Consider the following 57,671-nt stretch of genomic DNA (forward strand, 5'->3'; position numbering starts at 1 on the left):
CTTCGTCTGTCAAAGTGGGAGCCTTTTCTCAGGAACTTCGCCGTGTGGTTGGCGCGGAGGTCTGATCCGCCGACGGCTCCTGTTATGGTACGAACCTTCATCCGCAGGGTCAAACCGGCGGTCGCGCCGGTTGTGGAGTGTCGCAGGCGACCGCTCGCCAGTGTGCTCCTTGCGCGTCAGTGAGCGCTGTCCGGTCCCAGCGGGCTTTTCACCGCAAGCACCTCCATCCGGAGATGCCACTGCATCGTTTGCCCGGGCCGCAGGGTCTGGTCCTGCTGCTCCGCTTCGCTGCTGCTGTCCATGCTGCTGACGCCGAGCAGAAGAGTGTGCGACGCCGGGTCGTTCACAGCGTGAACGCTGCGCAAGCTGTCCCCAAGCCCCAGGATGCGGAGGTAGAACCTGTCTCCATTCTGGAGCCGAATGTACGTTCCGTCGCTGAGATAATCGTGTCCCAGGAGCGTAAAGTGCAGGTCAAACGGAGCTTCCCCGAGTGCGTCGCCCCCCTCGGCAGCGAACTTTCCGTTCGGGCCGGTAGCGGACGATCCTGGAAGCTTGCCCGGCGCCGTGTGGGACGGCACATAGAGCCGTGCCTGGTTTCCGCCAATCGCAGAAAGCGCGAATCGCGGGTTCCACTCAAAGGCGACAAATCGGCCTTCCTCGGAGTGGTTGGTCGCGCGTGCGACCATGTCGATCTGCCGTCCCGAAAGCGTAATCTCCACCGTCGCGGAGACACCGCTCCGGCTGTTCGAAGATCCAAAGTTTCCCGCAGCCTGCCCACCGTCTACCAGAGTCTGATTCTTGGCGTCAGTCGCAGGGCTCAGCCCGATCAGGTCTTCGTCCCCAGCCGGCTTCTCCCGCAGATGGTGAGTGCTGATCCTCAGATGGAACGGTGCGCTCGTCACCCGGTCGGGCGGCATCTGGGCGGCGTCGCTCACTGGAACCGACGCCAGCAGATCCTGCACGGATTGCTCCGGCACGGCCAGCGATGCCTGTAGCAGTTGCATACCGATGCCCGGAAGTACAGTGGCGCTCACGAACTCCGGTTCTGCATCGTTCACCAGGGCCACCCGCGACAGCAGGATCGCTTCCTGCCCGCCTGGCATTGGGGCAGACGTCGTCTGCGGTATCTCTGGCGTGGTGAGCTGGTGGAACTTGGCCCGCTGATGCGCATGCCAGAGCAGGCCGAAGCCGAGCAGAAGCAGAGCGATCACCATCGCGGTTGCCCATCCCGAACGCCCAAAGGTCCAGGACCGGTGCGCACGGTGGCCGTCGTTTCCTCGCCTTCGGATGGGTCCCATGCCTGTGCTCTCTGCGGCTCCGTCGGCGGCGCCAGCGACGTCCCCACAGTAGCATGGTGAGAGAATGCCAGCCCCAAGCCGCGCGTCCATCCAGCTTGCCCTGGACGTTATCGCGGGAAACATCGTCACCTGTGAACGCTGCCCTCGGTTACGGGAGTACTGCACGGCTCTCGGCCAGACGAAACGTCGGGCGTATCTGGACTGGAAGTACTGGGCGCGGCCTGTACCCGGCTTCGGAGATCCCGCTGCACGCGTGGTGATCGTGGGCCTGGCTCCGGGAGCGCATGGTGCAAACCGCACAGGGCGTCCCTTTACCGGCGACGGCGCGGGTAACTTCATGTACCCGGTCCTGTACGACACCGGATTTGCAACGCAACCGCAGGCGACCTCCGCGCAGGACGGTCTGCGGCTCCGCAACATCCGGATCGTTTCCGTCTGCCGGTGCGCTCCGCCCGCGGACAAGCCCACACCGCAGGAACAGGCCAACTGCTCTGTCCATCTTTCTTCTGAACTTGCCGTGCTCCGCCGCGTCCGCGTGATCGTCGCACTGGGTCGTATCGGGTTTGATGGCTACCTTCGTCATCTGCAGCGGACGGGGGTCATCGAACGGCCGTCCGTGTACAACTTCGGCCACGGCGTGGAGCACACGATGCCTAACGGGACCGTGGTGCTGTGCAGCTACCATCCCTCGCTGCGCAATACCAACACAGGGCGGCTCGATCGCGCTCAGTTCACGCGGATCTTCATGCGAGCGCGGGAGCTCGCCGGGCTCTAGCTTCAGCCTGCAGTCAACAGATCCACCTCAGTTGCAACCTGACGATTGTCCGGGGAATCACAGCAAACGGCAGCCCCGCGCTGCACGGGATCGGAGACTTGTTATGAGCGCAAAGAGCATTTGGATTGCATTCGGAATCGGGGCTGCTGCTGGTGCAGCCGTTGCTTTGCTGTACGCTCCGCAGTCGGGCGATCGCACGCGCAAGAAGCTGGGTAAGGTTTATGACAACGCGACCGACTACCTGGAAGACGCCAGCGACTACCTGAAGGACCAGGCCGAGCGCGTTGCGAAGCAGTCGAAGAAGCTGTACGGCGACAGCGTGGACTCTGCGTCCGATGCTCTTGACTCGGCGGCAGACACCTACGGTGATGTTTCCGACAAGCTCGCAGATGCGTTTAGCACGGCAAAGGACAAGGCGTCCGACTTCGGCAGCTACACTGCAGCCTACGGCAAGAAGATTCGCTCCATGGTGTAGTGCCTGAACCAGGAGCCTTAGTGTTGCTGAGCGGCACCGCGCCTGTGCTCTTAAGCATTGTTTAAGGTAGGCCTGGTTAGCATCGACGGCAGATGTATTGGAAGAATAACGAGCGATTGAGGCTCACCGTAGCAGGCTTGTCATTGCTCGCCTCCTTCGCAGGCGGGCAAACTGCCGTTTCCACAACAGCCGCGCCAGAACTGACGCTCGAACAGGCGATCGTTCGAGCAATGGCGAACGAACCAGCCTTTGCTGCGGCACGAGCCGACCGCGACGTCTCCCGCCTGGAGCGTACCAACGCAAGGACGGCAGTCCTGCCGACGGCCACGTATCACAACCAGGCGATCTATACCCAACCGAATGGAGTTCCGGCCAGCCGTATCGGCCAGGTGACCGACGCCCCTTCACCAGTTTTCATCGCCAATAACGCAGTCCGGGAGTACGCGAGCCAAGGTGTGTTCAACGAGACGCTGGGCCTTGGGCAGATCGCAGCGATCCGGCTTGCGGACGCGAACGCCGCGCGAGCAGAAGCGGAATTGGAGATTGCGCGACGAGGTCTGGTCAGCACCGTGGTGTCTCTCTACTACGGCGTGGGTGCCGGTGGCAGCAAGCTGGATATTGCCAGGGAAGCACTCGCCGAAGCGGACCACTTCGTGGAGACGACGCAGAAGCGTGAGGCGCAACGCGAGGTTGCTCACGCCGATGTGTTGAAAGCGCAGCTCACACAACAACAACGGCAGCGTGAGTTACTGGATGCTGAGGTTGCCGCACAGAAGGCACGTCTCGAACTCGCGGTTCTCCTCTACCCGGACCCATCCACGCCTTTCACGCTGACCGCTGCGGCAGCGCCCCCGATGCTGCCCGAGAGAAGCAGCGTGGAAGAGCTTGCCCGGAAAAACAACCCGGAAGTTCGCAGTGCTGCAGCGTCGCTGCTGGGCAGCCAGGCGGACACGCTCTCCTCCCAATCGGCTCTGCTGCCAGAGCTGAATCTGAACTTCACTTACGGTATCGACGCGACGAACTTCGGAGTGAACGGTCCGGACGGCATTCGGAATCTTGGCTACGCCATGAGTGCTCAAGTGGATATCCCGGTTTGGGACTGGCTTTCAACGGAGCGAAAGATCAAGATTTCCAGGATCCGGGAAAAGGCTGCGAAGGCAGTGCTTACGACGGCACAGCGGCGCGCGGTAGCGAGCTTGCAAGAGTTCTATGCAGAGGCCGCAGCTGCGAATAAGCAGCTTGCCTCTCTGGACGCCAGCGTGACCACCGCACGCGAAAGTCTCCGACTCACGGAACTGCGATACATCAACGGGGAGAGCACCGTGCTGGAAGTTGTGGACGCACAGAATACGTTGAGTTCGGCCGAGAACGCCAGGATCGACGGAAACGTTCGGTACCAGCTCGCCTTGGCAAACCTGCAGACGCTTACGGGTACCTTCTAATGCGCACACCTACCACACGCCTGTTGTCGACTGCTGGAGTTCTGGCTTTTGCCCTCCTATCCGTTTCGGGCTGCAAAAAGAAGGAACAGGAAGCGCCGGATCCGGCGGTAACTGTGCAGGTAGCCCAGCCCACGCGAGGAGATATCTCAGAAGAGATCACTGCAGACGCTCTGCTTGCACCTCTGTCTCAGGCGGCGATCTCCCCGCGCATCAGTGCACCGATTCGTGCCGAGTACGTGCAACGCGGCGCACACGTTCGCCGCGGTCAACTGCTGGTCACCCTGGAGGACCGCGATTTGCAGGGCAGCGCTCTCGATAGCAGGGGAGCAGTGCTGTCAGCGGAAGCAAACTACACCGCTATGACGCAGGCGACCGTGCCGGAAGAAGTGACCAAGGCACAGGCTGACGCGACGCAGTTGAAGACGGCTCTGGAAGTGGCTCACAGAACAACGGTGGAGCGCCAGAACCTTTTCAAGCAGGGGGCTATCTCGGGCCGAGACGTCGACACCGCTGTAGCCGCTGAAGCACAAGCAAAGGCCGCGTACGAGACAGCGCAGGTCCACGCCGTGAACGTTGCACGGACGACCCGTAAGACGGACGCACAGACGGCGCAAGGTCAACTCACGTCCGCAAAGGGGCGTCTGGTCAACGCGCAAGCGCAAGCCAGTTACGCCAACCTGCACAGCCCGATCAACGGTGTGGTGACAGACAGACCGATGTTCCCCGGCGAAACTGCGGCAGCGGGAACGCCGATCATCACCGTCATGGATACGTCATCGCTTCTGGCCAAGCTGCACTTGGCCCAGGCAGCCGCGCAGAAGCTGTCGCTGGGAAAGAAAGCTGAGGTCCACGTTCCAGGTGTGGACGACGCAGTAGAAGCCACGGTGTCTTTCATCGGTCCCGCGCTCGATCCTGGATCGACAACCGTTGAGGTCTGGCTCAAGCTTACGAACGCTGATGGACGGCTCAAGGTTGGGACTCCGGTACACGTCGTGCTTTCCGGCACCACGGTCCCATACGCATTGCAGGTGCCTGCGAAGGCCATCGTCCCGGGCAAGGAAAGTGGTTCGGCAGTAATGGTCGCGGGAGCCGATGGGGCCGCGCACCGCAAAGCTGTGACTCTCGGCATTCGTACCGCGGATGCGGTGCAGATACTCTCTGGCATTGCGCCCACCGATAACGTCATCACCGATGGCGGCTACGGTCTGGATGACGGCACCAAGATCAAGATCGGTAAGCCGGGCGATGATGACGATGCGAAATCTGGCGACGACGGCAAGGATAAGGATTGATGGCGCCGAACACGCTCTCCTCAGCGCCGAAGCCCGAAGCAGACTACTGGCTGCTGCGCTCTGTCCGTGTCGTTCTATTTGCGGCCGTGGCACTGATGCTCGCGGGCATCTACGCCTTCTACAGAACGCCCATTGCGGTTTTCCCGGAAACCAACTTTCCCCGCGTCGTCATTGGGGTCGATAACGGCGTAACCCCGATCGAACAGATGCAGGTGACCGTCACAAAGCCTATTGAGGACGCCGTGAACAGCGTTCCTGGGCTGGCGACGGTCCGTTCGACCACAAGCCGAGGCTCTGCTGAAGTCAGCCTGTTCTTCAACTGGTCGGTGGACATGTTCCGCACGCAGCAGTTGGTCGACGCGGCTTTGAGCAAGGTGCAGCAGTCTCTGCCCGCAACAGCCAAGCTGAGCACGACGCGCCTGACCTTTGCGACATTCCCGATTCTCGGCTACAGCCTTACTTCGAACCGGATGTCACAAACTGAGCTCTGGGAACTGGCAACCTACACGCTGAAGCCACCTTTGAACCGCGTCGATGGCGTGAGCACCGTAACGATCCAGGGTGGCCAGGTGCCGGAGTATCACGTGGTTCCGAACCTCGCGAAGCTTCAGGCCGCGGGCGTGACGATCCTTGACCTGACCAACGCCATCCAGAACTCCAACATCATCGACTCGCCCGGCCTGTATGAGCAGGATCATCAACTGGTGCTTGGCTTGGTTGGTGCGCAAGCGCACGACCTTCCGTCCCTGCAGCAGCTTGCCGTAAAGACCACGGCGGGTGGCGCTCCCGTGCGCGTGGGTGATGTCGCTGCTGTCGTCCCAGCAGCGATGCCGGTGTACACCGATGTACGCGCGGACGGTAGGCCAGCGGTGCTCCTGAACATCGCACGCCAGCCAAGTAGCAACACTGTCGCTGTTGCGGATGGCGTGGCTGCGGAGATCGCCCAGCTTCGCAAAGACTTGCCGAACGACGTGCGTCTGGAGCCTTTCTACGACCAGTCGCAAATCGTGCGGGAGAGCATTCGTAGCGTGCGCGACGCCATCCTTATCGGTCTGGTGCTGGCGTGCATCATTCTTCTCCTGTTTCTGAAGGACTGGCGTTCCTCGCTGATCGCTGGCCTTGTCATACCGGTCACGGTCTCTGCGACGGTGTTGGTGCTCTGGCTTATCGGGCAGAGCTTCAACCTGATGACGTTGGGAGGCCTGGCCGCGGCAATCGGCCTGGTGATTGACGACGCAATCGTCGTTGTCGAAAACATTGTGCTGCACCGTGAAGCAGGGGAGTCACGCACCGCTGCAGTGGCAAAAGCTCTGCATGAGATATCGCGACCGCTCATCGGCTCCACGATCACACCGGTGGTCGTCTTCCTTCCGCTGATCGCCGTCACAGGTGTGACGGGCAGCTTCTTTCGCGCGCTTGCCGTGACGATGACCGCAGCGTTGCTCACCTCTCTTCTGCTCGCAGTGACGTTTACACCGGGACTCGCCCTGCTGCTGCTTGGCGAGAGCCGCGGCGCAGAAGGTTCGAAGGCGAGCGCACATAGTGACGGAGGCCGTGTGCTCGGCCGGATTCACGCGTGGCACCGAAGCGCGCTCCAGTGGTCGTTGACACGGCCGCTTTGGCTGGCTTTGCTTTGCCTCCTCCTGGCCGTAGGCACCTTCTTCACGTATCGAAGTCTCGGCTCCGACCTTCTGCCAGAGATGGACGAGGGTGGTTTCATCCTGGACTATGTCATGCCAGCCGGAAGCTCGCTGGCCTCCACCGGCGCAGTGCTCGACCATGTCGAAAAGATCCTGAAGAGGACGCCGGAGGTGGAAAGCACCAGCCGCCGTACTGGTCTGCAGATGGGCTTTGCGGCCGTGACTGAGGCCAATACGGGTGACATCAGCGTCCGCTTAAAAGACAACCGCAGCCGCGGCATCGACGAGGTGATCGCGGACGTCCGCGCAAAGATCAAGAGGACCGAACCGGAACTGGACGTCGAGTTTACGCAGGTGTTGCAGGACAACATCGGCGACCTGTCGAACGCGCCAGAGCCGATTCAGATCAAGCTTTTCGCTACGGATCCCGCGCTGCTGGCTGACTTGGGTCCACGCGTTGGAACAGAGATCGGTAAGGTGCCGGGCGTGGTCGACGTAGAGAACGGCGTCGACAATACCATCAGCGGTCCCGCTACGTCGTTCCAGGTTGATCCACAACTTGCCGCCCGCCTGGGCTTTACACCCACAGAAATCGCGGAGGACGCGACCTCCATCCTCGATGGCGTCACGGTCAACGATCCGTTGATCGCGAACGGCCGTCCCTACACGATCCGCGTGCGGCTGGGCCCCGAGACGAGGCAGAACCTGGAGACCATTCGCAACACGGTCTTCAACTCCAGCACAGGTCGCACAGCTTCGCTGGAATCGCTCAGCAACATCACCGAGCTTCCCCCACAGAATGAGATTCGCCGTGAGAATCTTCAGCGGCTGGTCACGGTCACGGCTCGGCTGGAAGGAACGGATCTTGGATCGGCGGTGAAGCAGGTCCAGGCCCGCGTGCAGGCAATGCACCTGCCGCCGAACGTACGTGTGGAGTATGGCGGCACGTACCAGGAACAGCAGAAGTCGTTTTCGGAACTCCTGCGGGTGCTGCTCCTCGCGCTCATCCTGGTGTTCGGTGTTCTGCTTGCGGAGTTTCGGAACTTTGCGGCTCCGCTCGCCATCCTGGCTTCTTCCGTGCTTTCCATTGCCGGCGTCGTCGCTGCTCTCTTGCTTACAGGAACGACGTTCAACGTGGCCTCGTTCATGGGCCTCATTATGGTCATCGGCATCGTCGCGAAAAACGGCATTTTGCTGCTGGATGCCGATGAGCGTTTTCGTGCAGAAGGTGCAGATGCTCGGCAAGCCATGACCATGGCGGCGGAGCGGCGCCTCCGACCAATCCTGATGACCGCGCTCGCGGCCGTCACCGGCATGCTGCCGCTGGCTCTCGCATTGGGGGCCGGCTCACAAATGCTCCAGCCCTTGGCGATCGCGGTTATAGGCGGACTGACCATATCGATGCTGCTCAGCCTGGTAGTCACCCCCGCAATCTACTTCTTCCTTACGCGGAATCACGAGCCTTCCGCCGCGCGAGCCTGACCCAAACAGAAGCGCCCGCCTATGGCGGGCGCTTCTTCGTTCGTAATCGCTTACTTGCGTCCGATGACGAGCACCTGAAAGGTGTCGGGTAGGATCGCCGGTCTAGGCCTTGGGTTGGCAGCGGTTGCGGCTGGTCTTGCGCCCATTTCGGCAGACACGACATAGGCACGATCGGCTGCCTCGTCATACGCCATGGTGCGTGCGCCCTTCATGGTGGGCAGGGATTCGATCGTCTTGAACCCTGAGCTCGTGTCCACCACTGTCAGCACGCCGTCGCCGGAGGACGCGAAAGCAAGCTGGTGCTTCGGGTCAAACGCTGCCGCGTCCGGTCCATCCCCAATAGCGGCGGTGCCAACCTGCTTGCCGGTCTTCGTATCTACCACCGCCATCTTCTTCTCATCACAGACCGCAAACAGTTGGCTGTGAGCGCGGTCGATCGCAAGACCCGATGGAGATTCGCAGTTGCTCAGCTTCCAGGTCGCGGTGAGCGCCTTCGTCCGGCTATCCAGTGCCACGATGCTGTTCTTGTCTTCAATGTTGGCGAAGACATGGCCCTGTCCGTCCGGCTGTGGAAACTCGGGTTTGCCCGGTAGAGCGATCGTCGCGATCACACTGCGACTGGCCGTGTCGATCACCGTCACGTTGTTGCTTCGGCCATTGAAAGCCCAGACGGTCTTAGTCACCGGCTCAAAGGTGATCCCGTCTGGATTGGTTCCGGCGGGAATGGTTGCGACCGTCGCCAGGGTCTTGCGGTCGAACACCACGACTGCGTTGGCACCACCGTCGCTGATGTAGCCAAACTGCCCCGCGTCATCCAGAGCGACACCGTGCGTGCCTTTCAGACCCGAGATTGCGCCGACAGCAGCGCCCGTCTGAGTATCCAGCACCTCGACTCTCGAGTTATGCGTCACGTATAGCCGGTGCGCTGCGGAGTCCGCGAGCAGGTAGTCCCATCCGCCCGTACCGCCAATCTTCCAGTGGTCGAGTACCTGGTAGGGTTGTTGCGCGGGAGCGCTTTGCAGCCCGAACGCCACGGCAACAGCAAGGGAGCCAAATCGAAGTCGGTTCATGGTTTCCTCAGGCTCCGAGGGGAGCGGAAACTAGTATCCGGCCGTCACCTTAAGCGGTTATGAAGGTCACGTGCATCGTCGTTCCCACGCCCGGTGTACTTTCCACTCGGATGCTGCCCCCCGCCGATTCCACAATGGACTTCGCGATAGCAAGGCCCAATCCCGTGCCTCCTGTCTCCCGGGAGCGCGATCGATCCTCCCGGTAGAAACGCTCGAAGACGTAGGGAAGAGCCTCCGGTGATATCCCGGAGCCACCATCGGCCACACTCAACTGGACTGATTGAGCAGTGCTTTGAACGACCGAGATAACAATCCCAGGCGATGTTGCTGTGCTGTGTTGAAGTGCATTCATCAGCAGGTTGGAAAGGAGCGTCTCTGCCGCATCCTGGCGCATGCGAACACGCGTGCCCGACTTAGCCACCACCTCTACAGTCACCTGCCGTTGATCCGCTACGGGCTTCACCAACTGCACCACACGGGTCACGGCGTCTGCGAGATCGATGGTGGGAAGATCAGGCTCCCGAGCTTCCTCAACGCGCGCTAATTCGAGCATCTGCGCGATCAGAGTCTCCAGCCTTTCCACGTCATCCACCACTTCTTTGAGCCCCGCCTCATACTCCATTTCGGACCGGCGCCTCAGTAGCAACAACTGCGCCGACGAGCGGATGACCGCTACTGCGGTCTTAAGCTCATGTGCGGCATCACTGACGAATTGATGTTCCCGTGCAAACGAAGCGCGAACTCGGCCGATGGAATCGTTGAGGACCTGTGTGAGCGGACGAAGTTCGCTGAGCTCCATTGCAGAGGCCGGCGGATCGAAGGGAAAGGCCGGCGCATGGATCTCGCCTGCGGCGGAAGCGAGGTCTGCCAGTGGCCGCAACGTTCGACGAAGCAGCGGCGGAAGCGCAAACGCCATAGCTCCGGTCGCAAGCAGGATCGTCACGATATAGAAGCTCGTGGCCTCAAACACCTCGTGACGCAGATGCCCTTCCGGCACGGCATAGACCAGCGTTACGGGACGGCGCAGACCCACCCCACCGTATTCGGCGCGATCGATCACGCGAACGGCATCTCGCTGGAAGACACGGTATTTCTCATGCTGCAAGCTAACCTCTCTAAAGCCTGCTTCTTCGCGCACGATGAGTGTGGGCGGAGCGCCCGGAGAGGAGCCCAGCAACCGGCCACCCTGGTTGTAGACCGCGAATATGTCGCGCGGAGGAAGCTTCAGCTCCGCTGGATCGATTGTCACGCTGGCGTCCACGTCCTCCGCGTCCTGTACGGCGCCCAACAGGGAATCGGCCCTGCCTTCGACCTGGACGTCAAGGGCGTGCACGCGCGTGTGGAACTCGTGCAGGAGAGCAGCAGAAGACAACACGGCCGCGCACAGCAGTTGGGCAGCAATCGCCGCAACTACAGCTCGCTTGATAAGGGAATTGCCCTTCAAGGAGCCTCCGCCAATCGATACCCCCGGCCACGGAGGGTTTGCAGCAAATCCACGTTGGCAGCAATGCGTAGCTTCTTGCGCAGATTGGAGACGTGCGCTTCCACGACGTTGGAATGGTGCTCCCAGGTGAAGTCATAGAGGTGTTCCAGCAACTCACGCTTTGAGATCACAGCGCGCGGCCGAAACATTAGGTATTCAAGAATGCGGTACTCCGTAGGCGACAGATCGACTCGGCTCCCATTGACCTGGACGGTCTGTTCGCTCGTATGGAGCTGCACTACACCAAAACGCAGGGCTGGTTCACTGGCGCCCTTACCGCGTCGGATCAGCGCACCCGCGCGGGCGATCAGCTCCCCAAGATCGAAGGGCTTGGTCATGTAATCATCGGCACCGAGATTGAGCAGATCGATGGTCTTGCCCACCTCTGTCCTCGCGGTTAGGACCAGGATCGGGCTGGTATGACGCGCCGCCCGCATCCGGCGTACGACCTCGTCTCCACTTACCTTCGGGATCATCAGGTCCAGAACGACCAGGTCGTACAGGTTCGAGCCGCATAGCTGCACTGCATCGGCTCCGTCGTGCGCAACATCCACGGCATAGCCTGGACCTTCCCGCAAAGCTCGTGCAACATTCTCTGCCAGTCGAACCTCGTCATCGACAACCAGGACCCGCATATCGCCTCCACCACTATTCTCCCCCGCTTCGCACAAATGCCGAAGCGATTCAGCGAAGCGTCCGCAAGGTCTGTGCAGTTGTGAAAAGAACCGGGCGCTCGCTTTCGCAGAGCGCCCGTGGGCCGTACTGTGTTCCGTTCGTGTGAGTGACGCTACACGAGGCTGAGTGCGGAGCCTTCTACCTGCTCGTCACCTTCCTGCGAAACAGGACGGTAGAAGAGCTGATCGGGTCCCAGATAGACCTCAAGGAATGCCGGCCGCTGGGTGATGCTGCCAGCAATCAACGCCTCGGAGAGCGGGTCTTCCACATAGCGCTGCAAGGCGCGGCGCAGAGGACGGGCACCGTAGCTGCGGTCCGTCAGCGTCTTGTCGAGAATCCATTTCTTGGCCTCATCGTTCACGCTGATCGTGATCGCCTTGTGCACCAGGTTCGCGTTCAACTGCTGGACCAGGAGTTCAAGGATCTGCATCAGGTCGCTGTCCGACAAGGCAGTGAAGACAATGATCTCGTCCAGACGATTGATGAACTCGGGGTTGAAGGCCTTCTTGACCTCACCCTTCACCATCTCTTCCATCTTGTCCGCGACCACCTCGTCCTTGCTGGACTGGAAGCCGAGACCTTCACGCTTCATCAGGTGCTTGGCGCCAATGTTCGACGTCATGATGAGGATCGTGTTCTTGAAATCGATGGTGTTGCCCAGACCGTCCGTCAGGTGACCGTCTTCAAACACCTGCAGCAGCAGGTTGAAGACGTCCGGATGCGCCTTCTCCACTTCGTCCAAGAGGACGACGGAGTACGGCGACCGCTTGACCCGTTCGGTGAGCTGACCACCCTCCTCGTAACCCACGTATCCCGGAGGCGAACCGATCAGCTTGCTCACAGAGTGCTTCTCCATGAACTCCGACATGTCGAAGCGGATCAGGCTCTTGTCCGAACCGAAGAGGAACTGGGCCAGCGTGCGCGCCATTTCCGTCTTGCCCACGCCGGTCGGTCCCAGGAACAGGAACGATCCGATCGGCCGGCTCGGGTTCTTGAGCCCGGCACGCGAGCGGCGGATCGCACGGGCCAGGGCGCTGATTGCCTTGTCCTGTGAGATGACGCGCTTGTGCAGCTCTTCTTCAACGCGCAGCAGCTTCTGCGTCTCTTCTTCCTTGATCGACGTGATCGGCACACCGGTCCAGCGGCTGACAACGTCCTCGATGTCCTCGCGGGTCACGATGCCGGCACTCGAATCGTCCAGATGGTACTTGTCGCGGAGGGCGCGCAGGTTGTCGCGCTCCTTGCGTTCCTCGTCGCTGTAGAAGCGCGCCTTCTCAAACTCCTTGTTGGAGATGGCATTTTCCATGCGGTGCACGATGAACTTGATACGCTTCTGCACATCGATCAGCTCGTCGGGCAGGGTGGTCTGCCGCAGCTTCACACGAGCACCCGCCTCGTCGATCAGATCGATCGCCTTGTCCGGCAGGAACCGGTCCGGAATGTAGCGATTCGAGTGCGAGACAGAGAAGCTGATTGCGTCGTCGGTATAGCTGACGGCGTGGAACTTCTCGTACCGCTCCTTGATGCCCATGATGATCTTTACGGCATCTTCCTCGTTCGGCGGCGGCACCTTGACGGCCTGGAAGCGGCGCTCCAGCGAGCGATCCTTTTCGATCGACTTGCGGAACTCGCCCGGTGTCGTCGCACCGATGCACTGGATCTCGCCACGGCTCAGCGCCGGCTTGAGGATGTTCGCTGCATCTAGCGAGCCTTCGGCCGAACCCGCACCCACCAGCGTGTGCAACTCGTCAATAAAGACGATGCAGTTCTGGTTTTCCATCAACTCTTTCATGATGGTCTTCAGGCGCTCCTCAAACTGACCGCGGTACTTGGTTCCGGCCACAATCAGCGACAAGTCGAGCGACAGCACCCGCTTGTCCGCCAGGAAGCTCGGCACTTCTCCGTCAGCGATCTTCTGCGCTAAGCCTTCTACGATTGCGGTTTTACCCACGCCCGGTTCGCCGATCAGCACCGGGTTGTTCTTGGTGCGGCGGCACAGGATCTGGATCACCCGATCCACTTCTTGGTCGCGGCCCACAAGAGGATCCAGCGACTGGTCTGCTGCGGCCTGGGTCAGGTCGCGGCTGAACTCCGCCAGCATGCTCTGCTCCTGCTGCTGCTGGCCACCGCGCTGCTGCTGCTTCTGCTGGGCAGCCGGTTTTTCCTGTGTGCTGCGCTGCAGTTCCTCACGAATCTGCGGCAGCCGGAGACCACGCTCCATCAGGATCTCTGCGGCGAAGCACTTCTCCTCGCGCAGAAGCCCCAGCAGCAGGTGCTCCGTTCCAATGTGTTTGTGGCTCAGCCGTTCGGCTTCTTCCGCCGCGTAGGCCAGGACGCGCTTGCACTCATTGCTCAGCGGCAGGTCCACGCTGGTGGACACCTTTTCACGAATGGTCGTGTGCCCTTCAATCTGCTTGCGGATGGACTCGACCGACGCGTGCGACCGCAGAAAGCGATTCGTCAGCGCCTTGTCCTCACGCAGAAGTCCGAGCAGGAGGTGTTCCGTTTCGATGTACGGCGACCCGAACTGGCTCGCCTCGTAGCGCGCAAAAAAGATCACGCGCCGCGCTTTCTCCGTATAACGCTCGAACATGCTCCCCCTTCGGCGTCCGTGGCAGCGTTTGCGGCCAGGCAGCCAATGGTTCCTTGCCCGTCGCCCTCAAAAGCGGTCGCCGTATGCGCCGTTTCTGTGGGAAACTCTTTCGGTGTTGCCGACCCGTCAAAGCCCGGCACACCGTTCCACTCTGTTCACGTTGCGCTAAGTCTATCTTTTCTTCGAATACGTCTACGGGATGCACCGAAGGTTAGGCAACACCCTACCAGCAAATCTGCGTGGCTCGGGACTTATTGGACGCTTCTCGGTGGAAAAAGAAGCATCTCAGGCGGTTTCGCGCGAGGCGCGCACGCCGCCCAGCCGTAGTACCCGGCCACATCGCTGGGCAAATGCCTCATTGTGAGTCACCAGGACCGTTGTCATCCCAAATTCGCGGTGGACTCGTTCCATCAGCTGAAAGATCGCCTCACCGGTGCGCGCGTCCAGGTTGCCGGTGGGTTCGTCGGCCAGCAGCAGCCGCGGTTCCGTCACCAGCGCCCGCGCCAGGCTCACCCGCTGCTGCTCGCCTCCGCTCAGTTCACCGGCGCGGTGTTCCGCCCGGCTCTCCAATTCCACCTCGCGCAGCCAGCGCAGCGCACTCTGTCGTGCTTTCGGTGGCGCCATTCCGCGTGCGAGCAGGGGCATGGCGACGTTCTCTGCCGCAGTGAACTCCGGCAGAAGATAGTGGGCCTGCCACACATACCCAATCTGCTGATTGCGAAACGCCGCCCGGTCCGCAGGGTCAAGCGAACTCACCACTGTCTGACCCACCTGCACGGTCCCGCTGGTAGCCGTATCCAGCCCGGCCAACAGGTGCAGCAGCGTGCTTTTGCCGGTGCCGCTCTCACCCACGATCGCCAACATGCTCCCTGCGGGGACGTCGAAGCTTAGCTCCTGAAACAGCACGACCGGCGGAAGACCTGGCGTGCGGTACTCCTTGCTCAGGTTGCGCACGATTACTAGCGGGTCAGCCATGTCTCCATACTACGAAGCCCTCCGCGGTCGACGTCGACGCATCTGAACTCGCATGATTCACCAGTTGCTCAACGCCGATCCGGACACGCTTCCGCCCGTGCTGCGGGCTTTGCAGCTTGCCGCGCGCGGAGACTGGCACGGAGCGCACGAATTGGCACAGGCCGGAAACGACCGGAACAGCGCATGGGTCCACGCCTACCTGCACCGCCAAGAAGGTGACCAGTTCAACGCGGAGTACTGGTACCGGCGCGCTGGCCGGCCCGTCTTTCAGGGATCTCTGGACGCCGAGTGGAACCACATCGCGGATGCGCTCTATACGAACTCCTAATTTTCCGGATACCGGGTGTCGAGGATCACGCGGTCAACTCGATCGCTCGCAAAGCTCTCGCACCCCTGCTCGCGAGCCCACATGCGTGATTCCCTCAGCAACGCCCTGGCGATCCCGGAGTGGCGCATCGGCTCACAGACATACAAGCCTTCGACATAGCCCACCCGTTTCCCGGGCAACTCCGGTAGATCTCTCCGGATAGACAATTCCGCGAAGCCAACAATTGCTTCCTGCGTTTCCGCGACCAGCACGTGTTCCGGATCGACTGTCTGTCCGGCGAAGAAGCCGTGGATAACCTCGCCATGCTCCTCATCCTCGCCCGGCCACAGCGCGTAGCGCATCCGCTCCCACACGAGCCAGTCTTCAGGCGTGATCGGGCGAATGGAGACTGGTGGATTGCTCATCCATGTACGTCCGGAGTAAGCGCCGCCTCCAACGCCTTTTGCAAATCCGGCAGGTCGGCTGCATCGAGCACCGTCCCGTCGCGCCGCAGATAGAACACGTCGATGGCCGTGTCGCCCTCGGTGTCGATCAACGCCACCACGATGTCGCATCGTGCCTCGCCTAATGCTTGCGCAACCGTGTACAGCAGACCCGGCTGGTCCTGCGCGATCACCTGCACGATGGTGGCGTGCGAGGACGAGGTTGTGTCGAACTGCACGCTCGTTTCCACGTGAACCAGCGGATCGCGGCGCCGGCTGCGGCGTCGTGCGGCGATCATGCGGGCGGCCGCACCCTCGTCAAGCACTGCGTCGTGAACCGCTTTCAGCAGCCGGTCACGCTCCTCAGGGTTCAACTCCAGAGTTCGAAAGCCATCGGTGAAGCGGAAGCTGTCCACAACCACACCGTGTGCATTGCTGAATGCGTCGGCCGTGATGATGTTCATGCCAAAGCTCGAGAGGACACCGGCGATCCGAGCGAACAGCATCTGCCGATCGGGCGTGACCAGCGTGATCTCGCTGCGGTCCGCCCGCCAGTGCAGGTCCAGTTGCACGGCGTCCGTTGCGAGCCGCTTGCTCATCTCGAAATGTGTGCGAATCTGCTCCGGCGAACGCGTCTGCAGGTATCGCTGCGGAAAGCCCTCCAGGAAGCGCAGAGCCTCGCGGCTCTCCCCGGGCAGCAGGGCAGTGATGCGCTGCACCAGATCGCTGGAAACCCGGGCATCCACTCGCTCATCGTCCACATTACGGTCCAGGTAATTCGACGTCTGGATGTAAAGGCGCCACAGGTTTTCGGCCTTCCACGGCGTCAGCGCATCCGGGTGGACAGCGTTGATGTCTGCATAAGTGAATAATGTGAGCATGCGAAGCTCTTCCGGCGTCTGGACGCAACCGGCAAACGCTCGCACTGTCTCCGCATCGAAGATGTCCCGCCGCAACGCGGCGCTCATCTCCAGGTGATTCTCGATCAGCCGCAGCACCAGGCCGCTCTCAAACGAGTCCCGATCGAGTCGCGCCAGGACCGCGCGGGCCAGCCGCGCACTTTCTACGGTGTGGCTGCCCATGGATCGGCCCTTGCCAGTATCGTGCAGAAGCGCTGCCAGGAACAGGAGTCCCGGGTGCTGCACCTCGCGCATCAGGCCGGCGAAGCGGCGCGCCCACTCTGCCATGGGGCCCTTCGTTTCGCCCACGGAAGACAGCCCGTGCAAGGTGTCCAACAAGACAAAGGTGTGCTCGTCAACCGTGTAGCGGTGATACGCGTCCCGCACGACCAGAGCGTCAATGCCGTGGAACTCCGGCACGGTCAACTCCAGCAAACCCTGGGCGTGCATCGACCGCAACGCCAGGCCCGCGTAGCGCCCGCACAGGATGCGTTCCATCTGTCGCCACAGGTGCTCGCCCTCGTCCATCTGCGCGTTCAGCACGGGTAATGCCTCTTCCACGCGGTCCTGCGATTCGCGGCTCATGGGCACGCCGCTTTCGCTCACGGCGGCAAACGCGCGCATCACCGCTTCGAAGTCCTGGGCCGGGTCGAAGCCGTTCGAACGCTGCAGGCGGAGCTGCCCGCCCTCAACCACGAATTCCTGCGCGGCGTCCTTGCGGCGCAGGAACTGCGGAACCCGCAGCAGCGGCTTGCTGCTGGGCAGTGCTGCCACACTCTGCTCCAGCCGCCGCTCCACCGCGCGCGCATACCGGAAGTACATCTGCATCCAGTACGCCGGATCGCGTGTTTCCGCATCGATCCCAACGCCCTCTGCAGCAGCGGCGTCCTGGGCCTTCCAGTCCAGCGCATTCACGTCGCGGCCATTGCGGAAGTGGAGAAAGCACCGGCATGATGCGAGGAAGGCGAAGGCGCGCTCGAATTCCGCCGAACCCGCCGAGTTCTCGCGCAGACGGTCTGCCGAGGGCGCAATCTTCCCGATCCACCCGCAGACATTCGCGTCCCGCAAACCGCCGGGGCAGTCCTTGATGTTGGGTTCCAGGTGGAAGATTGTGTCGCCATACCTGGCGTGCCGCTCTCGGGTAAGTTTCAGCAATCGCGCAGCGAGGGGCCGCCGCTCGGCCGCCAGAACGCCCGGTACCACCTCGTCGCAAACCCGGTCCGCCAGCACCCGGTTACCCACGAGCGCCCGAGCGTCCAACAGGGACAGCGTGAATTCCGTGTTCTCGGGATCGAACCGCTGGCACTCCGCAACCGTCCGGGTCGTGGCAGCCACGCGCACACCGGCATCCCACAGCGCCTGAGTCAGGGACCGGATGCGGTCTTTGAACTCCCGTTCTCCGCCAGCCTCCGCCACCACGAACAGCAGGTCCAGGTCAGAGGCGGGAAAAAGCTCGCGCCGGCCGTATCCGCCCACGGCCAGCAGGGCAGGGCCATCGACGGCATCTTCTGGGCCAACAGAACGGGCCCAGAGCGCGCGCACCATCCGGTCCGCCGCATCCGACCGCGCCAGGATGGCCTGAGGTCCGCGGTACTGTGGCTCGCTGAAGAAGCGGGTGCGAATCGCATCCATCGCGGCGCTGTAGTCTGCCGTGGGGTCCTGTGGCAGGCCGCCCGCATTTGGCTCATGCTGCATTAGCGCGCCTCCGGTCAGCCTGAGTCCTGCTGCACTCTTTAGAGTGCAACCTCGCCGCGATCTTCGTTGCGGATGCGAATCGCTTCATCCACCCGCGAGAGAAAGATCTTGCCATCACCAATCGATCCGGTCTGGGCTGCCGTAAGAATGGCTCGCACAGCGCGGTCCACCACGGCATCCGGAATCACCGCTTCGATCTTGATCTTCGGCAGGAGATCGACCGAGTACTCGCGTCCCCGGTAAAACTCCGTGTGGCCTTTTTGCCGACCGTGGCCGCGCGCCTCCAGGATGGTCATTCCCGTCACCCCGGCTTCGATCAGAGCTTCCTTCACCGCGTCCAGCTTGCCGGGCTGAATGACTGCTTCAATCTTCTGCATCGATTCTCCTTGCCACTCGTCGGGTGGCAGCAACGGGCTATTCTCGCATTCACGGCCGCGGTGCTGGCAAGGGAGGAACCTGATTCATCTCCCCCGCCAGCGTGTGCCGGCTACTTGCTAGTGGGCGACAAGCTCCGAGTGATACCCCTCTTCGCCGTGCTGCGAAAGGTCGAGGCCTTCCGCCTCGTCAGCCGCGCTCACCCGCAATCCGATCGTCTTGTCCACCACGAACAGAAGGATCAGCGTGCCAACGATCGAGACACCCCAGGCAATCGCCACACCGATCAACTGGTTCACGACCTGGTGCACGTTCCCGTCCGCCAGGCCTACAGCCTTGCCTGCGCCGTAGGCAGGATTGATCACCACCGTCGCGAACACGCCCGTCAGGATGGCTCCCATCGTGCCACCGGCGCCGTGCACTCCAAAGGCGTCCAGCGAGTCGTCATAGCCAAACTTCGCCTTGACGAAGAAGACCATTAAAAAGCAGAAGACGCCCACGATCAGGCCGATCCAAAGCGCTGCCATCGGCGTGACAAACCCGGAAGCAGGCGTAATACCGACCAGCCCGGCAACGGCTCCGCTGATCGCTCCCAGAGCGGTGGGCTTTCCGGTCTTCAGCCATTCGGCAAGAGTCCACCCGCTGGCTGCCGCTGCTGCCGCAAAGTGAGTGGTAACAAAGGCACTGGTGGCCAACGTCCCGGCGTTCAGCGCGGAGCCGGCGTTGAAGCCGAACCAGCCCACCCAAAGCAGCCCGGCGCCAATGCAACTCAGCACCACACTGTGCGGCGGCATAGCTTCACGGGGGTAGCCGATCCGCTTGCCCAGGTACAGCGCCGTGATCAGCGCCGACACACCGCTGGTGATGTGCACCACGGTGCCGCCCGCGAAATCGAGGCAGGGAATGCGGCCGCCGGAGATGTTCAGCAAGCCACCCGCGCCCCACACCATGTGCGCCATTGGCGCATAAACAACGATCGACCAGAGCGTCAGAAACACGCAGGTGGCCGAGAACTTCATACGTTCCGCAAAAGCTCCCGTGATGAGCGCTGGCGTAATGATGGCGAACATCATCTGGAAGACCATGAAGGTCTGCTCTGGGATGGTTGGCGCATACGGCGATGGAGCCAGGCCCACGCCCTTCAGAAACACGTGCTCAAAGCTGCCGATCACGCTGTTGCCGTGACCGAATGCGAGGGAGTACAGCACCAGTCCCCAAAGAACGGTGATGATGCCCATCATCGCCATGGTCTGCATCATGGTGCCCAGCACATTCTTTCGCCGCACCAGTCCGCCATAGAAGAGGATCAGCCCCGGCGCACTCATCATCAGCACGAGCGCACTCGAAACCAGCATCCAGCCGTTGTCTCCGGCCATCTGCGCGTTCGCGATCGCGGTCTGCAGGTCGGCATTCTGCTTTTCCAGCGCCGCCATGCGCTTCTCCTGGGCGGCGTCGCTCACGGGAGCCGTAGCGGCGCTGATGCCGTGCACGTTTGCGCCGGGCCCGGAGGCCACCTGGGCACGGGCTGCAGGCACGCCTAGCAGGAGGAGACAACATATCGGCAGTAGAAGCCGACGTAGAGATTCACGCATGGGCAGTTCGACCTTTCGCATGGAGGGAAGGGAGGACCGTCCGCCCGCCTTTTGGTTGCAGGCGGAGACAGGGGCATCGGGGCGCATTTGTGGCGTCCGGAGTACGTCTGTTGCTGAGCTGTTTCCGTTTACTGTACAGGACGAATCGAGAATTCATGCAGACTCAACTTCAGATGTGCTCCCGTGGTTTATTTCTGCTCTTTGTTGCGGCGATCACCCTCACGGTTCCTCTATCCGCTCAGAGCGGGTGCGGGCGGCAGACCCTGGAAGGCGAGGTCCGCCAGGGGCAGGCCTGGCAGCACACCCTCTCGCCGGCGCTCGACCTCAAGCTGGAGGCTGTTCCAGCCGGATGGATGATCCGGGTGCTGCCTCACAACGGCCAGCGTCCGCCGCACGATGCCGCGGAGCTCGCGAACCCGCCGTACCGCTCGCCAACGCCAATCCTGATCTCGACTGACTTCTCCTTCCGCGCGCAGGACGCCGTCGCCTGGAACCCTCGAACGTTCCGGTTCTTTCCCACGGCGGCAGAAACCGCAAAGGCAGAAGCGCTCTACCAGGCGTCCCTTCGAGACCCGCAGCACCCGGCAGCCGTCGCGGACCTTTATCCGCTCATCGCCACCGCTCCCGAGGCGACGCTGCGGATCACGGATGCAGAAATCGTAGGCGGCACCGCCAACCAGACCGCGGCCGCCGCCACTGTCGCCTCCCACCTGGAACAGACCGCACACATCGTGCGCACCGACCTTGCACCCAGTCCGCTGGGCACCCTGTTGCGTCTGCGGTTTCGCATCGATGTGCCGGCTTTTGCCACGAACTGCCACGGAGCAGCGCCAGGTGTGCGACCGTCGCTACAATAGAGGCATGCGTACACCGGCGGAAGAAACCACCAGCAACGGCCGTCCCACCAGCCCCGAGCAGAACGACCGCTACTTCTTTGGCACGCTCGACTCGTTTGGCAAGAACCAGGAAAAGCTGCGCGAGGTGAACTGGGGACCGCAGCAGCCGGAAGGCGTGGTTCTGGCCTCTATGGACGCAGCGGTGAACTGGGTCCGGAAGAATTCGGTGTGGCCCATGACCTTTGGCCTGGCCTGCTGCGCCATCGAGATGATGAGCATGGGCGGATCGCGGTACGACATCGCCCGCTTCGGTGCAGAGGTGTTCCGCCCATCGCCCCGGCAGAGCGACCTGATGGTCGTGGCTGGCCGCGTCTCCCAGAAGATGGCACCAGTGATCCGGCGCCTGTATGAGCAGATGCCCGAACCGAAGTGGGTGATCAGCATGGGCGCGTGCGCTACGTCCGGCGGTGTGTTCAATAACTACGCGCTGTTGCAGGGTGTGAACCAGATCATCCCGGTCGACATCTATGTCCCCGGCTGCCCGCCACGGCCGGAACAGTTGCTGTACGCCATCACACTTCTGCAGGAGAAGATCCAAACCGAGCGTGGCTCCATCAAGCGGAGCCTGAATCTCGCATAGATCGAGAGCGCGCGTCTTACGTTACCCACCGCGGAGACCGGCATGCCGGCTCCGCGGTTGCCGTTTAGGACGGTTGCCGACGCGTGGCGCAGTCTTGTTGGAGGAGTGATTCGCCAGACGTAGAAAATCGGGCATGTGGCAAATATCGACATCGAGCTAAGCAGCGCGGACACGATTTTGAACATCGCATAGGGCATACAACGAATAGCAACGCGTTACTGATTCGGTTCAGAACGCAGTTGCAATCACGACTGGCTGGTGTAAACAAGCACTTATCTAGTCAGGCCCTGTTTGGAGTTTTGTGTAGGTTTCATTACAGATTTTGCGTTGCGCTTGAGGCACTCTGCTATACACTTCAAGCGCGCTTCAAGCAAAGTGCGGGCTGCACTACAGAAAAGCCCGTGTTCATTGGCAAGTATTTCCGCGGAGGTAATCTCGATGTATTCTCAGCAGTTTCGCAAGCTAGGCCGGTGTGTACTGGCTGCAAGCGCAGTCAGTCTGGGCGCACTCAGCCTGGGTGCGCAAACGACCACCGGTGCCGCACCTGCGCCCGCAGGTCCCAACCCGTCGCGTGTCGACCTGTTCGGTGGGTATTCCTACCTTGGGCCGCATGGCGTGGTCAAGCCGGCCAACATCGGCTACGCGTCCGTTGACGAGGGCGCGATTGGAAGCGGTACGTACTGGTTCAACAAGTACGTTGGTGCTCAGCTCGAGTTCTCCGCGCATCCCGGTGGTCGTAACGACGCAGCCTACTTCGCCTCGGGCGGTCTGGCTGTGCGCGCCCCCATGCAGTACTTCACGCTGTTTGCCCACGGCCTGGCCGGTGGCGCACGCGTGGGTGGCCCCAACAACACCCCCGGCAATCCGTTCTACGTAGAGCCCTACCAGTGGGGACCGACCCTGACGGCCGGCGGCGGTATGGATTACGACCTGCCCAAGATCGGTGGCTTCCGCCTGGGTCTGCGTCTGTTCCAGGCTGACTATGTGTACTTCCACGAGGACTTCGGGCCTTACTTCCCGGTTCCGACGAACCAGCAGAACGCGGGTATCCTCGGTGGCCGCGCGAACATCAACAACGCCCGTCTTTCCACGGGTCTGGTCCTGAAGTTCGGTTCCATCGTGCCGCCGCCGCCGGTTACCTATGCCTGCGTCGTCAGCCCGACTTCTGCCTACGCGGGTGACCCGATTACCGTCACCGGTACGGCTGCGAACCTGAACCCCAAGAAGACCCCGACCTATAGCTGGACCTCTGACGGTGGCAAGATCACCGGCACCAGCAACGTCGCAAACATCGACACCACGGGCCTGAACGCCGGCACCTACAACGTGAAGGGCCATGTCAGCGAAGGCGCCAAGCCTGGCCAATTCGCGGACTGCACCGTGCCGTTCACGATCAACCCGCCGCAGCCGCCCACCATCACCTGCTCGGCCTCGCCGTCGTCGGTGAACCCGGGTGACTCGTCCACCATCACCTCCATGGCGAACAGCCCGCAGGGCCGTCCGCTGACTTACAGCTACTCGGCGACCGCTGGTTCCATCTCTGGCACCACGTCGACCACGACGCTGTCCACTGTGGGCGCTGCGCCTGGCACCATCACCGTCACCTGCAACGTTGCGGATGACAAGGGCCAGACCGCTTCCGCTACCACCACCGTCTCGATCACTGCACCGCCGGCGCCGGTTGTGGCCAGCACGCAGCAGCTCTGCACGATCAGCTTCACCAACGACAAGCGCCGTCCGGCTCGTGTCGACAACGAAGCCAAGGCTTGCCTTGACCAGATCGCTCAGAACCTGAACCGTTCGGCTGACTCCAAGCTCGCTGTCACCGGCAACGGTAAGGGCAAGCTCGCTGCACAGCGCGCGGTCAACGAGAAGGAATACCTGACCCACGGTGAAGGCGGCGCTGGTATCGATCCGTCCCGCATCCAGGTCTACACCGGCACCACCGGCGACGACACGGTCACCAACACGCTGATTCCGGCAGGCGCAACCGCTGGCGACTACGGCACCCCGGTCGATGAGACCAAGGTGAAGGCGCAGTCCCGCACCGCGGCCGCCCCGGCTCACCACCGCCGTCACAAGAAGTAACCCGCAGTACAACCGCAAAACGGCTGGCCATCAGGCCAGCCGTTTTCGTTTGTTTGCGTGCTTCGTCTACTCATCCAGGAGCTACACCGGGCCGTTCTTCGCCCAGTCGCGCCCTGGGCAAGGTTGAATTGCAAAACGTGCCATCCTTGGTACCCATCGCGCCCTCCGTGGCTCCTAAAATCGAGAGAAAGCTCTCAACCCCAAGGAATCTCATGAAGTCTTTGCTCCGCCTCTGCCTCTCGTGTTCGCTTGCCGTCTCCGCCTGCACGGCGGCCTTTGGCCAGGCAAGCTGGTTGCCCTTCGGTCCAGACGGCGGCGATGCCCGCGCCTTCGCCTCCGACCCAAGCGATCACAATCACGTGTACCTGGGCTCGCTCACCGGCACTATCTACGACACTCACGACGGCGGCCACACCTGGAATCGCCTGGCTCGCGTGGGCAAGCGCGACGACCTCGCTCTCGACAACATCATCGTCGACCCGAAGAACCCCAAGCACATCCTGGTCGGCGCCTGGGTGCTCGATCGCGCGGACGGCGGCCTCTACGTCTCAGAAGACGGCGGCAAGACCTGGACTGCCAACGCACAGATGAAGGGCCACTCGGTACGCGCCATGACGATGGCTCCCAGCGATCCGAACACCATCGTGATCGGCGCATTGGACGGCGTCTTCCGTACCACGGACGGCGGCAACGCCTGGACTCTCATCTCTCCTGCCGGCAACGGCGAGATTCATGAGGTTGAGTCCATCGCGATCGACCCCAAAGATCCTCACGTCATCTATGCCGGTACATGGCATCTTCCCTGGAAGACGACAGACGGTGGCGAGCACTGGACCAGCATGCACCAGGGCATCATCGACGACTCCGACGTCTTCTCGATCATCGTTGACCCCAGCGACGCTGCGAAGGTCTACCTCTCCGCGTGCTCGGGCATCTACCGCAGCACGGACGGGGGCGCGCAGTTCGCAAAGGTGCAGGGCATTCCCAGCTCCGCCCGGCGTACCCGTGTCCTGATGGAAGACGGCAAGCAGACCAACGTCGTCTTTGCCGGCACAACGGAAGGTCTGTGGCGGACTGCGGACAGCGGCCACACCTTTGAGCGCAACGGCAATCCTTCGTGGATCATCAACGACGTCAGCATCGATCCCACTGACAGCAATCACGTCCTGCTTGCAACGGATCGCACTGGTGTGTTGATCTCCACGGACGGCGGCAAGTCGTTCGAGCCTGCGAACAAGGGCTTCTCGTCGCGCCAGATCTCGGCGATCACGCAGGACCCCAAGAACGACTCCAAGCTGTACGTTGGTGTGCTCAACGACAAGGCAGCAGGCGGCGTCTTTGAGAGCGAAGACGGCGGCCAGAATTGGCAACAGGAAAGCGCGGGTCTGAACGGGGCAGATATTTTCTCCCTGGGGCACACGCCGGCGGGGACTGTGCTTGCCGGAACCCGGCACGGCATCTACCGCCTAGTGGACACCACATGGAAGCCGTCCGGCCTCACCCTGGCGTTGCCTCCTGAGGAGGACGACCGCGCGGCCGCAACGGCTCCGAGGGCAGTTCGCAAGGCCTCTGCCGCGCGCGATAAGTCCGACAGCAACGCCGCAGCGGCAGGACGGACCCGCCAGCGCGCCTCCAGCGCTGCGCCGGTCAAGAGCGGCAAGCGCAGCCTGTCCGTCAGCTCAGCTCCCACCCGCAACGTTCCGCCTGAGGAAGCAACCACCGGCGTCTACGCGCTGGCCAACAACGCGGATCGCGTCTTTGCCGCAACCGAAGACGGCCTGCTCTACTCCGACAACGACGGCAAGAGCTGGAATCGCATCCGTTCGCTGAACGGTGTGGGCTGGCGCTTTGTCTCGGCCGAGGGACAGCGCGTCGCGGTCGCGAACCTCAAGCAGATGTCGCTCTCGACGGACAAGGGCGCGACCTTCCACGCAGTCACGATCCCCACGGAGCTGACGCAGATCGCAGCGGTAGCCGTCGACAACAATGGCCACCTGTGGGCCGGCGGGCGTGAGGGTATCTACCTTTCGGATGATGACGGCGCTACCTGGCACTCGCAGAAGGGCTTGTACGTTCCCAACATCAGCGGCATCTACTACGACGCCAAGAGCCAGCGGGTTCTGGTCACCTCAAACCAGCCCGGCACCATGGTCTTCGCGGTAAACGAGCCAGACATGACGGTCAAGTACTGGGAAACCGGCTGGCACCTGCGGCAGGCACGCTCGGTGGGCGACCACCTGGTCGGCGTCACCGGTTACGACGGCATGGTGCTGGAGCCGAGGATGGTGGCTTCGCGCGAGAAGTAGCCCTGCGTCCTATCAACAATCAACGGCGAGCCGTGTACCGGCTCGCCGTTTCGCGTCTACGGAAGTCCGCATCATCCGGTCGTTATCGCACGTCTAAACTAGTGCTATGAACGAGTCGCCTACAGGCCGTCCCCGTCACGAGTTTCAAACGGACGACGCCGCGCTTTGGCCGATTGCGGACAAGGTGCTGCGCCAGGAGCGCCTGAACGCGGAAGACGGTCTTGCTCTCTACCGCTCGCCGGACATCCTCGCCGTGGGCTGGTTGGCCAACTTGGTTCGCGAGCGTCTGCACGGCAATCGCACCTACTTCAACGTCAATCGCCACATCAACCCGACCAACGTGTGCGTTGCGTCGTGCCGCTTGTGTGCCTTTGGCCGCAAGAAGGGTGCAGACGGCACCTACACCATGGCTCTGGAAGAGGCCTGGACCTCTGCTGCCTCCGGGTACAGCGAGGCGGTGACAGAGTTCCACATCGTCGGCGGCCTTCATCCCGATCTGCCGTTCGAGTACTTCCTGGATCTGGTCAAAGGCCTGAAAGAGCGTTTTCCGCAGGTCCACATCAAGGCTTTCACCATGGTCGAGGTCGCTTTTCTCGCCAAGCGCGCGAAGCTCAGCATTCCGGAGACTTTGGAGAAGATGAAGGCGGCAGGCGTAGACTCCTGCCCCGGCGGCGGAGCGGAGATCTTTGCGGACCGCGTGCGCCACATCATCTGCGATCACAAGATCGACGGAAGCGAGTGGCTGGATACGGCGAAGATGGTCCATAAGGCAGGTCTGCGCTCCAACGCGACCATGCTTTACGGCCACATCGAGAACGAAGAAGACCGGGTCGATCACATCCTCAAACTGCGCGCTGTCCAGGACGAGACCGGCGGATTCCAGACCTTTATCCCGCTCGCATTTCATCCGGAGAATACGGTGCTCGGCCACCTGCCGCGCACCACTGGGTTCGACGACATGCGCCAGATCGCGGTAGGCCGCTTGTTGCTCGACAACTTCTCGCACGTCAAGAGCTACTGGCAGATGGTCACGCCCAAGATGGCGCAGATTTCTCTTCGCTTTGGTGCCGACGACATCGACGGCACCGTGGTGGAAGAGAAGATCTACCACGACGCTGGCGCAACAACTCCACAGGGCATGCGCCGGGCAGAACTTGAGCGCCTGATCCGCGAGGCCGGACGCGAGCCATTCGAACGCGACACGCTCTACAACGCCGTAACTCGCAGCGAAGATTCGTTCACCATCGCCGTATAGCATCGATAAAGTAGACAAACGCCGCGTGCCTTGCACGCGGCGTTGTCATTTCGGTGATCCTGGGCCGGTCTACACTCGCCGCCGTCCCGTCAAAGCGAGAAGTTCTATGCTGGAAGAGCGATGCCTAAGATTGATCACCTGGAATGCTCCCGTTGCCACCACACTGAAGACGCGGATTCGCCCAAGACACTTTGCCCAGTCTGTGCAGGCACCTTTTACGTCCGGTACGACCTGTCCCGCTTGAAGGGGACAGACCCGCAGAGTCAGATCGCTCCGGTGGACAGCATGTGGCGCTACGCTGCGGTTCTGCCCGATGCCGAGCCGGTCACGTTGCAGGAGGGCTGGACCCCCATGCTGCGCAGCCGCAGGTACAGCAACCTGTGGCTTAAGGAAGAGGGCGCCAATCCTACCGGCACCTTCAAGGCGCGCGGCCTCTCGCTGGCCGTGACCATGGCTCGCCACTACGGCCTAAAGAAGCTGGCAGTGCCCAGCGCCGGCAATGCCGGTGGCGCGCTTGCCGCGTATGCCGCCGCCGCCGGAATGGAGGCCCACATCTTTATGCCGCAGGATGTGCCGATGGCAAATCAGGTGGAGTGCCTGGCCTATGGCGCCAAGATGACGCTCATCGATGGCCTGATCAGCGACTGCGCGAAGATCGTGGCCGAGCGCAAGGAGCGCGAAGGCTGGTTTGACGTATCCACGCTCAAGGAGCCGTACCGCGTGGAAGGCAAGAAGACGATGGGCTACGAGCTGGTGGAACAGCTTCACTGGACCTATCCGGACGCCGTCTTCTATCCGACCGGCGGTGGTGTAGGGCTCATCGGCATGTGGAAAGCGTTCCAGGAGATGGAAGAACTCGGTTGGGTCTCGGGCAAGCGGCCAAAGATGATCGCCGTGCAGGCCGCCGGTTGCGAGCCGATGACGCGCGCCTACACCGAAGGCAAGGATGCGAGCGAGATGTTCCAGAACGCGCACACTCTGGCCAGCGGCCTGCGCGTTCCCAAGCCCTATGGCGACTACCTGATCCTGCAGGCCGTGCGCGAGTCCGGTGGCACCGTGATCTCGCAGACAGACGACCAAATCTTCCGCTCCATTCAGGATTGGGGGCGCAATGAGGGCATCCTGCTCAGCCCGGAAGGCGCCGCGGCGACCGCTGCCTATGATCGCCTCATCGAGAACGGATTCCTCTCGCCAAACGACCGCGTCGTCATCTTCAACACGGGGTCCGGGAACAAGTACACCGACGTGATCGCAACCATGCAGCGCGGCCACACGAATGCGGAGTTCCGCGCCTGACCACCCGTCGAGCGATTGAAGGTTGGCACAGACAGGCTCGCCGTCATCCGGCGAGCTTTGTCGCATACCATGGCTCTATGCCGATGCGATCTGCTCTGTTGTGCGCTGCTCTTGTTCTGCTTCCCTCAGTCACAGCAGCCCAGGTCGACGCCAAGCCGACGCCCGGAGCACCTGCGCCGGCGTCCACCGGCGTGCCTGTGCCTTTGCTGTCCCTGCAAACCCTGCAATTCCTGCAAGGCACCTGGACGGCGACGACGCGCGACGGACGGACTTCGCTCGGCACTTACAGCTTCGTCCCGGAGCTGAACGGCCACGTGCTCGCGAGGCAGAGCGTGGTCGATCCAAATTGCGACCCCAAAGGCCATGCCGCGTGCGGCCGGCGCGATTTGTTCTACATCTACCAGGAGTCCCCAGGCGCTCCCTTGCAGGCCATCAGTTTTGACAGCGAAGGTCACGTGATTCGCTACACGATCACCTTGTCCGCGGAAGCATCGACTTCTACGCTCGGCCGGCGTGACTTCGTCGTGTTTGACTCCGACCCAACCCAGCTTGGCCCCCGCGTGCGTCTGCGGTACGAGCACAACATCGATACGCAGACAGGCAGGGAAGTCCTGAACGGTGCGTTCGAACTGCTGCAGCCCGACGGTCACTACCTCCCCGTGCAGCAGTGGTACGGCACGCGTCAGTAGCTCTGAGTCACCGACGGGCACGCTTCTGTAACGCATCGCTTACCGACCGTGGGCACGCCCCTGCGTTGCCGTGACGATTCCCGCGCTGTAACCTTTTACAGGTATGCAAGAGACCTATAACGGCGTGCGGCCGCCCGATGCCGGCCAGCCCATCCAGTACAGCAACGGCAGCTACACCGTCCCCAATCATCCCATCGTTCCGTTCATCGAAGGGGACGGTTCCGGCCGCGATATCTGGAAGAACGCCCGTGCTGTGATGGATGCCGCGGTCGAACAGGCCTATGGTGGCAACCGCCGCGTAGAGTGGTTCGAGATCCTCGCCGGAGAAAAAGCGTACCGGCTGCACAATGACTGGCTGCCCCAGGACTCGGTTCAGGCCTGCATCGACTACCGCGTCTCCATCAAGGGACCGCTGACCACGCCCGTTGGTGGCGGCATCCGTTCGCTGAACGTGACGCTCCGTCAAACCATGGATCTGTACCAGTGCGTGCGCCCGGTCCGCCACTACCCCGGTGTACCCAGCCCCATGAGCAATCCGGACGAAGTCGACGTCGTCATCTTCCGTGAGAACACGGAAGACATCTATGCCGGCATCGAGTTCAAGGAAGGCTCCGCCGACGTCGCCCGACTGCGTGAGTTCGTCAATACCGAGCTGCTCGGCAACACCAAAAAGCGTTTGCGCGACGACGCCGGCCTCGGCATCAAGCCGATCAGCGTACACGGCTCCAAGCGCCTGGTGCGCGCGGCCCTGCAGTACGCGGTGGACCGCGGTCGCAAGGTCGTCACCATCGTGCACAAGGGCAACATCCAGAAGTTCACGGAAGGCGCCTTCCGCGAGTGGGGCTACGAAGTCGCGACCGAGGAGTTCCGCGACAAGGTCGTCACCGAGCGCGAGAGCTGGATCCTGGGCGCACTGGAGAAGGACGCGAACGCAACGCCCGAGTCCATCGCCGCCATCGTGGAGCCGGGCATCAGCTTTGCTCCGGCGAGCTTCGGCGAAAAGATCGTTGCCGAGGTGAAGTCTGTTCTCGCAAGCATCGGCAAGACACACGGCAATGGCGAATGGAAGCGGAAGATCCTCGTAAATGACCGCATTTGCGATGCAATGTTTCAGGACCTGCTGCTGAAGCCGTCTGAGTACGACGTGCTGGCCACAACCAACCTGAACGGCGACTACCTCTCCGACGCTGCCGCTGCGCAGGTGGGCGGTCTCGGCATCGCTCCGGGCGTCAACATCGGCGACGGCTTTGCGGTCTTCGAGGCCACACATGGTACCGCACCACGTCTCGCCGACCAGGACGTCGTGAACCCCGGCTCGGTCATTCTGTGCGGTGTTCTGCTCTTCCAGCACCTCGGCTGGAACGAGGCTGCCAAGCTGATTGAAGACGCGATGGAACAGACGATTCAGCAGAAGTTTGTCACTGTCGACTTTGCGAAGGGCATGGAAGGCGCGACCACGGCGAAGACGAGCGAGTTCGCCGCACGCATCATCCAGAACATGAAGGCCGCAGCCTAAATGGGAGCATCCGCGAACAACGCGACCACGCTTCCTGCAGAAACCGATGTACTCCTGGTGGGCGCGGGCGTCATGTCCGCCACCCTCGGCACGCTGCTCCAGATGCTTGCACCCGGCCTGCGGATCACCGTCGTTGAGTCCCTGGGCGAGGCAGCGGCCGAGAGTTCGGATGCTTGGAACAACGCCGGTACCGGGCACGCTGCACTGTGCGAGCTGAACTACACGCCTGAGCAGCCGGACGGCTCCATTGCGATCGACCGTGCAATCAAGATCAACGAGCAGTTCACGCAGTCACGCCAGTTCTGGGCCACCCTGGCCGATCGTGGTGAGATTGATCCCGACCAGTTCATCCATCGCACACCGCACATGAGCTTTGTCTCCGGTGCGAACGCCGTCAGCTTCCTTCGTCGGCGCTACGCGGCCATGCAGGGCAGCCCGGTCTTTGCTTCCATGGTCTACAGCGAGGACCCGGCGCAACTGCGCGAGTGGATCCCGCTGATGATGCGGGACCGCGCTACCTCAGAGCCGGTGGCCGCGACCAGGTCAGAGGAGGGAACCGACCTCGATTTCGGCGCCCTCACCCGCATGCTGCTGCAGCGGATCGCCAGTCATGGCGGCGAGACCTTCTTCCGCCACAAGCTGGTCGATCTCACTCATCTGCCGGACCGTCGCTGGTACACCCTCGTCAGGAACCTGGATACCGGCCGCGAGACCCGCATCACAACTCGCTTTGTGTTTCTGGGTGCGGGCGGCGGCGCTCTGCCGCTGCTGCAAAAGAGCGGCATTCCAGAGGGCCGCGGCTACGGCGGCTTCCCGGTGAGCGGTCAATGGCTGCGCTGCACCAATCGCGATGTCATCGAGCAGCACGCCGCGAAGGTCTACGGCAGGCCCGCGCTCGGCGCGCCACCAATGAGCGTTCCGCACCTGGATACGCGAATGATCCAGGGCAAGCGAGAACTGCTCTTCGGGCCCTTTGCCGGCTTCTCCACCAAGTTCCTCAAGAACGGTTCATTCGCCGACCTGCCGCGTTCCATCGGCACCGGCAACCTGGTCAGCATGCTTGGCGCCGGCGCAACCAACGTCCCGCTGACGAAGTACCTGATCGGGCAGGTCATGCAGTCCCAGAGCGATCGTGTGGACGCCTTGCGCGAGTTCGTTCCGACAGCGCGCGCCGAAGATTGGCGGCTCGAAATCGCCGGCCAGCGTGTCCAGATCATCAAGGGTGATCCGAAAAAAGGCGGCAAGCTCGAATTCGGCACGGAGATCATCCGCTCCGCCGACGGATCGCTTGCCGCCCTGCTGGGCGCGTCTCCTGGAGCCAGCACCGCGGTGTCCATCATGCTCGACCTCATCGGGAAAGGCTTGTCCGTAACGTCGGCCAGCGCGGATCGCCTGCGCGAGATCGTGCCGACCTACGGCAAGGCGGTGCACACCGACCCGGCGCTTGCCGCGCGTGTGCTCGAAGAAACTTCGAGATCGTTGCAGTTGCGGTAGCTGGCGCTCTGCGCCCGAGCATCTTGTCACCCACAGCGAGCGTCCGTCTGCGCAGAGGTTTCCCGCAACATGGCATCGAATCTCGTAGTCGTCGTGACTGGCGCTTCGGCAGGCCTGGGCCGCTCCATCGCCCACGCATACGCCAAGCAGGGCGCCAGCATCGGCCTGATCGCACGCAACCCTGAGGCGCTCCAAGCTGCCGCACAGGAATGCGAGGTGCTCGGCGGACGAGCGTTGGTGCTGCCGCTAGATGTGAGCGACGCCGACGCCGTGGAAGCTGCAGCAACCCGCGTCGAGAAGGAACTCGGGCCTATCTCGGTATGGGTCAACAACGCCATGGCCAGCGTCTTTTCGCCGGTCAAGGAAATGCACGCGGACGAATACAAGCGGGTCACTGAAGTGACGTACCTGGGCTACGTGTACGGCACAATGAGCGCGCTGCGCCGCATGTTGCCCCGCGATCGCGGCACCATCGTACAGGTTGGTTCCGCGCTGTCGTACCGCTCCATTCCGCTGCAATCGGCATACTGCGCAGCCAAGCACGCCATCAATGGCTTTACCGACTCGCTTCGCTGCGAGCTGCATCACGACAGCAGCAACGTGCGCCTTACCGCTGTCCACATGCCTGCCATGAACACGCCCCAGTTCGGCTGGGTGCGCAGCCGTCTACCCAACGTGGGCCAGCCGGTCCCTCCTATCTTCGACCCCGAACTGTGCGCACAGGTCGTCCTCAAGGCCGGTCTTGCCGCCCATCCGCAACGGGAATACTGGGTCGGCATGCCGACCGCAGCCGCTATCGTCGGCACCCGCTTCAGCCCAGGACTGTTGGACAGGTATCTCGGCAAAACCGGATACAAGTCGCAGCAGGTGCCTGACAAGCCGCGACCGGCTGATTCTCCAGACAATCTCTTCCAGTACGTTCCGGGCACCCACCGCGCTCGCGGCACCTTCACAGACCGGTCAACGGACAGCAGTGCAGAGATCGGCTTCCTGCTGCATCGAAATAACGTACTCACGGCAGGTCTGGCCCTGCTTGCCATAGGCGGTACCATTCTGGCGAAGCGAGGGATCCGATGAACGACCGGAACCGTGACACCCTTACCGGCTGCAAGACCCTAGACGCCGTGATGCTCGGCGCCTGTTGCGCCACTCTAGCAACACTGGTTCCCGTGGCGTTGAAACAGGCTGGCGCGCTCGATCATCTGCCTGATCCGCCGGTACGTCTTTTCGATTCCGACGGCATTACGCAATCGAAGACGGCGCATCCCCTAGGCGTTCCGGACAGCTTCCTTGGCCTGGCCAGCTTCGGCACCACACTTGCGCTCATGCTTCTGGCCAAACGCAATCGCAATGCGCGCACCCTGCTCGGCGGAAAGCTTGCCGCGGACGCGGCGTTTGCCAGCTTTAATTTAGTGCGTCAGGTGGTTGAGTTCCGCAAGCTCTGCTCCTGGTGTACCGGAACGGCACTCGCCGCATTGACCATGTCTGCCGCAGGCAAGATGGTCATCGTGGATGCGGTGAGCGAGACACTAGCGGCCTTCGACTCCGAAAACTAGTCTCGTATCCCAAATGCAGAAGAGCCGGCCCGGAGGCCGGCTCTTCTTGTTTCGCTCAAAATCTACTGAACGCGCTCGATCGTCACCGATTCCAGTGTGACCTGCTTCTTCGGCCTATCCATGCCGTCACGTGCGACCTTGCTGATCTTCTCGACCACATCGTAGCCCTCGACCACTTCGCCGAAAATCGTGTGGCGACCGGTCAGCCAAGTGGTGGGCGCTACAGTGATAAAGAACTGCGATCCGTTCGTGTTCGGTCCGGCGTTGGCCATGGCCAGCTTGCCCGGCTCGGTGAAGCCGTGGCGAGATCCACGCGTCTCGTCCGCAAATTTATAGCCGGGGCCGCCCATGCCGGTGCCTTCCGGATCGCCGCCCTGGATCATAAAGTCTGGAATGACGCGGTGAAAGACCGTACCGTCATACAGCTTGTCGCCCTTCTTCGAACGGCTCTCCCAACTCTTGGTACCTTCGGCCAGCCCGATGAAGTTCGCCACGGTTTCGGGTGCATCTGCCTCAAACAGGCGGCAAACGATCGTGCCCTCGGTGGTGTTGAAAACTGCGTAGGTGCCGGTTGTGCGTTCTGCCATGATGGTACTTCTCCTTACGTGCTTCTGGTTCGATGCTAGTTTGCGCCAGGCGCAGCCGGTGCCACGCCGATCTTCTCAGACCCGGGGAACTTCGGTTCAGGCGGCAACGGTTGCCCTTCCGGCACGATCGTGATGCTTCGCACCACGACCGGTTCGAGGGGCTTGTCGTTTGCGTCCTTCTCTACTCGAGCAATGGTGCGGACCACCATCACGGAGTGAGCGTCACACTGGCCGAAGATGGTGTGCTTGCCATTCAGCTCTGGCACGGGCGCCTCGGTGATGAAGAACTGCGACCCACCCGTACCTGGCCCGGCGTTCGCCATCGCTAAACGACCTTCGCGGTCAAACCGTAGTCCGGGCGCAAACTCGTCAGGGATGTAGTAGCCCGGGTCGCCACGGCCGGTGCCGGCGCGATCGCCGCCTTGGACCATGAAGTTTGCAATCACGCGGTGAAAGGTCGTGTTGTCATAGAACCGCACGTGCGTCATCTTCTGGCCGGTGGTCGGATCGGTAAAGTCCTTCGTTCCGTTCGCGAGGCCGATGAAGTTGGCGACGGTCAGCGGTGCCTGCTTCTGGAAGAACTGGCAGGTCAACCGGCCCATGCTGGTGTCGATGACCGCAGTCGGTCCGTTCGGCTCCGGAGGCGTCACAATGCCTTCGGTCGTCGACGGCGTATCTGGCAGGTCGTCGGCGGGCTTGGAAGTCTGCTGCGGCGGGGCTGCCGCGCCCGGAGCGGAAGCCGCGGGAGTGGACGTCTGCGCAGCCGCGGCAAGGGGCAGCATCACGGTGGCAAGCAGGGCAAAAAACGGCTTCATACCATTTACAAGTTTACGCCCGCTTCGGCGGCGACACTCACGCCTGCGCCTGGTCCAGCACGCGCAACAGGTTTTCCCCCAACATGCCGCGCAGCGCTTCCGGCTGCCAACCTCGCTCCAGCAGTCCCGCCGTAATCCGCGGCAGATCCGCTGCCGAATCTATGTCCACCGGCGCTGCCGGAATGCCGTCAAAGTCCGACCCGATCCCCACGTGCTCCGTTCCGCAAACACGCAGAATGTGGTCGAAATGATCGATCAACGACTGCAGTGGCGGACGCGGTGCCCGGTCCAGGAACGTATGCGCCAGTTCAATCTCCTCGCGGTAGGGCATCGGCTTGCCACGTTCCCGCCACAGTTCGCACAGGCGGGTCTCCGCGGCCGCGCGCTCGTCGTGCAGTGCGTTCCATTGCAGGCGGTGTGTCTCATCGACAAACGCCGCGTTGAAGTTGACCATCACCACGCCGCCCTTTGCTGCCACGGCCCGCAGCATGTCGTCCGTCAGGTTGCGGTAGCTGTTCGTCAGCGCTCGAGAAGATGAGTGCGACGCGATCACCGGCACGCGGCTCGTCTCCAGAACTTGCCAGAACGCAGCGTCCGAGACGTGCGAGACGTCCACCAGCATGCCCAGGCGATTCATCTCCTGAACCACTTCTTTGCCAAACGCCGTCAGGCCGTTGTGCCGGGGTACATGTTCGCCGCTCGAGTCGCACCAATCGTTGTGATTCGACCAGGTCAGCGTCATGTAGCGCACACCCCGGTTGAAAAACTCGCGCAATAGGTCGAGGCTGTTCGCAATGGAGTGGCCGCCCTCAATTCCGAGCAGAGCGGCAAACTTCCCCTGGTCCTTCGCCCGCCTCACCTCCGATGCTGTGCGGCAAAGGGTTAGCGCCTCCGAATGGGCTGCGATCTGGTCTTCCATGCCTTGCAGCAACTGAAAGGTCCGCTCCACGAATCGGCCGGCCCACTGTGACGGCTCCGCCCAAAGCGCGAAGAACTCACCGTCCAGACCTCCCTCCCGCGCAGCAGCCGCGGAAAGCTGACCGCCCTTCAGGTCAGGCGAGGTCCATTGGAACCCTTCGTCCACAAACCGCTGCGGCGTATCCGCATGTCCATCAATCAGCAGGGAATCAGCATGTATTTCGTTTGCCAGCCGCAACCAGTCCGTCATCAGCTTTCATGCTACCCGTAACCCGCAAAGACGTCGGTCATACGCCAAGCGGCGCGAAATCCGAAGTTCGGCAAACCTGCCTCTCACGCACCGCGTCTATCTGCGTGCGAGGTGAAGCTATGAGCAGCAGCATGACAGGAAACGGCCAGGCAGGTGAGGGCGAGGGCATCGCGAAGGACAAGGTCAACACCGCAGACACGCCGGCCCGTCCTGGGGTGAACTCGCTCGAAACTCCGGAGGGCGGAAATCAATCCCATATTGACCGTATTGCCGAGGATTCCGCGAAGCGGGGCATGAACCGTCAGGCCCACAACGACGGCGATCTCTTCACAAAGTAACGGACTTTGCGGCAATATCGCCCCAAATGACTCAGAGAAGTGGAACGCCCCGCCGAGTGCGGGGCGTTTCCAGTTCAGCGATGCCGTAGGGACTTAGGCTTCGAGCGCCTTCGCCGCGGCTTCCGCCACCGCCTGATCCTGCTTGCCGCTGCCGCCGCTTACACCTACCGCGCCGATCACCTGGCCGTTGCGTTTCAGCGGCACGCCGCCGGCAAAGATCATCACCTTGCCATTATTCGACGCGTGGATGCCGAAGAACTGGTCGCCACTCTGCGAGTTCTTGCCCAAGTCGCCCGTTTCAATGTCAAAAGCCCGCGACGTCCAGGCCTTTTTTTGCGCGATGTCGATGGAGCCGAGCCACGCGTTGGGCATGCGCTCAAATGCAAGCAGATTGCCGCCGTGATCTACCACGGCGATGTTCATTGGCTGCCCTTGCGCCTCCGCTTCCTTCTGGCCGGCGGCGATGATGGCGCGCGCCTCGGTGAGAGTTACGGACGACGCCGGCGAGGTTGCGGAAGTGCTCATGCTGTTCTCCTGCAGGGGTTACCTGCTCAATGGGTTTGGATGCGAGCCATTCTACGTTCAAGCCGCAGTAGCCGAGTAAAGAGAACGCGCGAGCAATCCTAGCGAACGAAGAAGTCCTTCACCTGCTGCACGATCACATCGCGGCTCACGTCGCTGATGGCCTCGGTCAAGGGCAATTGCTTGGGGCAGGCCTGCACGCAGTTCTGCGCATATCCGCACTCCTGCACGCCCCCGTCGCCGGCCAGCGCCCGCAGGCGCTCTTCCTTCAACTGCTTGCCGGCCGGGTCCAGGTTGAACAGCTTCACCTGCGCAATCGTCGCCGCGCCTACGAAGTTGGTCTGGTCGTTGAACTGCGGACAGACCTCCATGCAGATAGTGCAGCTGATGCAGTTCGACAACGGGTAGCGCTGTTCCTGGATCTGCGGGAACTGCTTCTCGCCGGGGCCCAGGTCGTACGAACCATCCGCGGGCACCCACGCCTTCACGGCTTTCAGGTTCTCAAACAGAACGCTGCGGTCTACCGCAAGGTCGCGCACCACGGGAAACTTCGACAGCGGTGCCAGCGAGATCACGCCGTCCTTCGTCTCCGCCATCAGCTTGTCGACCAGCGCGCTGCACGCCATGCGTGCCTTGCCGTTGATGAGCATGGCGCATGATCCGCAGATCTCCTCCAGGCAGTTCGCGTCGTAGCTGATTGGCGTGCTGGCCTTCCCGTCGGCGGTGGTGGGCTCCATCGCGATCTCGCCCAGGAGGCTGGTGATGTTCATGCCTTTGCGGTATGGGATTTCGAAGCGCTCCGTTACCGGCGCGGCGTCAGGATTGCTCTGGCGCTTGATGTCGACCTTGATCGTTCCTGCCATCTTCTTTGCTCCTCGCAGCGTTGCCACCATCTGCCTGATCTCGTCCATAGCGGTGGGCTCCGGCTCTGAGCCCGCCACATTCACCATGGGGTCCAACTGTTTCGCGCGGTCCCGCACGGGGCGCAGATCGCTCTCCAGCGTGCGGTCTTCCAGAAACGCATTCCACTCGCGCGCGTCCTGCCCGTTGCTCTGAACGAAGCGCTCCAGAACTCCGGCCACCCGCTCGCGTTCGCTTGTCTTAGCCATCGTTCCTCTCATGCGTCTCGCGAGCTTCCACGTTGCCCGCTGAAGTGGTTACCGGATGCTCACCGCGCTCCCGAACTGCCTGCCGCCGCCCGTCGATCCACGCACCCAGCAGAACAAATCCGGCATACGCAACGATCACCATCACGGTGATCACGACTCCGAAGATGGTCAGCTTGTTCATTGCAGATCCCCTTCGGAGCCGAATCCGCTAGGCCGCGTCGTACCGCCGCGGCCGCGGCTTGATCCATTGGGTGTCTACTTCTTCGTAGCCGATGATGGGCTGGGCTGACTGCTGGTCGAAGCTGGCCATCGTCGTCTTCAGGAACTGCTCGTCGTTGCGCTCGGTGAAGTCCGGCTTGTAGTGCGCGCCGCGGCTCTCGTCGCGCTTCTCCGCACCCTGCACCATCACGCGGGCCAACTGCAGCATGTTGTACAGCTGCCGGGTGAACGCGAAGCTCGTGTTCGCCCAAGCGGACTTGTCGCTCAGGTTGATGTTGCGGTAGCGCTCCAGCAGCTCGACAATCTTTGCATCTGCCTCACGCAGGCCGCTGTTGTAGCGGATGATCGTGGCGTGCCGCGTCATGGTCTCGCCCAGCTCACGCCAGATCTTGAACGGGTTCTCCGAACCGCTGTTGTGCAGCAGGATGTTGTTGTACTCGATCTGCCGAACCTTCTCCGCCGCGTGTCCGCCATCGCCCGGTGCAGACTGTAGCGACTTCGCGTACTGCATTGCGTTCGGACCGGCGGTGAAGCCGCCGTAGATGCAGCTCAGCAAGGAATTGGCGCCGAGGCGGTTCGCACCGTGAATGGAGTAGTCGGCCTCACCGGCAGCAAACACGCCGGGGATGTTCGTCATCTGGTCGAAGTCGACCCACAGACCGCCCATCGTGTAGTGAACGCCGGGGAAGATCTTCATTGGAACTTCGTGCGGATCGTCGCCGACGAACTTCTCATAGATCTCGAGAATGCCTTCGATCTTGCGCTCCAGCGTGGCGCGATCGATGTGCGAGACATCCAGGTACACCATCGCCTGACCGTCGATACCAAGATCGTGCTCGAAGACGACCTTGTGGATCGCGCGCGTGGCGATGTCGCGCGGCACCAGGTTGCCGTACTTGGGATACCACTCTTCCAGGAAGTACCAGCGGTCGGCCTCTGGGATGGTCTTTGCCGGGCGAGGATCGCCCTTCTTCTTCGGCACCCAGACACGGCCGCCCTCGCCGCGCGCGGACTCGCTCATCAGGCGCAGCTTGTCCTCGCCGGGGATCGCGGTCGGGTGCACCTGGATGAACTCGCCGTTTGCGTAGTACGCGCCCTGCTGGTACAGCGCCGACTGCGCGCTGCCGGTGCAGACGACCGAGTTCGTCGACTTACCAAAGATGGCGCCGTTGCCGCCGGTGCAGATGATGATCGCGTCGGCAGGAAAGGTGACCACCTCCATCGAACGCAGGTTCAGCGCGCAGATGCCGCGGCACACGCCGTTCGCATCGAGCACGGCCGAGAGGAACTCCCAGCCCTCGTACTTCTTCACCTTGCCTTCGGATTCATAGCGGCGTACCTGCTCATCCAGCGCGTACAGCAGTTGCTGGCCGGTGGTCGCGCCCGCGAAGGCCGTACGGTGGTAAAGCGTTCCGCCGAAGCGGCGGAAATCCAGCAGACCTTCAGGCGTGCGGTTGAAGGGCACACCGTAGCGGTCCAAGAGGTCGATGATCGCGGGCCCCATCGCTGTCATGTTCTTCACGGGCGTTTGATTGGCCAGGAAGTCGCCACCGAAAACGGTGTCGTCAAAGTGCTTCAGGACGTCGTCGCCTTCACCCTTCAGGTTCTTGGCAGCGTTGATGCCGCCCTGCGCGCACACCGAGTGCGAGCGCTTCACCGGAACGATAGAGAACAGGTCGACGTTGCCGCCGGCTTCGGCGATCTTGATCACGGCGGAAAGACCGGCAAGGCCTCCTCCGACGACGATAATTCTGGGTGTTGCTGCGGCCATGTTCTGGCTCTCCTCAAGCGCGTGGAGCGCGAGTTCTGTTTGAGAAATCTACTGTTGCGGTACCGGGTTAGGCTGCACCGGCTGACCGTTGCCGTCGTACTGCACGGGCGCACCCTGTTGTGCGGTGGGTGAGTACGGCACCGTCGGCATCACCACGCCATTCGGCTGTGCTGGCATCACGTCCACCGGCGAGTACGGCCGGGCATACGCAACCCAGAAGATCGAGACCAGGCCCATGGCGCACAGCACGGTTCCGACACCGGCGCACACGTACCCAAACTTCTTCCGCGCGCGGTCGCCCGGCGTGATGCCCCATTTTGCCGCGAACAGCCAGATGCCGTACGCGAAATGCCAGCATGTCGCGATCATTGCGATCACATAAATCGCCAACATCCATGGGTTCAGCAACTCGTACTGTACTTTCGCGTACGCCAGACCCGGGTGCTCCGGCAGGCTGACGCCAGCAAAGCGCTGCCGCCACACGTGCTGGATGATGTACGCCAGCGCGATCAGCCCCGTGACGCGCTGCATGATGTAAGCCCAATTACCGGCCCAGGGGTAAACATTCACATTGCTGCGGCCGCGGAACGTGATGAACACCCCATAGAGCGAGTGATACAGCAGCGGAATGAAAATGAAGACCCATTCCAGCACGCGCACCAGCGGCAGGCCGTTCAGGAACTTGACTTGCTGTGCATACGCCAGCGGCCCGTTCACGATCTCGAAGTTCGAAATGATGTGCTCGACCAGGAACGCGCCGATGGGCACGATACCAGTCAGCGAGTGCAGCTTGCGCCACAGGAACGAGTGGCCCTGCCCGGCGCGCAGTGGCTGAACCCCGCGCTTGCGGGTGGAGTTATCCGGTGGTGCAAAGCCTGCAACTGCGCCCATGGAAGTCCTTTGCTGAAACGGAATGAGGTACTTCGAAGCGCATAGGCGCATCCGAAAAGGCACCTAGAGTATCGGATTGCGTGAAAAGCATCGTCAACGGGAAGATGTTGCTTGAGTGCGCTTATCGAAGCGTTCGTGCGGTGTGCGTTCAGCCCAGGGCAGGGTACTCAGCCAGCAATCTCCGTAGCGCTCGCCCGCGGTGCGAAAGCCGAAGCCGGTCCTCGGGCCCCACCTGCGCCATCGTGCACCCCATCTCCGGCACATAAAACAGAGGATCGTACCCGAATCCGCCGTCGCCTTCCGGGTCGTTCAGGACTTCGCCCTCCAGCGAACCTTCTGCCGTGGCTAGCACCTCGCCATCACGAGCCAGCGCCAGAACGCACCGGTACCGACCGCGGCGATCCGTCTGCTCGAGCATGGCCAGCATGAGTGCCTCGTTGTTGGCCCGATCCGTGTCCCCATCCGCATCCTCACGGCCCAGGTCGGCCGCGAACCGCGCCGATCGCACGCCCGGACGACCCTCCAGCGCATCCACCTCCAGGCCTGAATCGTCTGCCAGCACCAGCAATCCGGGCGCACGCCGGGAGTAGTACTCGGCCTTCAGGCGGGCGTTGCCCTCAAAGCTGTCCTGATCCTCCTCCGGCGCGGGGATCGTGCTCAGGCCGGGGATCGTCTCGAATCGCACCTCGCCAGCACTCCCGGTGCCAGCCAGTCGCTCCGCCGCAAGCGCAAAATCCCGCAACTTGCCCGGATTCGTCGTCGCCACATACAGAACCATCTCACCCTCTCCGCCTCGCAAGCCGCATGCTGCGCGCCCGCCTTAGGTTCGCCGACGGCGCTGGTGGGTGCTCGGAATCTGCATGTCGTCGCGGTACTTCGCCACGGATCGCCGCGTCACCTGGATGCCTTGCTTCGCCAGTTCGGCGACCAGGGCATCGTCCGTCAGCGGCTTTGCCGGGTCTTCCTCTTCAATCAGCTTCTTTACTTTCTTTTTCAGCAGCATCAGGGGCAAATCGCCGCCCTCGGGCCCGTTCACGCCTTCGGTGAAAAAGAAGCGCAGCTCGTACACACCCTGCGGCGTATGCACGTATTTGTTGGACACGGCGCGGCTCACCGTGGACGGATGCACGCCGATCTCTTCCGCCACTTCCTTGATCATCATCGGCCGCAGCGCATCCACGCCACGCTCCAGGAAGTCGCCTTGCCTTCGCACAATCGCCTCACACGTGCGGACAATGGTGTTCTTGCGCTGTTCGATGTTCCGGAGCAATTGCACGGCAGACCGGTACCGCTCCTTCACATAGTCCTGCACTTCGCGGTCGGCGGTGCCTTGGCGCAGCATGCGGCGATAGCCCGCGTTCAGCCGCAACGCCGGCATGTCTTCCTCGTTCATCACCACGGCCCAGGCGTCTCCGCGGCGGGCAAAGGCCACGTCCGGCTCAATCAACCGCGTTTCATGGTGTTCAAACCGCTGTCCTGGGCGCGGGTCCAGCGTTCGTATCACCGCAATGGCTGCCTGCGCTTGCTCGGGCGTGGCTCCCAGCAGGCGGCTCAATTCACGTATGTCCCGCTTCTGCAGCAGAGGCAGGAACTCCTGCACAATCCGCATGGCCAGCCGGAGATGCAGATCTCGCGCGTCGGTTGACTCGTCACCGCCCTCTTCTTCCACCAGCGCCTGCAGATCGCGCAAGTGCATCGCGAGTTGCAGTTGCAGGCACTCGGCCAGGCTGCGCGCGCCTACGCCGATCGGGTCCAGCCCCTGTACGACCCCCAGCGCTTCACACGCCGCTTCGGTCGAGATCGATAGATCACCTGACCCCGCGGTCAGCTCCTCCATCGAGGCAGTCAGATACCCGCTCTCTTCCAGGTTGCCGACGATCCACTCCGCCGCCGATCGTACCTCCGGCCGTAACGACATCGAGCTCAGCTGCCACAGCAAGTGGTCGGTCAGCGTGCTCGGCTTGGTCAGGAAATGCTCAAAGGAGGGTGAATCGACATCCTCTGTCGAGACACCCCCACCCGTGCGATACCCGGGATCGAGGTAGTCCTGGAAGTAGCTTCCGAAATCGATCTCTTCGAAGGGGTCCTTCTCCGCGCGCTCCTGCTCGGCCGTCTTCTGCTCGGCAGACAGCTCGCGGTCGCCCTCACGGCCGGCCAGCTCATCCAGCGAAACTGACGTGTCGTCAATCTCTTCCAGCAGGGGGTTCTCCACCACCTCTGCGTTGATCATGTCCTTCAGTTCCAGCTTGTTCAAGGCCAGAACATTGACCATCTGCACCAGGCCTGGAGTGAGAACCTGGCGTTGAGAGACCCGCAGATGGAGCTTGGGCTGGAGCAGAACCGATCCTTTTACAGCGCAACCGAGAGATTGGCAGTGAAGTTGCTTACTGAAGACGAGTGTACTGCGCTGTCAGTTGGTTCGCATGCCGGCGAGCCCACGGCTTTGCGGTCCCAATGGTTCCGTTTCAGGTCGCCGGCGACAGTCGCGCAGTACGCCGTGCCGCCCGGTCCGCGCTGCGTCCTGGCGCTTACATTTGGAAGTTGTTGCCCAGGTAAATGCGCTTCACTTCTGGATCTCGACCCAGTTCGCCCGGTGTCCCCTGGCGAAAGATCCGACCCTCCGCGATGATGTACGCCCGGTCTGTCACACTCAGCGTTTCGCGCACGTTGTGATCCGTAATCAGGACACCAATGCCCTGGTTCTTGAGAGAAAAGATGATCTCCTGCAAGTCCAGAACGGCAATGGGATCGATCCCGCTGAAGGGCTCATCCAGCAGGATGAACGATGGCTGGATGCACAGGCAGCGGGCAATCTCGACCCGTCGGCGTTCGCCACCGGACAGCGCATACCCCCGCGTTTCGCGGATGTGCGTCAGGTTCAACTGCTCCAACAGCTCGCCGGCGCGCGCGCGGCGCCGCTCCCAATTACCGGGTTGCGTCTCCAGGATGGCCAGGATGTTTTCTTCCACCGTCAGCTTGCGAAAGACTGACGGTTCCTGCGGCAGGTAACTGATCCCGTGATCGCGGGCGCGCAGGTACATGGGCAGCCGCGAGATGTCTTCCTTGTCCGCGAGAATGCGCCCGGCGTCCGGCCGGACCAAGCCGACAATCATGTAGAAGCTGGTGGTCTTTCCGGCGCCGTTCGGTCCCAATAGTCCGACCACCTCACCTTGCTCAATGCACAGGTCAACGCCGCGCACTACCTGCCGGCCACCATAAGTCTTTGCGATACCTTCGGTCTGCAGTGTGCGCATTACGGTGTGGGACGTGACTTTCTGCCGCCTGGTGAGCGCGCGGTCGAACCGGGCCCGTTCCCCTTCTCCGGCACATCCAGTTCCGTGTGCACGGGCGTGTTGGGCGCGCCGCTGACCTCCACTTGATTATCGCCTCTCCCCTGGCCCATGTGCAGCAGCAGTTGCGTTCCTGTCAGGATGCCCTGCATGGGATCCCGCACCACTGGCAACGCTCCCGGGCTGCCCGTCAGCACCGCATCGCGTGTGCTCGCCGTATACAGCAGGTGAGAGCCCGTTGCCACGCGCGCTCCCTGCTGCACCCGCACGTGGTCCTCCGCGGTCATGGACTGCACACCTCCGGCAAGCATGCCCGGCGCCGAAGTGGCCGCGGTGGCCGCTGCGGGTTGCAGAATCGCCGTCGCGGTCTCGGCGGTGATCACGTCCTCTCCCTGCAGCACGCGAACGCCGCCGCGGAACTCGGCTGTACCGGGCTTTCCGGCAGCTCCGCCTCGATAAAGCAGGTCGCGGCTGAAGACCCGTGTCGGGATCTTGGAGGCGGCGTTTGCATTGCCAGCCGCGGCGGGACCCCTGGATGCGGCTGACGCAGACGCCGGCAGCAACACGGTCCGGACGGGCGCTGCGCCACTGATCGCGCCGGGCCCAAACGCATGAAGAGTGTTGCTCTTCCGATCTGCTTCGATTGTGGGCGCTTCCACCTGTCCGTTGCTGCTCCAAAGCCGCGCGTCCGTGCCGCCACCCTGCAGCAGAACGACCCCCGTGCTGTGGGTCAGCCGAACCGACTCACCCACCAATTGCGTGGTGCCGCCTTCGCGCGTCGTCCGGTTTCCGCCGGAAGGGAACGTCGCTGCCACGCTTCCTCGAACGGAACCGGTTGCCTCGGCATCGCCAGTCTCCCGATGGATGGTCACCCGTTCCGCCGCAAGCTGCACACCGTTGCCGGAAACCCGCGGCGACCCAGTGAGTACCAGCACGTCGGTGGAGGCGTGGTATTCCGCCTGCGCACCCGTGGCATCAGTAGTCGAGGCCTCTTGTGCCGGTTCTCCTTTTTGCGCAGCCCTCGCGGGTTGCGTCTCGTGCAGCACAACGTGCCCACGTTGCACCAGGGAGTCCAGCTCCGCGCTCCCCGCGTCCTTACCTGCCGGACGGAACGTCGCGGTCAGTTCATCGCTGGAAGTCGTCCGCACCGCACCCGCTCCGTCATCCTGCACCAGGTGGGCGCCTCGGCTTGCCTCCACATCGTGCACCTGGGACCCGCGGGCACCTGGCACGGCGTGCGAGACCAGCTCGGGCGACGTCAGCTCCGTCGTCTCGACCTCTTCCGGATGCTTGCCAGGCTGCCGCACCAGCAGCCTCCCCGACCCCACTGCGTGCATCTCGCCCAGCGACACGTGAGCGCCGGCCGTACTCAGGAGCGTCGAGTCGATGGTGTTCCCCTCCAGCGTCCGCGTTCTGTCGGCCGCCTCGTTCTGCTGCAGATACGCGTGCCCAGCCAGCGACAGGTGGTCCGCCACACCGTTGCGAAAGCGAAGCACCGCCTTCTCCGCTGAGCCCTGGTTCTGCTCGTCCTGCAAGCGAACCCCGCCCTGCATGGTCACCAGCTCCAGCCGATTCTGGTCCGTCACGTCGGCGTGCAGTTCGGGTGCCTGTACGCGCTCTCCGGACGCGGTGTGCAGCACCACGCCGCCCGACGCGTCCACCTTTTGGAGCGTACCCGCGTGCTCATCCGGAGCGGAGCGTAGCGTCGCGACCATGTGCGGTGCCTGCATCGAATCGGCACCCTGGGTCACGGTCGCATCCTGCAGGGTCGCCACGCGCGTGTTGCGGTTCAACTGCGCTGCCGCGGCATCTATGCGCTGGGTCTGACGGTTCTCCGCGCTGTGCAGATGAACGTCGTGCTGCAGTGTGACCACGCCGGTGTCCATGTCGTAATCTGCGCCCACAGCCTCGCCCTGTGACGCTCCGTACTGGAAGCGAATCTGCTCCTTGGTCGAAGCGAGGCCAAGCTTCTGCAGAAAAACAAGACCCTTGCCCTGCATCGTCAGGCGCTTCGCATTCGCTGGCGCGTTGCTGCCCTCTGCGATGCCCACATCCAGCAGAGTCTCACCCATGGCACGAAGCACGCCGTTCTTCTGGTCGTACTCAAACTCGCCGCCACGAATACTGTCGGTCCGATTCGATCCCGCCGGTCCGTACAGCGTCACCGCCACGTCGCGCAGGGTGGTAATGCCGTTCTGGTGCTGAATCGCCTTCGAACCGTGGATCGTAAAGAGCGGACGCCCGTCTTTGCCGCTTCGCGAGATCGTAAACCCGTTCGCTTCCGACTTGATGTCGATGCCGAGCTGCTTAGGCAAGTTCAGCCGCGCCCGTAATGCACGATATCGCGCGTAGCCGATCAGCGATACCAGCAGCACCGTGAAGACGATCGCCAGGCCCAACAGCCAACGCCGCAGCCGCTGCACGCGCGAACGCGGCCTGCCGGTTCTGCCGCTCACGCTCGTTGCGCCCGCCGATGCCGCATCCTGCAGCTATCTTCTCACCGGCGCATCCAACCTTGCAGCATGTCCGATCAGCTCTATCTGAGTCTCTGGTTTCCGAACTTTCGCCTTGCCGCCCTGCCGGAAAAGCTTACGGCGGTTCTGGGTCAGTTTGCCCGCGTCTCCGGCGAATCCCGTGTCGCCGTAGCCAGCGCCCTTCCGCTTGACTGGCACGAATCGCCCGTCTTTCAGCGGATCTTCGTCAACGACGACCGTTCGCAGGACAGCGACGACTCCCTCGCCGCCAACGCCGTCGCCGAGGCGACCGAGCAGTTGCACGACGATATGGCCTATGAGTTCGAGGTGAAATGGCAGCTCTGGCAGCCGGAGGCCGCAGCCGAAGGCTTCGACGCCACTTGGCGGCTTGAGCCTGCCACCGTGAAGGTGATCGGCTTCGGCCCGGAGTTCGACGACGGTGCCTACGAGCAGAACGGCCATATCCGCGTCGACTTCGGCCTGGACACGCCCTGGGTTCAGGAGGACGAAGATGTGGACGAGACCGGGGCCGAGCGCATCAAGCAAAACGTTGAGAAGCTGCTGGCCTTCGTACTCTCCGTCGAGAAGCACTGCGGCATCAGCTCGCGCCTGCTGTGGACCGAAAGCGGAGAACCGCTGGCCGAAAAGCTCATCGCGCGTCTGCAGCGCTTGAACTAAGCGGTGCGCTCAATCCGCAGTTGAGGAGACTGTGTCGGACCCCTCGCCTGCGAACCTCTCTCCCTTGGACCCTAGGCGCCCGTTACGATCTGCGAAAAGTCCGCGATGCGCGTGAACTCGGCCACGATCTGGCGCAGCAGGCCTAGCCGTGCCGCCCGTAACTCCGGCTCCGGCGCCATCACCATCACCTTGTCGAAGAAGGCATCCACCGCTGGCCGCATCTCCGCAATCGATCGCAGTGCGCCATCGTAGTTGCCCTGGCTACGCTCCATCTCGACCTGCGCCGCCCGTGTCTCCGCTTCCAAGGCAAGCTGCTTTTCGGCATCATGCGACAGCGCGGCCGCAGCATCCTCAGGCGAAGCGAAACGCTCGCCCTTTTGCTGCGCCTGCTCCACGATGTTGCGCATCCGTTTGAACGCCGCGCTGATCGCCGCAAAATCCTCGGTCTGCCGAGCCGAGCTCACCGCATCCACGCGATTCATCGCATCGCGAACGTCATCCGGAGCAGTCGCCATCACGGCATTCACCACGTCGTACGCGGCACCTCGAACCTCGCGCAGGTACCACTCCAACCGTTCCCGCAAAAAGGGAAGTGTGGCCGCCGCGTTCGGCCCCGCAGCCTCGACCACTTGCGTCAGCGTCAGTGGCAGTGTGCTTTCGGCCAGCATCTTGATCACGCCGTTCGCCGCGCGCCGCAACGCAAACGGGTCCTTCGATCCGGTAGGCTGCAGCCCCAGCCCGAACATGCCGCCGATCGTGTCCGCCTTGTCCGCCATGGAGAGCAGAACTCCCTCGAGCGTCCGCGGGATCTCGTCCTCCATCGACGCCGGCAGGTACTGGTCGTAGATCGCCATCGCCACCGGCTCACCCAACCCCTGCGCGCGTGCATACAAGCCACCAACCACGCCCTGCAGCTCCGTGAACTCTTTGACCAGTTCACTCGTCAGGTCGGTCTTGCTCAACTGCGCAGCCGTGTCCAGCGCGCCGAGATCGATAGTCTTGCCGCCGCTCTTTGCAAGTGCACCAAGCTTCGTAGCCACAGCACGCACGCGTTCCGTCTTCGCTGCATAGCTGCCCAGGTCGCGCTGGAACGTCACCTTGTCCAGCAATGCGACGCGGTCCTGCAGGGGTGTGCGCTGGTCGAACTCGTAGAAGAATCGGGCATCGTTGAAGCGCGCGCGAATCACGCGCTCGTTGCCATGCCGGATGATGCTCTGTGCGCGCTCGCTTACCTCGGTGTTCAGCACGGCCAGGAAGTGAGGCAACAGCTTGCCGTCTGTGCCCTCCAGCGCGAAGTAGTTCTGATGGTCGCGCATCACCGTCACCAGTACCTCTTCGGGCAGCGCAAGGTACTCCGGCTCAAAGCTGCCCAGGATCACCGACGGCCACTCCGTCAGGTGCGTGGTCTTGTCGACCAGCGCATGGTCTTCGCGCCAACGCGCGTTAGGGACTGTTCGCGTCACGTGATCAAGCGCCTTGCGAATGCGATGCCGCCGTTCCTCCACATTCGCCAGCACAGATGCGCTGCGCAACGTTTCGCCATAGCCAGCCGGCTGTGCAATGCGGACGGGCTCAGCCCCGTGCAGCACGCGATGACCGTAGGTCAGATTGCCTGCCGCGCGGCCGGCCCATTCGACCGGCACCACGGTCTCGTCCAGCAGCGCGACGATCCATTGCACCGGCCGGACGAACCGCTCCGGCTTACCCGGTCGCCAGTACATATTCTTCGCCCAGTAGATTGCAGCGATCTCGCGCGGTAACTCGGCGGCGATCACGTCTGCCGCAGGCTTGCCGGCGTGCTTCAGCGTCGCCGCGAGGTACTCACCCTTCGCGTTGGTCACGGTGCGCAGCTCTTCCACGGCAACGCCCGCCTTCTTCGCGAAGGCATGTGCCGCGGCAGTCGGCGCTCCATCCTTGAACGCCGCCTTCACAGGAGGCCCGGTCAGTTCCTCTTCTGCATCGGGCTGCTGTTGGGCCACGCCATGCACCAGCACTGCGAGCCGACGCGGTGTGGAGAAGCTCTCGATCGCCGCATCTTCCGCAATCAATCGCTCGCGGCCCAGCATCTCGCGCACTCGCAGCAGCAGCTCCGCCTCAGCGTCCGCCAGCATGCGCGCGGGCACCTCTTCCAGCCCAAGCTCAAACAGAAAATCAGCCATGCGCCACCTCCGTTGCAGCTTCGGCAGGTGGTGCGTTCAGAAACGCGAGTCTCTCACCTTGCGCGGCATAGGCCTTGGCAACGCCCACGATCAGGTTGCGAATGCGCGCCATCACGCCAACGCGCTCCGTCACGGAGATCGCGCCGCGCGCGTCCAGGTTGTTGAACAGGTGCGAACACTTCAGCGCCAGCTCATACGCGCCCAGAACAGGGAAGCGCTTCAGCCGCAGCGTGTCCGTCTCTTCGCCGAAGCCCTTCGCCGCTTCCAGGAGGGCAAGGCATTCCGCCTCATAGGTGTTCAGGTGCGCCCACAGCTTGTCTACGTCTGCGTAGTCGAAGCTGTACGCCGACAGTTGCTGCTCTTCAGGCGAGCGAATCTCGCCATAGGTCGTGACCTTGCCGGTGTCCGGCTCACGCGCCCACTCAATCTCGTAGATCGAGTCCACGTCCTGCAGGAACTGTGCCAGCCGCTCCAGGCCGTATGTAATCTCGCCGCTGATGGGATCCAGGTCCAAGCCGCCGCACTGTTGAAAGTACGTGAACTGCGTGATCTCCTGGCCGTCCATCATCACCTGCCAGCCGACGCCCCATGCACCGCCAACCGGCCACTCCCAGTTGTCTTCCTCGAACTTGATGTCGTGGTCTGCCAGCACAATGCCAATCGCTTCCAGGCTCTGCAGGTACAGGTCCTGGATGTTGGCCGGTGGCGGCTTCAGGATCACCTGCAACTGCGTGTGCTTGTATAGGCGATTCGGATTTTCGCCATAGCGGCCGTCGGCCGGCCTGCGCGAAGGCTGCGCATACGCGATCCGCACCGGCTTGGGGCCCAGCACGCGCAAAAACGTGTCTGGGCTCATGGTTCCAGCGCCCACCTCGACATCAAACGGTTGCTGCAACACGCAGCCGCGCTCAGCCCAGAATCGCTGCAGCGCGAATAAGATTTCCTGAAAGGTAAGCGCCTGTTTCGGCGATCTGCCGTCCTGCGCTTGTACCGCGTTCGACATGCGGAAGTGTGCTCCTGGTGGGTGTATGCCCAGTTTACCGGACACACACCTGCCAGAGTCACAAGGAGAGGAACTACGCCGTTAGCGACGGCGGCGCCACGCGCGGATCGACGCCCAGCGTCATGTTCGGTTCGGCACCAAGTGTGAACTGCAGATGTCCGCCCTGCAGCTCCTCGTGCGTCACCCACAGGCGGTCAAGCACTTTGCCGTTCAGCTTCACCTGCTGGATGTACTGATCGGTCGGCGCGTTCCGCTTCGTCTCGATGACGAGTTCGCGGCCATTTGCCTGCCGCACCCGCGTCGAGTCGAACACGGGCGCAGTCAGAACATAGGTCGCGCTCACCGGGTCCACGGCGTACAGGCCCATCGCCGCCATCACGTACCACGCGGACATTTGCCCGCAGTCCTCGTTGCCGGCCAGGCCATCGAAGTCGTTGTGGTACAGCGTGTCCAGGATCTGGCGCGTCCGCATCTGCGTCTTCCACGGCTGGCCCGAGTACGTGTACAGGAACACGATCGCGTGGCTCGGCTCATTGCCGTGCACGTACTGCCCGATGTAGCCCGACATGTCCGACACATCTTCGTTGCTGACGCCAGGCTCCTGCACAAAGAGGGAATCGAGCTTCTTATTGAAGCTGTCCCGTCCGCCGAACGTCTCGATGTAGCCCTTCGCATCGTGCTGCACAAAGAAGGTCGTCTGCCAGGCGTTCGACTCGGTGTAGTCGCGGTATGCATGCTTCGTTCCGCGCGGAAAGTGGCCGGTCGCCTTCGGATCGAAGTTGGGCGTCCACTCGCCGTTGCTCATCTTGGCGCGAATGAACTGCGTCTTCGGATCGAACAGATTGCGGTAGTTCTGCGACCGCTTACGCTGGATCGCCGCATCTTCCGCGTGGCCGGTCGCCTCCGCAACGTGCGCGCAGGCCCAGTCGTTGTACATGTACTCCACAGCCTTGCTTACCGACTCGTTCATCTTGTCGGCGGGGATGTACCCCAGCGTGCGGTAGAAGTTCAGGCCCATGTAGTCGTCATCCATGTTGCGCTTGCGCATCACTGCGTAGGCGCGAGACCAGTCGATGCCCGGCACCTTCTTCGTGCAGGCCTCGGCCATCACGCTGGCGGAGTGATACCCGGTCATACAGAACGTCTCGCCACCCTGCAGCGGCCAGATCGGCATGCCGGCCGGGCTCTCTTCGGCCATGCGCACCAGGCAGTTCACCATGGGTGCGACGCGCTCCTGCTGCCACAGTGTGAAGCTCGGGTGCAGCGCGCGGAAGGTGTCCCACAGCGAGTAGGTGCTGAAGTTGTGCTGGCCCGCGTCTACCGTATGCACCTTCTGATCCATGCCCCGGTACTGTCCGTTCACGTCGTCGGCCAGCGTTGGTGCGCACATCATGTGGTACATGGCGGTATAGAAGATCGTCTTGCGCTGCGTGTCGAAGCTGTCCACCTGAATGCGGGCTAGTTCCTTGTTCCACGCCGCCTTAGCGTTGGCGCGGACGCCTTCAAAGTCAAACGCCGGCACTTCTGCCTTCACGTTTGCCAGCGCATTTTCCGCGCTCACCATGCTGATGCCGACCTTGACCAGCACCGGTCCGCTGGTGTCCGGATACACGGCTGCATGCAGCACGCGACCCTTTGCAGAAGTGCCGTCCACCGGCTTCAGATCGCTGTAGAGCTGCACCTTCTTGAAAGGCCGCTCGAACACCATGGCGAAGTAGATCTGCCGCGTCGGCGCCCACACGTGCATCACGCGGCCGCCGGTCACGGTGTCATTGCCGACCACGTTCACCTCGGCGCTGCCAACGCGGTTCTGCTTCAGATTTTCCGGCGTCAGCTCGCCGTTCTGCAAACCCTCGGTTTCCTCACATCCATGCAGCAGATCCACCAGCAGGTGCGCCGGATCTCCGCCCTGCGGGAAAGTGTACCGGTGCACGCCGACGCGCTCGGTCGTGGTCAACTCCGCCAACACGCCGCTGGCCAGCTTCACGGAGTAGAAGCCGGGCTCCGCATGTTCATCGGAATGCGAAAACCGCGTACGGTAGCCGGTGTCCGGCTGGTTCTTGTCCCCGGGCAGCAGCTTCACCTCGCCCAGCCTCGGAACAACAAGGAAGTCCAGCAGGTCCGCCGCTCCCGTTCCGCTCAGGTGCGTGTGGCTGAATCCCATAATCGACGTGTCTGTCGTGTAGTACCCGGAGCACCAATCCCAGCCGTGGTTGCCCGTGTCCGGGCTCAACTGCACGGCGCCAAACGGTACCGTTGCTCCTGGATAGGTGTGGCCGTGACCACCCGTTCCGCAGAACAGGTTCACATACTTGGTCAGGTCCGCGCTTCCCTCCACGCCGGCTTTGTGCAGAGGCATGTGCCGTTCACGCTGCGCCTTTTGCGCCAGCAACGTGTTGCCAGCCGCCAGAGAACTCAATTGCAGAAACGTACGCCGGTTCAAGGTCACCCAGTACTCCTTCTTTCCTTCACTTCACTTCAAACTTTGCGCCACCCAGTATGAACGGAGCGCTACAGCTTTGCCCACCGCCATGTTTCAGGAGAGCCTCGTGCTAGCGCGACACAGCCTCATGTAGCGCGGCTTCAGGATTGGCTCGTGCGCGCCACAGCGCGCCCTGCACCGGCTCGATCACGTCCGGAAGCACGGCAATCGATGGGTACTCGGCGCGCAACGTCTCCACAATTGCTGACCGCACCGGCTCCACGTACCGCAGCACCGAGCCGGCAAAGGCCACCGGCGGAGGTCCCGCGTACGCCTCGCCTTCCATGCGCCTGACCTTTGCAATGGCCAGCAGCGTGGTCTCGCCCAGGGCATGCCCTGTGTTTCGCAACACCTGTTGCGCCGCCACGTCGCCCTCACGCGCAGCTTCGCTCACCAGCGGCACCAGCTTGGTGAAGTCTGGCGGAGGCTGCATGTTCACATGCCCAACCATGTGCGGCAGGTCCACCTGCCAGAAGGCAGCGATGCGTTCCGTCAGCACCGTGTACTCCTCGGAGTCGATGGATCGGAAGGCGGCCCGAACCGCATCGCGCCCGATCGCATGGCCGGAGCCTTCGTCACTGACCGCCGGTCCCCATCCGCCCGCATTGGTCACCCGGCCGTCGGCGGTGCGAGCCGCCACATTCGACCCCGTTCCCGCCAACGCGAGCACACCACGGCCACCCTGGAACGCGGCATCCAGTGCGATCACCACATCGCCCACCAGCAGCAGTTCGCCCCCCGTTCGCTCCGCAAAGGCCGTCGCCAGCCACTCCGAAACCAGAGGAACTGAGAAGCCCGCCGCACCGATGCACGTGCGAGTTACCTCACGCAGGCTCCGCCCACTTCGCCGCTCCAGGTCAGCGCAGGCGCCCTCCAGATTGGCCTCAGCCACGTCCGCGGCCACCCGCATCCGCTTAATGCTGCCACCTTGGGCGCGCGCGAGCTCCTGGTGCGCATCCGCCAGAACATAGGTCGTGGTAGTGCCACCCGCGTCCACGCCAAGATACAGCGGCATCCGTTCCATCCTTCGTTGTTGCAATCAGAAGTTCATGCTCGGCCGGGGCGCCTGCTCCAGCCCGCAGCAGCCTCGCCTACAGGTGAACGGTCCAGCCAAGCTGTTCCAGCTCGCGTTCCACATCCGCCAGCGCCAGCTCCAGCGCCGACCGCCGGTGCGGGCTGCTGGTCCGTTCCGACAGGATGCGTTCCCGCTGCATCTGCAGTCCTTGCAGGCGCCGCTGCCGCTCCTGCTCTTCCTGCCGTTTGCCTGCTGGCGCCGCAGGCTCGGCCGCGTCCGCTGGTACGGCTCCGCCTGCCAGTTCCTGTTGTTCTTCCACGTTCTTGCTTTCCCAGCCTCGAGCCATGCCGTTCATTCTATGCGCGGCAACGCGTCACCGTCGCATCTTTGGTGCAGGCTGGGGCATCATGGAGCTAGCACCTCCGGAACAAGCGATGTTCGGCGTTGGTGTGCGGTAACCGGAGCGGGCCAACACGGGTCGCGCGGCCACCGTACCGTCCGCTACGTCCTCTATCTCAGGTCCGGAACAACACAGGAGTCCCCGCATGTGGATCGTGCAACTCGCGCTTCGGCGCCCCTACACGTTCGTGGTCATGTCGGTGCTGATCCTTGTGCTCGGCATCGTCTCCATCGAGACCATGTCGACCGACATCTTTCCGCCCATCGACATTCCGGTCGTCAGCGTCGTCTGGAGTTACAGCGGCACCAGCCCCGACGAAATGGAAAAGCGCTTCACCACCATCAGCGAGCGCTCCATGACCACCGCCGTGAACGACATCGAGCACATCGAGTCGCAGTCGGTCGCCGGCGTCTCCGTCATCAAGGTGTTCTTCCAGCCTGGCACCCGTATCGACGCCGCCGTCGCCCAGGTCACCGCCGTCAACCAGACCATCCTGCGCATCCTGCCGCCCGGCACTACGCCGCCATTCATCCTGCAGTTCTCCGCGTCCAATGTCCCGATCCTGCAGGCGGTTCTGTCTTCGCCCAAACTCAGCGAAGCCGACCTGTACGATCTCGGCCTAAATTTCCTCCGCGTTCAGTTGGCCACGGTGCAGGGAGCTCAGGTTCCATCGCCCTACGGCGGCAAGGCTCGCCAGATCATGGTCGACCTGGACCCGCAAGCTCTCTACAGCAAGGGTCTCTCGCCCAACGATGTGGTCAACGCTCTAACGGCGCAGAACCTGATCCTGCCCGCCGGCGACGCCAAGGTCGGAACCACCGATTACACCGTCCGCACCAACGCTTCGCCGCAGGTGGTTGGGCAACTGAACGACATCCCCGTCAAGCAGGTCAACGGCGCCACCATCTACATGCGCGACGTGGCCCAGGTGCATGAGGGCTTTGCCGTCCAGCAATCCATCGTGCGCGTCAACGGTCGGCGCTCCACGCTGATGACCATCCTCAAGTCCAGCAACGCTTCCACGCTGGACATCGTGAAGCGGGTGCGCGCGCGCCTGCCCGCCATCATCGCGAACATGCCGCCACCCGCGCCAGAGATCAAGCTGCTCTTCGATCAGTCGGTCTTCGTGAAGGCGGCGCTGCAGGGTGTGGTGAAAGAGGCCGTGATCGCCGCCGGCCTCACCGCCATCATGATCCTGCTCTTCCTCGGATCGTGGCGCTCCACCGTCATCATCGCCATCTCTATCCCGCTGTCGATCCTGGTCTCGATCATCACGCTCAAGTTCCTGGGTCAGACGCTCAACACCATGACGCTCGGCGGCCTTGGCCTCGCCGTCGGCATCCTGGTCGACGACGCCACCGTTGAGATCGAGAACATTCACCGCAATCTCGGCATGGGCAAGCAGATTCAGCAGGCCATCCTCGACGGCGCGCAACAGATCGCCGTTCCAGCGTTTGTGTCGACGCTCTCCATCTGCATCGTCTTTGTGCCGGTCGTCTTCCTCTCCGGCGCGGCCAAGAGCCTCTTCACGCCGCTTGGCATGGCGGTCGTCTTCGCCATGCTTGCCAGCTACCTACTCTCGCGAACGCTGGTGCCCACCATGGTCGACTTCCTCCTGAAGAAGGAAGTCGGCGTCTACAAACTGCTGGAAGCCGAGCACGAAGCGCACCATCTCTCGCCGGCCGAGCAGGAGGCCATGGAACGCGAGCGCCGTTCGCTCGGCTTTATCTGGCAGACCCACTTCGCCTTCAACCGCTTCTTTGAACGCCTGCGCACGCGTTACCAGCGCCTGCTTGAGTGGACACTCTGCCACTCCCGCTTTACGCTCACCTGCTTCGGCATCTTCCTGCTCATCTCCTTCTGCACGGTGCCGTTCATCGGCCGTGACTTCTTCCCGGACGTCGACGCCGGCAGCTTCCGCCTGCACGTCCGCACGCCTCCCGGAACCCGCATCGAGCAGACCGAAGAAATCTTCAAGCAGGTCGAGTCGGTCATTCAGCAGACGATTCCCTCGAACGAGCTGAACACCATGATCGACAACATCGGTGTGCCCAACGGCTCGTTCAATCTCGCCTTCGGCGACGGCTCGCTCACCGACGTACAGGATGGCGAAATCCTCGTCTCGCTCAACGAAGACCACCACCCGACCGTGCAGTACCGCGAACGGCTGCGCAAGCTTCTGAACCAGAAGTTCCCGGAAGAGACCTTCTACTTTCAGGCTTCTGACATCGTGAATCAGATCCTCAACTTCGGCCTTCCGGCGCCGATCGACGTGCAGGTGAGCGGTCGCGTCGCAGCCGCCAACTTCGCCGCGGCCCAGGAACTGCGCAGGCAGATCTCCGCCGTGCCGGGAGCGGTCGACGTCCATGTGCACCAGGTGCTGTACTCGCCGGAACTCCGTGTCAACGTGGATCGCACCCGCGCCCAGGAGCTGAACCTGACGGAAGGCAGCGTCGCCAACAGCATGCTGTACTCGCTCGCTGGCTCAGGCACTGCCAGCCCCAACTACTGGCTCAACCCGGTCAACGGCGTCAACTACTCGGTCGTCGTTCAGGTGCCGCAG

The 57,671-nt window shown here is 62.5% G+C and carries 48 protein-coding genes (2 of these 48 only partly in view); 20 read left to right on the plus strand and 28 right to left on the minus strand.

From position 1 onward, the window contains the following. Both tig and OHL12_RS01310 read right to left on the minus strand, forming a co-directional pair. On the minus strand, positions 1–13 hold the 5' end (the start) of the coding sequence (gene tig / locus OHL12_RS01305; RefSeq protein WP_263412035.1) for a trigger factor. 1,421 nt of this gene lie to the left of the window's left edge; only the first 13 of its 1,434 coding nucleotides appear in the window; its start codon is at positions 11–13; the stop codon falls past the left edge of the window. A 163-nt stretch (positions 14–176) separates the two neighbouring features. Further along, entirely contained in the window at positions 177–1,298 is a 1,122-nt protein-coding gene (locus tag OHL12_RS01310) for a hypothetical protein (RefSeq protein ID WP_263412036.1), read from the minus strand. Positions 1,299–1,362: 64 nt separating this feature from the next. Between OHL12_RS01310 and OHL12_RS01315 the strand changes: the two genes are divergently transcribed. The 5 genes from OHL12_RS01315 (at position 1,363) to OHL12_RS01335 (ending at position 8,404) form a co-directional block, all read left to right on the plus strand. Continuing rightward, positions 1,363–2,073, plus strand: a complete 711-nt coding sequence (locus OHL12_RS01315) for a uracil-DNA glycosylase (RefSeq protein WP_263412037.1) — start codon at positions 1,363–1,365, stop codon at positions 2,071–2,073. 103 nt (positions 2,074–2,176) lie between these two features. Beyond that, positions 2,177–2,548 carry a YtxH domain-containing protein gene (locus OHL12_RS01320; protein ID WP_263412038.1) on the plus strand — a complete coding sequence of 124 codons (372 nt, stop codon included), beginning with the start codon at positions 2,177–2,179 and terminating at the stop codon, positions 2,546–2,548. Positions 2,549–2,640: 92 nt separating this feature from the next. Further along, the gene (locus tag OHL12_RS01325) at positions 2,641–3,990 is read left to right on the plus strand and encodes a TolC family protein (RefSeq protein ID WP_263412039.1); all 1,350 of its coding nucleotides are present in this window, start codon (positions 2,641–2,643) and stop codon (positions 3,988–3,990) included. Beyond that, positions 3,990–5,282 (plus strand): efflux RND transporter periplasmic adaptor subunit, encoded by a 1,293-nt coding sequence (locus OHL12_RS01330; RefSeq protein ID WP_263412040.1) that lies wholly within the window; start codon positions 3,990–3,992, stop codon positions 5,280–5,282. Before OHL12_RS01325 ends, OHL12_RS01330 begins: the two co-directional genes overlap by 1 nt. After that, positions 5,282–8,404, plus strand: a complete 3,123-nt coding sequence (locus OHL12_RS01335) for an efflux RND transporter permease subunit (protein ID WP_263412041.1) — start codon at positions 5,282–5,284, stop codon at positions 8,402–8,404. The genes OHL12_RS01330 and OHL12_RS01335 overlap by 1 nt, the downstream gene beginning before the upstream one ends. A gap of 50 nt (positions 8,405–8,454) precedes the next feature. On the opposite strand, the gene OHL12_RS01340 is transcribed toward OHL12_RS01335, so the two are convergent. From OHL12_RS01340 to OHL12_RS01360, 5 genes are all read right to left on the minus strand, one after another. Then, on the minus strand, positions 8,455–9,474 hold the full coding sequence (locus OHL12_RS01340) for a YncE family protein (protein WP_263412042.1): 1,020 nt from the start codon (positions 9,472–9,474) through the stop codon (positions 8,455–8,457). A gap of 49 nt (positions 9,475–9,523) precedes the next feature. Then, positions 9,524–10,918: a sensor histidine kinase gene (locus OHL12_RS01345; RefSeq protein ID WP_263412043.1), complete on the minus strand. Its 1,395-nt coding sequence runs from the start codon at positions 10,916–10,918 to the stop codon at positions 9,524–9,526. After that, complete coding sequence (locus tag OHL12_RS01350) at positions 10,915–11,592, minus strand: response regulator transcription factor (RefSeq protein WP_263412044.1); 678 nt, start codon at positions 11,590–11,592, stop codon at positions 10,915–10,917. Before OHL12_RS01350 ends, OHL12_RS01345 begins: the two co-directional genes overlap by 4 nt. 152 nt (positions 11,593–11,744) lie before the next feature. After that, positions 11,745–14,225 (minus strand): ATP-dependent Clp protease ATP-binding subunit, encoded by a 2,481-nt coding sequence (locus OHL12_RS01355; protein WP_263412045.1) that lies wholly within the window; start codon positions 14,223–14,225, stop codon positions 11,745–11,747. A 285-nt stretch (positions 14,226–14,510) separates the two neighbouring features. Then, positions 14,511–15,200, minus strand: coding sequence for an ABC transporter ATP-binding protein (locus OHL12_RS01360; RefSeq protein ID WP_263412046.1), 690 nt, complete (start codon positions 15,198–15,200; stop codon positions 14,511–14,513). A 52-nt stretch (positions 15,201–15,252) separates the two neighbouring features. On the opposite strand from OHL12_RS01360, the gene OHL12_RS01365 reads away from it, so the two are divergent. Then, complete coding sequence (locus OHL12_RS01365; protein WP_263412047.1) at positions 15,253–15,528, plus strand: hypothetical protein; 276 nt, start codon at positions 15,253–15,255, stop codon at positions 15,526–15,528. On the opposite strand, the gene OHL12_RS01370 is transcribed toward OHL12_RS01365, so the two are convergent. The 4 genes from OHL12_RS01370 to OHL12_RS01385 all read right to left on the minus strand — a co-directional run bounded on the left by OHL12_RS01370 (position 15,525) and on the right by OHL12_RS01385 (position 20,352). Then, entirely contained in the window at positions 15,525–15,932 is a 408-nt protein-coding gene (locus OHL12_RS01370) for a GNAT family N-acetyltransferase (RefSeq protein WP_263412048.1), read from the minus strand. The two genes, OHL12_RS01365 and OHL12_RS01370, sit on opposite strands and share 4 nt — an antisense overlap. Next, entirely contained in the window at positions 15,929–18,544 is a 2,616-nt protein-coding gene (locus tag OHL12_RS01375; RefSeq protein WP_263412049.1) for a [protein-PII] uridylyltransferase family protein, read from the minus strand. Before OHL12_RS01375 ends, OHL12_RS01370 begins: the two co-directional genes overlap by 4 nt. 38 nt (positions 18,545–18,582) lie before the next feature. Further along, positions 18,583–18,921 carry a P-II family nitrogen regulator gene (locus OHL12_RS01380; protein WP_263412050.1) on the minus strand — a complete coding sequence of 113 codons (339 nt, stop codon included), beginning with the start codon at positions 18,919–18,921 and terminating at the stop codon, positions 18,583–18,585. A 117-nt stretch (positions 18,922–19,038) separates the two neighbouring features. Next, positions 19,039–20,352 carry an ammonium transporter gene (locus OHL12_RS01385; RefSeq protein ID WP_263415045.1) on the minus strand — a complete coding sequence of 438 codons (1,314 nt, stop codon included), beginning with the start codon at positions 20,350–20,352 and terminating at the stop codon, positions 19,039–19,041. A gap of 314 nt (positions 20,353–20,666) precedes the next feature. Here OHL12_RS01385 and OHL12_RS01390 point away from each other — a divergent pair, with 314 nt between their 5' ends. The 11 genes from OHL12_RS01390 (at position 20,667) to OHL12_RS01440 (ending at position 34,187) form a co-directional block, all read left to right on the plus strand. Continuing rightward, positions 20,667–21,368 (plus strand): hypothetical protein, encoded by a 702-nt coding sequence (locus OHL12_RS01390; protein WP_263412051.1) that lies wholly within the window; start codon positions 20,667–20,669, stop codon positions 21,366–21,368. Positions 21,369–21,372: 4 nt separating this feature from the next. Continuing rightward, a complete protein-coding gene (locus tag OHL12_RS01395; protein WP_263412052.1) occupies positions 21,373–21,987 on the plus strand; it encodes an NADH-quinone oxidoreductase subunit B in 615 nt (204 codons plus the stop codon). Positions 21,988–22,425: 438 nt separating this feature from the next. Further along, positions 22,426–24,075, plus strand: coding sequence for an OmpA family protein (locus OHL12_RS01400; protein ID WP_263412053.1), 1,650 nt, complete (start codon positions 22,426–22,428; stop codon positions 24,073–24,075). Positions 24,076–24,287: 212 nt separating this feature from the next. Continuing rightward, complete coding sequence (locus OHL12_RS01405) at positions 24,288–26,381, plus strand: WD40/YVTN/BNR-like repeat-containing protein (protein ID WP_263412054.1); 2,094 nt, start codon at positions 24,288–24,290, stop codon at positions 26,379–26,381. A 106-nt stretch (positions 26,382–26,487) separates the two neighbouring features. Next, on the plus strand, positions 26,488–27,636 hold the full coding sequence (gene mqnE / locus OHL12_RS01410; protein ID WP_263412055.1) for an aminofutalosine synthase MqnE: 1,149 nt from the start codon (positions 26,488–26,490) through the stop codon (positions 27,634–27,636). 120 nt (positions 27,637–27,756) lie between these two features. Beyond that, positions 27,757–28,932 carry a threonine synthase gene (locus OHL12_RS01415; protein ID WP_263412056.1) on the plus strand — a complete coding sequence of 392 codons (1,176 nt, stop codon included), beginning with the start codon at positions 27,757–27,759 and terminating at the stop codon, positions 28,930–28,932. A gap of 77 nt (positions 28,933–29,009) precedes the next feature. Next, entirely contained in the window at positions 29,010–29,621 is a 612-nt protein-coding gene (locus OHL12_RS01420) for a hypothetical protein (protein ID WP_263412057.1), read from the plus strand. A gap of 103 nt (positions 29,622–29,724) precedes the next feature. Further along, positions 29,725–31,137, plus strand: a complete 1,413-nt coding sequence (gene icd, locus OHL12_RS01425) for an isocitrate dehydrogenase (NADP(+)) (protein WP_263412058.1) — start codon at positions 29,725–29,727, stop codon at positions 31,135–31,137. Continuing rightward, the gene (gene mqo / locus OHL12_RS01430; RefSeq protein WP_263412059.1) at positions 31,138–32,631 is read left to right on the plus strand and encodes a malate dehydrogenase (quinone); all 1,494 of its coding nucleotides are present in this window, start codon (positions 31,138–31,140) and stop codon (positions 32,629–32,631) included. A 69-nt stretch (positions 32,632–32,700) separates the two neighbouring features. Then, positions 32,701–33,708: an SDR family oxidoreductase gene (locus OHL12_RS01435; protein ID WP_263412060.1), complete on the plus strand. Its 1,008-nt coding sequence runs from the start codon at positions 32,701–32,703 to the stop codon at positions 33,706–33,708. Further along, on the plus strand, positions 33,705–34,187 hold the full coding sequence (locus OHL12_RS01440) for a vitamin K epoxide reductase family protein (protein WP_263412061.1): 483 nt from the start codon (positions 33,705–33,707) through the stop codon (positions 34,185–34,187). Before OHL12_RS01435 ends, OHL12_RS01440 begins: the two co-directional genes overlap by 4 nt. Positions 34,188–34,249: 62 nt before the next feature. Here OHL12_RS01440 and OHL12_RS01445 read toward each other — a convergent pair whose 3' ends face one another. Genes OHL12_RS01445 through OHL12_RS01455 form a run of 3 tightly spaced genes read right to left on the minus strand, consistent with a single transcriptional unit; the run spans position 34,250 to position 36,757 of the window. Continuing rightward, a complete protein-coding gene (locus OHL12_RS01445) occupies positions 34,250–34,774 on the minus strand; it encodes a peptidylprolyl isomerase (RefSeq protein WP_263412062.1) in 525 nt (174 codons plus the stop codon). A 35-nt stretch (positions 34,775–34,809) separates the two neighbouring features. Next, the gene (locus OHL12_RS01450) at positions 34,810–35,589 is read right to left on the minus strand and encodes a peptidylprolyl isomerase (protein ID WP_263412063.1); all 780 of its coding nucleotides are present in this window, start codon (positions 35,587–35,589) and stop codon (positions 34,810–34,812) included. Positions 35,590–35,626: 37 nt separating this feature from the next. Continuing rightward, positions 35,627–36,757, minus strand: coding sequence for a dipeptidase (locus OHL12_RS01455; protein ID WP_263412064.1), 1,131 nt, complete (start codon positions 36,755–36,757; stop codon positions 35,627–35,629). 119 nt (positions 36,758–36,876) lie between these two features. Here OHL12_RS01455 and OHL12_RS01460 point away from each other — a divergent pair, with 119 nt between their 5' ends. Further along, positions 36,877–37,095 (plus strand): hypothetical protein, encoded by a 219-nt coding sequence (locus tag OHL12_RS01460; protein ID WP_263412065.1) that lies wholly within the window; start codon positions 36,877–36,879, stop codon positions 37,093–37,095. Between the two features lie 93 nt (positions 37,096–37,188). On the opposite strand, the gene OHL12_RS01465 is transcribed toward OHL12_RS01460, so the two are convergent. The 9 genes from OHL12_RS01465 to OHL12_RS01505 all read right to left on the minus strand — a co-directional run bounded on the left by OHL12_RS01465 (position 37,189) and on the right by OHL12_RS01505 (position 47,353). Beyond that, positions 37,189–37,620, minus strand: coding sequence for a GlcG/HbpS family heme-binding protein (locus OHL12_RS01465; RefSeq protein WP_263412066.1), 432 nt, complete (start codon positions 37,618–37,620; stop codon positions 37,189–37,191). Between the two features lie 98 nt (positions 37,621–37,718). Continuing rightward, entirely contained in the window at positions 37,719–38,480 is a 762-nt protein-coding gene (gene sdhB / locus OHL12_RS01470) for a succinate dehydrogenase iron-sulfur subunit (RefSeq protein ID WP_399262153.1), read from the minus strand. Between the two features lie 238 nt (positions 38,481–38,718). Beyond that, the gene (locus OHL12_RS01475) at positions 38,719–38,907 is read right to left on the minus strand and encodes a hypothetical protein (RefSeq protein ID WP_263412068.1); all 189 of its coding nucleotides are present in this window, start codon (positions 38,905–38,907) and stop codon (positions 38,719–38,721) included. A gap of 27 nt (positions 38,908–38,934) precedes the next feature. Further along, a complete protein-coding gene (sdhA, locus tag OHL12_RS01480; RefSeq protein WP_263412069.1) occupies positions 38,935–40,716 on the minus strand; it encodes a succinate dehydrogenase flavoprotein subunit in 1,782 nt (593 codons plus the stop codon). A gap of 48 nt (positions 40,717–40,764) precedes the next feature. Then, positions 40,765–41,607: a succinate dehydrogenase cytochrome b558 subunit gene (locus OHL12_RS01485; protein ID WP_263412070.1), complete on the minus strand. Its 843-nt coding sequence runs from the start codon at positions 41,605–41,607 to the stop codon at positions 40,765–40,767. A 148-nt stretch (positions 41,608–41,755) separates the two neighbouring features. After that, on the minus strand, positions 41,756–42,385 hold the full coding sequence (locus tag OHL12_RS01490) for a non-canonical purine NTP pyrophosphatase (protein WP_263412071.1): 630 nt from the start codon (positions 42,383–42,385) through the stop codon (positions 41,756–41,758). Positions 42,386–42,427: 42 nt separating this feature from the next. Then, a complete protein-coding gene (gene rpoN, locus OHL12_RS01495) occupies positions 42,428–43,945 on the minus strand; it encodes an RNA polymerase factor sigma-54 (RefSeq protein WP_263415046.1) in 1,518 nt (505 codons plus the stop codon). Between the two features lie 190 nt (positions 43,946–44,135). Continuing rightward, complete coding sequence (gene lptB, locus OHL12_RS01500) at positions 44,136–44,861, minus strand: LPS export ABC transporter ATP-binding protein (protein ID WP_263412072.1); 726 nt, start codon at positions 44,859–44,861, stop codon at positions 44,136–44,138. After that, positions 44,861–47,353 (minus strand): LptA/OstA family protein, encoded by a 2,493-nt coding sequence (locus OHL12_RS01505; RefSeq protein WP_263412073.1) that lies wholly within the window; start codon positions 47,351–47,353, stop codon positions 44,861–44,863. Before OHL12_RS01505 ends, lptB begins: the two co-directional genes overlap by 1 nt. 66 nt (positions 47,354–47,419) lie before the next feature. Between OHL12_RS01505 and OHL12_RS01510 the strand changes: the two genes are divergently transcribed. Continuing rightward, positions 47,420–48,049 carry a hypothetical protein gene (locus tag OHL12_RS01510; RefSeq protein ID WP_263412074.1) on the plus strand — a complete coding sequence of 210 codons (630 nt, stop codon included), beginning with the start codon at positions 47,420–47,422 and terminating at the stop codon, positions 48,047–48,049. 71 nt (positions 48,050–48,120) lie between these two features. Here the strand turns inward: OHL12_RS01510 and glyS are convergent, their stop codons facing one another. From glyS to OHL12_RS01535, 5 genes are all read right to left on the minus strand, one after another. Then, complete coding sequence (gene glyS, locus OHL12_RS01515; protein ID WP_263412075.1) at positions 48,121–50,208, minus strand: glycine--tRNA ligase subunit beta; 2,088 nt, start codon at positions 50,206–50,208, stop codon at positions 48,121–48,123. After that, a complete protein-coding gene (locus tag OHL12_RS01520; protein WP_263412076.1) occupies positions 50,201–51,211 on the minus strand; it encodes a glycine--tRNA ligase subunit alpha in 1,011 nt (336 codons plus the stop codon). The genes glyS and OHL12_RS01520 overlap by 8 nt, the downstream gene beginning before the upstream one ends. A gap of 73 nt (positions 51,212–51,284) precedes the next feature. Next, a complete protein-coding gene (locus OHL12_RS01525; RefSeq protein ID WP_263412077.1) occupies positions 51,285–53,660 on the minus strand; it encodes a GH92 family glycosyl hydrolase in 2,376 nt (791 codons plus the stop codon). 103 nt (positions 53,661–53,763) lie between these two features. Beyond that, complete coding sequence (locus tag OHL12_RS01530) at positions 53,764–54,708, minus strand: N-acetylglucosamine kinase (RefSeq protein WP_263412078.1); 945 nt, start codon at positions 54,706–54,708, stop codon at positions 53,764–53,766. Between the two features lie 76 nt (positions 54,709–54,784). Next, entirely contained in the window at positions 54,785–55,054 is a 270-nt protein-coding gene (locus tag OHL12_RS01535; protein WP_263412079.1) for a hypothetical protein, read from the minus strand. A gap of 199 nt (positions 55,055–55,253) precedes the next feature. Here OHL12_RS01535 and OHL12_RS01540 point away from each other — a divergent pair, with 199 nt between their 5' ends. Then, positions 55,254–57,671: the 5' portion of an efflux RND transporter permease subunit gene (locus OHL12_RS01540; protein WP_263412080.1), read on the plus strand. The gene runs 885 nt beyond the window's last position; the window shows 2,418 of its 3,303 coding nt (coding positions 1–2,418); the start codon lies at positions 55,254–55,256; the stop codon falls past the right edge of the window.

The organism is Terriglobus aquaticus (assembly GCF_025685415.1).
Lineage (GTDB): Bacteria > Acidobacteriota > Terriglobia > Terriglobales > Acidobacteriaceae > Terriglobus > Terriglobus aquaticus.

Coding starts and splice junctions, on each gene's coding strand:
- OHL12_RS01310 (WP_263412036.1), bottom strand. CDS start 1,298: ATGGGACCCATCCGAAGGCGAGGAAACGACGGCCACCGTGCGCACCGG.
- OHL12_RS01315 (WP_263412037.1), top strand. CDS start 1,363: ATGCCAGCCCCAAGCCGCGCGTCCATCCAGCTTGCCCTGGACGTTATC.
- OHL12_RS01320 (WP_263412038.1), top strand. CDS start 2,177: ATGAGCGCAAAGAGCATTTGGATTGCATTCGGAATCGGGGCTGCTGCT.
- OHL12_RS01325 (WP_263412039.1), top strand. CDS start 2,641: ATGTATTGGAAGAATAACGAGCGATTGAGGCTCACCGTAGCAGGCTTG.
- OHL12_RS01330 (WP_263412040.1), top strand. CDS start 3,990: ATGCGCACACCTACCACACGCCTGTTGTCGACTGCTGGAGTTCTGGCT.
- OHL12_RS01335 (WP_263412041.1), top strand. CDS start 5,282: ATGGCGCCGAACACGCTCTCCTCAGCGCCGAAGCCCGAAGCAGACTAC.
- OHL12_RS01340 (WP_263412042.1), bottom strand. CDS start 9,474: ATGAACCGACTTCGATTTGGCTCCCTTGCTGTTGCCGTGGCGTTCGGG.
- OHL12_RS01350 (WP_263412044.1), bottom strand. CDS start 11,592: ATGCGGGTCCTGGTTGTCGATGACGAGGTTCGACTGGCAGAGAATGTT.
- OHL12_RS01355 (WP_263412045.1), bottom strand. CDS start 14,225: ATGTTCGAGCGTTATACGGAGAAAGCGCGGCGCGTGATCTTTTTTGCG.
- OHL12_RS01360 (WP_263412046.1), bottom strand. CDS start 15,200: ATGGCTGACCCGCTAGTAATCGTGCGCAACCTGAGCAAGGAGTACCGC.
- OHL12_RS01365 (WP_263412047.1), top strand. CDS start 15,253: ATGATTCACCAGTTGCTCAACGCCGATCCGGACACGCTTCCGCCCGTG.
- OHL12_RS01370 (WP_263412048.1), bottom strand. CDS start 15,932: ATGAGCAATCCACCAGTCTCCATTCGCCCGATCACGCCTGAAGACTGG.
- OHL12_RS01375 (WP_263412049.1), bottom strand. CDS start 18,544: ATGCAGCATGAGCCAAATGCGGGCGGCCTGCCACAGGACCCCACGGCA.
- OHL12_RS01380 (WP_263412050.1), bottom strand. CDS start 18,921: ATGCAGAAGATTGAAGCAGTCATTCAGCCCGGCAAGCTGGACGCGGTG.
- OHL12_RS01385 (WP_263415045.1), bottom strand. CDS start 20,352: ATGGCGGCGCTGGAAAAGCAGAATGCCGACCTGCAGACCGCGATCGCG.
- OHL12_RS01390 (WP_263412051.1), top strand. CDS start 20,667: ATGCAGACTCAACTTCAGATGTGCTCCCGTGGTTTATTTCTGCTCTTT.
- OHL12_RS01395 (WP_263412052.1), top strand. CDS start 21,373: ATGCGTACACCGGCGGAAGAAACCACCAGCAACGGCCGTCCCACCAGC.
- OHL12_RS01400 (WP_263412053.1), top strand. CDS start 22,426: ATGTATTCTCAGCAGTTTCGCAAGCTAGGCCGGTGTGTACTGGCTGCA.
- OHL12_RS01405 (WP_263412054.1), top strand. CDS start 24,288: ATGAAGTCTTTGCTCCGCCTCTGCCTCTCGTGTTCGCTTGCCGTCTCC.
- mqnE (WP_263412055.1), top strand. CDS start 26,488: ATGAACGAGTCGCCTACAGGCCGTCCCCGTCACGAGTTTCAAACGGAC.
- OHL12_RS01415 (WP_263412056.1), top strand. CDS start 27,757: ATGCCTAAGATTGATCACCTGGAATGCTCCCGTTGCCACCACACTGAA.
- OHL12_RS01420 (WP_263412057.1), top strand. CDS start 29,010: ATGCCGATGCGATCTGCTCTGTTGTGCGCTGCTCTTGTTCTGCTTCCC.
- icd (WP_263412058.1), top strand. CDS start 29,725: ATGCAAGAGACCTATAACGGCGTGCGGCCGCCCGATGCCGGCCAGCCC.
- mqo (WP_263412059.1), top strand. CDS start 31,138: ATGGGAGCATCCGCGAACAACGCGACCACGCTTCCTGCAGAAACCGAT.
- OHL12_RS01435 (WP_263412060.1), top strand. CDS start 32,701: ATGGCATCGAATCTCGTAGTCGTCGTGACTGGCGCTTCGGCAGGCCTG.
- OHL12_RS01440 (WP_263412061.1), top strand. CDS start 33,705: ATGAACGACCGGAACCGTGACACCCTTACCGGCTGCAAGACCCTAGAC.
- OHL12_RS01445 (WP_263412062.1), bottom strand. CDS start 34,774: ATGGCAGAACGCACAACCGGCACCTACGCAGTTTTCAACACCACCGAG.
- OHL12_RS01450 (WP_263412063.1), bottom strand. CDS start 35,589: ATGAAGCCGTTTTTTGCCCTGCTTGCCACCGTGATGCTGCCCCTTGCC.
- OHL12_RS01455 (WP_263412064.1), bottom strand. CDS start 36,757: ATGACGGACTGGTTGCGGCTGGCAAACGAAATACATGCTGATTCCCTG.
- OHL12_RS01460 (WP_263412065.1), top strand. CDS start 36,877: ATGAGCAGCAGCATGACAGGAAACGGCCAGGCAGGTGAGGGCGAGGGC.
- OHL12_RS01465 (WP_263412066.1), bottom strand. CDS start 37,620: ATGAGCACTTCCGCAACCTCGCCGGCGTCGTCCGTAACTCTCACCGAG.
- sdhB (WP_399262153.1), bottom strand. CDS start 38,480: ATGGCAGGAACGATCAAGGTCGACATCAAGCGCCAGAGCAATCCTGAC.
- OHL12_RS01475 (WP_263412068.1), bottom strand. CDS start 38,907: ATGAACAAGCTGACCATCTTCGGAGTCGTGATCACCGTGATGGTGATC.
- sdhA (WP_263412069.1), bottom strand. CDS start 40,716: ATGGCCGCAGCAACACCCAGAATTATCGTCGTCGGAGGAGGCCTTGCC.
- OHL12_RS01485 (WP_263412070.1), bottom strand. CDS start 41,607: ATGGGCGCAGTTGCAGGCTTTGCACCACCGGATAACTCCACCCGCAAG.
- OHL12_RS01490 (WP_263412071.1), bottom strand. CDS start 42,385: ATGGTTCTGTATGTGGCGACGACGAATCCGGGCAAGTTGCGGGATTTT.
- lptB (WP_263412072.1), bottom strand. CDS start 44,861: ATGCGCACACTGCAGACCGAAGGTATCGCAAAGACTTATGGTGGCCGG.
- OHL12_RS01510 (WP_263412074.1), top strand. CDS start 47,420: ATGTCCGATCAGCTCTATCTGAGTCTCTGGTTTCCGAACTTTCGCCTT.
- glyS (WP_263412075.1), bottom strand. CDS start 50,208: ATGGCTGATTTTCTGTTTGAGCTTGGGCTGGAAGAGGTGCCCGCGCGC.
- OHL12_RS01520 (WP_263412076.1), bottom strand. CDS start 51,211: ATGTCGAACGCGGTACAAGCGCAGGACGGCAGATCGCCGAAACAGGCG.
- OHL12_RS01530 (WP_263412078.1), bottom strand. CDS start 54,708: ATGCCGCTGTATCTTGGCGTGGACGCGGGTGGCACTACCACGACCTAT.
- OHL12_RS01535 (WP_263412079.1), bottom strand. CDS start 55,054: ATGGCTCGAGGCTGGGAAAGCAAGAACGTGGAAGAACAACAGGAACTG.